This is a genomic window from Carboxylicivirga mesophila (assembly GCF_018271975.1).
Classification (GTDB): Bacteria; Bacteroidota; Bacteroidia; order Bacteroidales; family Marinilabiliaceae; genus Carboxylicivirga; species Carboxylicivirga mesophila.
Window position 1 is genome coordinate 173,015 of record NZ_JAGUCN010000004.1, and the last position, 57,517, is coordinate 230,531.

60 protein-coding genes and 1 riboswitch (2 of these 61 cut by a window edge) are annotated in these 57,517 nt (G+C 40.0%); of the genes, 28 read left to right on the forward strand and 32 right to left on the reverse strand.

Annotation, left to right across the window (positions count from 1 at the left end; translation table 11 throughout):
- Positions 1–266 carry the beginning of a TonB-dependent receptor gene (locus KEM09_RS05450; RefSeq protein ID WP_212226513.1) on the reverse strand. Its footprint begins 2,179 nt before the window's first position, so 266 of the gene's 2,445 nt are visible here — the first part of the coding sequence; it begins with the start codon at positions 264–266; its stop codon lies beyond the left edge, outside the window.
- Between the two features lie 172 nt (positions 267–438).
- Between KEM09_RS05450 and KEM09_RS05455 the strand changes: the two genes are divergently transcribed.
- Complete coding sequence (locus KEM09_RS05455; RefSeq protein ID WP_212226514.1) at positions 439–606, forward strand: hypothetical protein; 168 nt, start codon at positions 439–441, stop codon at positions 604–606.
- Here KEM09_RS05455 and KEM09_RS05460 read toward each other — a convergent pair.
- The gene (locus tag KEM09_RS05460) at positions 596–1,198 is read right to left on the reverse strand and encodes a Fic/DOC family protein (protein ID WP_212226515.1); all 603 of its coding nucleotides are present in this window, start codon (positions 1,196–1,198) and stop codon (positions 596–598) included. The two genes, KEM09_RS05455 and KEM09_RS05460, sit on opposite strands and share 11 nt — an antisense overlap.
- Before the next feature lie 130 nt (positions 1,199–1,328).
- On the opposite strand from KEM09_RS05460, the gene KEM09_RS05465 reads away from it, so the two are divergent.
- The 4 genes from KEM09_RS05465 (at position 1,329) to KEM09_RS05480 (ending at position 5,154) form a co-directional block, all read left to right on the forward strand.
- Positions 1,329–2,285: an NAD(P)-dependent oxidoreductase gene (locus KEM09_RS05465; RefSeq protein ID WP_212226516.1), complete on the forward strand. Its 957-nt coding sequence runs from the start codon at positions 1,329–1,331 to the stop codon at positions 2,283–2,285.
- Positions 2,286–2,361: 76 nt separating this feature from the next.
- On the forward strand, positions 2,362–2,772 hold the full coding sequence (locus KEM09_RS05470; protein ID WP_212226518.1) for a secondary thiamine-phosphate synthase enzyme YjbQ: 411 nt from the start codon (positions 2,362–2,364) through the stop codon (positions 2,770–2,772).
- A gap of 110 nt (positions 2,773–2,882) precedes the next feature.
- Positions 2,883–4,496, forward strand: a complete 1,614-nt coding sequence (locus KEM09_RS05475) for a thiamine pyrophosphate-dependent enzyme (protein ID WP_212226520.1) — start codon at positions 2,883–2,885, stop codon at positions 4,494–4,496.
- Positions 4,497–4,560: 64 nt separating this feature from the next.
- Positions 4,561–5,154, forward strand: a complete 594-nt coding sequence (locus tag KEM09_RS05480) for an indolepyruvate oxidoreductase subunit beta (protein WP_212226528.1) — start codon at positions 4,561–4,563, stop codon at positions 5,152–5,154.
- A gap of 84 nt (positions 5,155–5,238) precedes the next feature.
- On the opposite strand, the gene KEM09_RS05485 is transcribed toward KEM09_RS05480, so the two are convergent.
- The 4 genes from KEM09_RS05485 to KEM09_RS05500 form a co-directional block, all read right to left on the reverse strand.
- A complete protein-coding gene (locus KEM09_RS05485) occupies positions 5,239–6,114 on the reverse strand; it encodes a ChaN family lipoprotein (protein ID WP_212226530.1) in 876 nt (291 codons plus the stop codon).
- A 96-nt stretch (positions 6,115–6,210) separates the two neighbouring features.
- The gene (locus KEM09_RS05490; protein WP_212226532.1) at positions 6,211–6,825 is read right to left on the reverse strand and encodes a leucine-rich repeat domain-containing protein; all 615 of its coding nucleotides are present in this window, start codon (positions 6,823–6,825) and stop codon (positions 6,211–6,213) included.
- 63 nt (positions 6,826–6,888) lie between these two features.
- A complete protein-coding gene (locus tag KEM09_RS05495) occupies positions 6,889–7,350 on the reverse strand; it encodes a hypothetical protein (protein ID WP_212226536.1) in 462 nt (153 codons plus the stop codon).
- Positions 7,337–8,017, reverse strand: a complete 681-nt coding sequence (locus KEM09_RS05500; RefSeq protein ID WP_212226537.1) for an inorganic diphosphatase — start codon at positions 8,015–8,017, stop codon at positions 7,337–7,339. The genes KEM09_RS05495 and KEM09_RS05500 overlap by 14 nt, the downstream gene beginning before the upstream one ends.
- Positions 8,018–8,189: 172 nt before the next feature.
- Here KEM09_RS05500 and KEM09_RS05505 point away from each other — a divergent pair, with 172 nt between their 5' ends.
- The 6 genes from KEM09_RS05505 to KEM09_RS05530 all read left to right on the forward strand — a co-directional run bounded on the left by KEM09_RS05505 (position 8,190) and on the right by KEM09_RS05530 (position 14,483).
- Positions 8,190–8,360 (forward strand): hypothetical protein, encoded by a 171-nt coding sequence (locus KEM09_RS05505; RefSeq protein ID WP_212226538.1) that lies wholly within the window; start codon positions 8,190–8,192, stop codon positions 8,358–8,360.
- 147 nt (positions 8,361–8,507) lie between these two features.
- Positions 8,508–9,164, forward strand: coding sequence for a B3/B4 domain-containing protein (locus KEM09_RS05510; protein WP_212226539.1), 657 nt, complete (start codon positions 8,508–8,510; stop codon positions 9,162–9,164).
- Positions 9,165–9,241: 77 nt separating this feature from the next.
- Positions 9,242–10,027, forward strand: a complete 786-nt coding sequence (locus KEM09_RS05515) for an MBL fold metallo-hydrolase (protein WP_212226541.1) — start codon at positions 9,242–9,244, stop codon at positions 10,025–10,027.
- Positions 10,028–10,128: 101 nt separating this feature from the next.
- On the forward strand, positions 10,129–11,292 hold the full coding sequence (locus tag KEM09_RS05520; RefSeq protein ID WP_212226542.1) for a DUF819 family protein: 1,164 nt from the start codon (positions 10,129–10,131) through the stop codon (positions 11,290–11,292).
- A 154-nt stretch (positions 11,293–11,446) separates the two neighbouring features.
- Entirely contained in the window at positions 11,447–12,997 is a 1,551-nt protein-coding gene (locus tag KEM09_RS05525; RefSeq protein ID WP_212226544.1) for a beta-N-acetylhexosaminidase, read from the forward strand.
- Positions 12,998–13,376: 379 nt separating this feature from the next.
- Positions 13,377–14,483, forward strand: a complete 1,107-nt coding sequence (locus KEM09_RS05530) for a methyl-accepting chemotaxis protein (RefSeq protein WP_212226545.1) — start codon at positions 13,377–13,379, stop codon at positions 14,481–14,483.
- A 52-nt stretch (positions 14,484–14,535) separates the two neighbouring features.
- Here KEM09_RS05530 and rsmD read toward each other — a convergent pair whose 3' ends face one another.
- The 3 genes from rsmD to KEM09_RS05545 are packed head-to-tail and all read right to left on the reverse strand — an operon-like array spanning position 14,536 to position 16,560.
- Positions 14,536–15,078, reverse strand: coding sequence for a 16S rRNA (guanine(966)-N(2))-methyltransferase RsmD (rsmD, locus tag KEM09_RS05535; protein ID WP_212226546.1), 543 nt, complete (start codon positions 15,076–15,078; stop codon positions 14,536–14,538).
- Complete coding sequence (locus tag KEM09_RS05540; RefSeq protein WP_212226547.1) at positions 15,069–15,923, reverse strand: DUF3822 family protein; 855 nt, start codon at positions 15,921–15,923, stop codon at positions 15,069–15,071. The genes rsmD and KEM09_RS05540 overlap by 10 nt, the downstream gene beginning before the upstream one ends.
- A 4-nt stretch (positions 15,924–15,927) precedes the next feature.
- Positions 15,928–16,560, reverse strand: a complete 633-nt coding sequence (locus KEM09_RS05545) for a hypothetical protein (RefSeq protein ID WP_212226548.1) — start codon at positions 16,558–16,560, stop codon at positions 15,928–15,930.
- Between the two features lie 89 nt (positions 16,561–16,649).
- Between KEM09_RS05545 and KEM09_RS05550 the strand changes: the two genes are divergently transcribed.
- The 5 genes from KEM09_RS05550 (at position 16,650) to KEM09_RS05565 (ending at position 20,503) form a co-directional block, all read left to right on the forward strand.
- The gene (locus tag KEM09_RS05550; protein ID WP_212226549.1) at positions 16,650–18,074 is read left to right on the forward strand and encodes an ATP-dependent DNA helicase; all 1,425 of its coding nucleotides are present in this window, start codon (positions 16,650–16,652) and stop codon (positions 18,072–18,074) included.
- Positions 18,075–18,812: 738 nt separating this feature from the next.
- A complete protein-coding gene (locus KEM09_RS05555) occupies positions 18,813–19,193 on the forward strand; it encodes an META domain-containing protein (protein ID WP_212226550.1) in 381 nt (126 codons plus the stop codon).
- Positions 19,194–19,790: 597 nt separating this feature from the next.
- Positions 19,791–19,922 carry a hypothetical protein gene (locus KEM09_RS22005; RefSeq protein WP_280516721.1) on the forward strand — a complete coding sequence of 44 codons (132 nt, stop codon included), beginning with the start codon at positions 19,791–19,793 and terminating at the stop codon, positions 19,920–19,922.
- A gap of 24 nt (positions 19,923–19,946) precedes the next feature.
- The gene (locus KEM09_RS05560) at positions 19,947–20,087 is read left to right on the forward strand and encodes a hypothetical protein (protein ID WP_212226551.1); all 141 of its coding nucleotides are present in this window, start codon (positions 19,947–19,949) and stop codon (positions 20,085–20,087) included.
- A 182-nt stretch (positions 20,088–20,269) separates the two neighbouring features.
- Positions 20,270–20,503 carry a hypothetical protein gene (locus KEM09_RS05565; protein WP_212226552.1) on the forward strand — a complete coding sequence of 78 codons (234 nt, stop codon included), beginning with the start codon at positions 20,270–20,272 and terminating at the stop codon, positions 20,501–20,503.
- A 180-nt stretch (positions 20,504–20,683) separates the two neighbouring features.
- On the opposite strand, the gene KEM09_RS05570 is transcribed toward KEM09_RS05565, so the two are convergent.
- From KEM09_RS05570 to KEM09_RS05605, 8 genes are all read right to left on the reverse strand, one after another.
- Positions 20,684–21,190 (reverse strand): hypothetical protein, encoded by a 507-nt coding sequence (locus KEM09_RS05570; RefSeq protein WP_212226555.1) that lies wholly within the window; start codon positions 21,188–21,190, stop codon positions 20,684–20,686.
- Positions 21,191–21,314: 124 nt separating this feature from the next.
- Positions 21,315–21,692, reverse strand: a complete 378-nt coding sequence (locus tag KEM09_RS05575) for a hypothetical protein (RefSeq protein ID WP_212226557.1) — start codon at positions 21,690–21,692, stop codon at positions 21,315–21,317.
- A 355-nt stretch (positions 21,693–22,047) separates the two neighbouring features.
- Entirely contained in the window at positions 22,048–23,796 is a 1,749-nt protein-coding gene (locus KEM09_RS05580) for a phospho-sugar mutase (protein WP_212226559.1), read from the reverse strand.
- A 33-nt stretch (positions 23,797–23,829) separates the two neighbouring features.
- Positions 23,830–24,702: a dTDP-4-dehydrorhamnose reductase gene (gene rfbD / locus KEM09_RS05585; protein WP_212226561.1), complete on the reverse strand. Its 873-nt coding sequence runs from the start codon at positions 24,700–24,702 to the stop codon at positions 23,830–23,832.
- Positions 24,703–24,707: 5 nt separating this feature from the next.
- Positions 24,708–25,268 carry a dTDP-4-dehydrorhamnose 3,5-epimerase gene (gene rfbC / locus KEM09_RS05590; RefSeq protein ID WP_212226563.1) on the reverse strand — a complete coding sequence of 187 codons (561 nt, stop codon included), beginning with the start codon at positions 25,266–25,268 and terminating at the stop codon, positions 24,708–24,710.
- 111 nt (positions 25,269–25,379) lie between these two features.
- Complete coding sequence (rfbA, locus tag KEM09_RS05595; RefSeq protein WP_212226564.1) at positions 25,380–26,252, reverse strand: glucose-1-phosphate thymidylyltransferase RfbA; 873 nt, start codon at positions 26,250–26,252, stop codon at positions 25,380–25,382.
- Positions 26,253–26,283: 31 nt separating this feature from the next.
- A complete protein-coding gene (locus KEM09_RS05600) occupies positions 26,284–27,234 on the reverse strand; it encodes a UDP-glucuronic acid decarboxylase family protein (protein ID WP_212226566.1) in 951 nt (316 codons plus the stop codon).
- A gap of 110 nt (positions 27,235–27,344) precedes the next feature.
- Positions 27,345–28,670, reverse strand: a complete 1,326-nt coding sequence (locus KEM09_RS05605) for a UDP-glucose dehydrogenase family protein (RefSeq protein WP_212226568.1) — start codon at positions 28,668–28,670, stop codon at positions 27,345–27,347.
- A 358-nt stretch (positions 28,671–29,028) separates the two neighbouring features.
- Between KEM09_RS05605 and rpsA the strand changes: the two genes are divergently transcribed.
- The 12 genes from rpsA (at position 29,029) to KEM09_RS05665 (ending at position 47,085) form a co-directional block, all read left to right on the forward strand.
- The gene (gene rpsA / locus KEM09_RS05610) at positions 29,029–30,882 is read left to right on the forward strand and encodes a 30S ribosomal protein S1 (RefSeq protein ID WP_212226570.1); all 1,854 of its coding nucleotides are present in this window, start codon (positions 29,029–29,031) and stop codon (positions 30,880–30,882) included.
- 18 nt (positions 30,883–30,900) lie between these two features.
- Positions 30,901–31,257: an STAS domain-containing protein gene (locus KEM09_RS05615; RefSeq protein ID WP_212189201.1), complete on the forward strand. Its 357-nt coding sequence runs from the start codon at positions 30,901–30,903 to the stop codon at positions 31,255–31,257.
- Positions 31,257–32,168 (forward strand): ribonuclease Z, encoded by a 912-nt coding sequence (locus tag KEM09_RS05620; RefSeq protein WP_212226572.1) that lies wholly within the window; start codon positions 31,257–31,259, stop codon positions 32,166–32,168. Before KEM09_RS05615 ends, KEM09_RS05620 begins: the two co-directional genes overlap by 1 nt.
- 234 nt (positions 32,169–32,402) lie before the next feature.
- Positions 32,403–35,477 carry a SusC/RagA family TonB-linked outer membrane protein gene (locus KEM09_RS05625; protein ID WP_212226573.1) on the forward strand — a complete coding sequence of 1,025 codons (3,075 nt, stop codon included), beginning with the start codon at positions 32,403–32,405 and terminating at the stop codon, positions 35,475–35,477.
- A 28-nt stretch (positions 35,478–35,505) separates the two neighbouring features.
- Positions 35,506–37,011 carry a RagB/SusD family nutrient uptake outer membrane protein gene (locus KEM09_RS05630; RefSeq protein WP_212226574.1) on the forward strand — a complete coding sequence of 502 codons (1,506 nt, stop codon included), beginning with the start codon at positions 35,506–35,508 and terminating at the stop codon, positions 37,009–37,011.
- A 20-nt stretch (positions 37,012–37,031) separates the two neighbouring features.
- Positions 37,032–37,847 (forward strand): hypothetical protein, encoded by an 816-nt coding sequence (locus KEM09_RS05635; RefSeq protein ID WP_212226575.1) that lies wholly within the window; start codon positions 37,032–37,034, stop codon positions 37,845–37,847.
- 92 nt (positions 37,848–37,939) lie between these two features.
- Positions 37,940–38,968: a LacI family DNA-binding transcriptional regulator gene (locus tag KEM09_RS05640; protein ID WP_212226576.1), complete on the forward strand. Its 1,029-nt coding sequence runs from the start codon at positions 37,940–37,942 to the stop codon at positions 38,966–38,968.
- Positions 38,969–39,089: 121 nt separating this feature from the next.
- The gene (locus KEM09_RS05645; protein WP_212226580.1) at positions 39,090–41,723 is read left to right on the forward strand and encodes a glycoside hydrolase family 2 protein; all 2,634 of its coding nucleotides are present in this window, start codon (positions 39,090–39,092) and stop codon (positions 41,721–41,723) included.
- A 190-nt stretch (positions 41,724–41,913) separates the two neighbouring features.
- Complete coding sequence (locus KEM09_RS05650) at positions 41,914–42,774, forward strand: ROK family protein (RefSeq protein ID WP_212226582.1); 861 nt, start codon at positions 41,914–41,916, stop codon at positions 42,772–42,774.
- 26 nt (positions 42,775–42,800) lie between these two features.
- On the forward strand, positions 42,801–43,673 hold the full coding sequence (locus KEM09_RS05655) for an ROK family protein (protein ID WP_212226583.1): 873 nt from the start codon (positions 42,801–42,803) through the stop codon (positions 43,671–43,673).
- Between the two features lie 214 nt (positions 43,674–43,887).
- The gene (locus KEM09_RS05660) at positions 43,888–45,666 is read left to right on the forward strand and encodes a glycoside hydrolase family 9 protein (RefSeq protein ID WP_212226585.1); all 1,779 of its coding nucleotides are present in this window, start codon (positions 43,888–43,890) and stop codon (positions 45,664–45,666) included.
- A 150-nt stretch (positions 45,667–45,816) separates the two neighbouring features.
- Entirely contained in the window at positions 45,817–47,085 is a 1,269-nt protein-coding gene (locus KEM09_RS05665) for a family 8 glycosyl hydrolase (protein ID WP_212226587.1), read from the forward strand.
- Between the two features lie 72 nt (positions 47,086–47,157).
- On the opposite strand, the gene KEM09_RS05670 is transcribed toward KEM09_RS05665, so the two are convergent.
- The 15 genes from KEM09_RS05670 to KEM09_RS05740 all read right to left on the reverse strand — a co-directional run.
- A complete protein-coding gene (locus KEM09_RS05670; RefSeq protein ID WP_212226588.1) occupies positions 47,158–48,204 on the reverse strand; it encodes a permease in 1,047 nt (348 codons plus the stop codon).
- Positions 48,205–48,206: 2 nt separating this feature from the next.
- Positions 48,207–48,905: an aromatic aminobenezylarsenical efflux permease ArsG family transporter gene (locus KEM09_RS05675; RefSeq protein WP_212226590.1), complete on the reverse strand. Its 699-nt coding sequence runs from the start codon at positions 48,903–48,905 to the stop codon at positions 48,207–48,209.
- 1 nt (position 48,906) lies between these two features.
- Positions 48,907–49,362: a nitrophenyl compound nitroreductase subunit ArsF family protein gene (locus tag KEM09_RS05680; protein WP_212226592.1), complete on the reverse strand. Its 456-nt coding sequence runs from the start codon at positions 49,360–49,362 to the stop codon at positions 48,907–48,909.
- 36 nt (positions 49,363–49,398) lie between these two features.
- Entirely contained in the window at positions 49,399–49,626 is a 228-nt protein-coding gene (locus KEM09_RS05685; protein WP_212226594.1) for a thioredoxin family protein, read from the reverse strand.
- A 59-nt stretch (positions 49,627–49,685) separates the two neighbouring features.
- A complete protein-coding gene (locus KEM09_RS05690; RefSeq protein WP_212226596.1) occupies positions 49,686–49,970 on the reverse strand; it encodes an ArsR/SmtB family transcription factor in 285 nt (94 codons plus the stop codon).
- A 69-nt stretch (positions 49,971–50,039) separates the two neighbouring features.
- Entirely contained in the window at positions 50,040–50,849 is an 810-nt protein-coding gene (locus KEM09_RS05695; protein ID WP_342343998.1) for a DUF6597 domain-containing transcriptional factor, read from the reverse strand.
- A gap of 48 nt (positions 50,850–50,897) precedes the next feature.
- The gene (locus KEM09_RS05700) at positions 50,898–51,257 is read right to left on the reverse strand and encodes a VOC family protein (protein ID WP_212226603.1); all 360 of its coding nucleotides are present in this window, start codon (positions 51,255–51,257) and stop codon (positions 50,898–50,900) included.
- Between the two features lie 113 nt (positions 51,258–51,370).
- A complete protein-coding gene (locus KEM09_RS05705; RefSeq protein WP_212226604.1) occupies positions 51,371–52,297 on the reverse strand; it encodes an MOSC domain-containing protein in 927 nt (308 codons plus the stop codon).
- A 35-nt stretch (positions 52,298–52,332) separates the two neighbouring features.
- Entirely contained in the window at positions 52,333–52,782 is a 450-nt protein-coding gene (gene moaC, locus KEM09_RS05710; RefSeq protein ID WP_212226605.1) for a cyclic pyranopterin monophosphate synthase MoaC, read from the reverse strand.
- A 3-nt stretch (positions 52,783–52,785) separates the two neighbouring features.
- Positions 52,786–53,586 carry a GTP 3',8-cyclase MoaA gene (locus tag KEM09_RS05715; RefSeq protein WP_212226613.1) on the reverse strand — a complete coding sequence of 267 codons (801 nt, stop codon included), beginning with the start codon at positions 53,584–53,586 and terminating at the stop codon, positions 52,786–52,788.
- On the reverse strand, positions 53,570–54,745 hold the full coding sequence (locus KEM09_RS05720; protein WP_212226615.1) for a molybdopterin molybdotransferase MoeA: 1,176 nt from the start codon (positions 54,743–54,745) through the stop codon (positions 53,570–53,572). The genes KEM09_RS05715 and KEM09_RS05720 overlap by 17 nt, the downstream gene beginning before the upstream one ends.
- Positions 54,732–55,271, reverse strand: a complete 540-nt coding sequence (locus KEM09_RS05725) for a P-loop NTPase family protein (RefSeq protein ID WP_212226617.1) — start codon at positions 55,269–55,271, stop codon at positions 54,732–54,734. The genes KEM09_RS05720 and KEM09_RS05725 overlap by 14 nt, the downstream gene beginning before the upstream one ends.
- Positions 55,268–55,813: a molybdenum cofactor guanylyltransferase gene (gene mobA / locus KEM09_RS05730; protein ID WP_212226619.1), complete on the reverse strand. Its 546-nt coding sequence runs from the start codon at positions 55,811–55,813 to the stop codon at positions 55,268–55,270. Before mobA ends, KEM09_RS05725 begins: the two co-directional genes overlap by 4 nt.
- Positions 55,813–56,544, reverse strand: a complete 732-nt coding sequence (locus KEM09_RS05735; RefSeq protein WP_212226621.1) for a sulfite exporter TauE/SafE family protein — start codon at positions 56,542–56,544, stop codon at positions 55,813–55,815. The genes mobA and KEM09_RS05735 overlap by 1 nt, the downstream gene beginning before the upstream one ends.
- Positions 56,545–56,672: 128 nt before the next feature.
- Positions 56,673–56,812, reverse strand: a riboswitch (molybdenum cofactor riboswitch).
- A 109-nt stretch (positions 56,813–56,921) separates the two neighbouring features.
- Positions 56,922–57,517, reverse strand: partial view of a rhodanese-like domain-containing protein gene (locus KEM09_RS05740; RefSeq protein WP_212226623.1) — the 3' portion only. 25 nt of this gene lie beyond the right edge of the window; the window shows 596 of its 621 coding nt (coding positions 26–621); its start codon lies off the right edge, out of view; the stop codon is at positions 56,922–56,924.

Genomic DNA, 57,517 nt, shown 5'->3' on the forward strand with positions numbered 1-57,517 from the left:
TTTACCTCTATTGTTGACGTATGAAAGCCAATTGAGGAAGCCTGCAGTTGAAAGGGCAGGTTATTGGTGGTTGAAAAAGAAAAATGGCCATTAGCATCACTTACGCCACCATCTTTGCTATCAAGAATAATAATGTTGGCAAATGCTATGGCATTGCTGAGAGTGTCAGTTATACTGCCTCTTATTTGGGTTTGCGCATGAGTAATAGTGGGTAGTAGAGTGTATAAAATTACAATTACTAATGGTATAAAATGATTCTTTTTCACAGGTTTAGATATTTCGTCAATGCCAACTTAATTGAGCTAAAGTTAATGCTATACCTCTTATTAAGTGGCGTAAAAATATAAAGGAAATAGTGATATGAAAAATTAAAGATTATCTACTAAATCCCTTTGCTAAATACTAACGAAAACAATCGGTTTTTCGTATCTTTACTATATGGAGACAAAAATTATCGACAGCCATCCTTTCCTTAAAAATACAGAAGAGCGTTTTCAAAAAATGCTTCATTCGCTTGTCGCATCATTTCAGATTGAAGGAATTCATTTTTCAGAAGAAGAGCTTCAGAGTATGGTAATACACGTTGAAGAAGACCTTAAAAAATAGCATTAATAATATCGGTCATCGGCTGGTAGTTTTGTTCGGCTGCCGACTGAACGGCGATGATGTAATCTTTGAACTGTCGCTGTGTGATTTTATAAAATCCTAAAAAATCATAGCCCTGTTTAATAGCCATCATATTGGCCAATATTCGTGCGACTCTTCCATTAGCCTCTCTAAAAGGGTGTATAAACAATAGCTCGGCATGCACCTTGGCTATGTCTACTATTAATTGCTGTTTGCTTTGGTAGTAATCAGGCAGGGGATCTAATATTTGCTGGTCAAACTCATGGCAGATTTTTGGTAAGAACTTGGCTGTGGGGAATAAAAATCCCCCTTTAGTCATGTTGACCTGGCGCAGTTGGCCGGCAAAGGTATATACTTTGTGCAACGATAATTGGTGAATGCGCTGTATGTAATTGAAATCAAATTTAGTATGAGTAGTCAGTTCCTCTAATAATTGGTACTGAGCCCTTAAAAAACCCTCAAACTCAACTTTGTGAATGGCGTCAAGTTTATTTATTCCCAATAGGTTGGGCAGGACTTCATGTTGTCCATTATCGCCGGGGATTTCATATTTAGAATGTAAATAGGGCATAAACTTTTGCGTTGGACTGATCAAATTAGTCTTAAAATCGAAAATTGGCAAGCAAAATGTCATATTGTCTTTCGTTCGTATGGTTTATCTTTACACATAGTAATGAAAATGTTAAAATTCAATGCGTAATATGATGAAGAAAGTACTAATCATGCTGGCGGTTCCCCGTCAGGAGTTTGAGGAGATTCTTCCGGATTGGGAGATTGTTTATCCGGCCAATGAGGCCTTTACCCATGATGAATTAGTGACGAAGGTGGCAAATGTAGATGCGATTGTTACCGTATATGGAAATAAACTCACTAATGAGGTGATTGATGCTGCTCCGAAGCTCAAGATGATTGCCAATTTTGGTGCCGGTTACGATAATATTGATATGGCACATGCTAATGCCAAAGGAATTGTTGTGACCAATAGTCCGGACCCGGTAACAGAACCAACAGCTGAATTGGCTATGGGCTTAATGATTGCTGTAGCTCGTCGTTTAGGGGAAATGAATAATATTCTAAAGAATAAACAGGACCTTAAATGGGGCGTGATGCGCAACTTAAGTACCACCCTTGTGGGTAAGCAGTTGGGGATTGTTGGTATGGGGGCAATAGGCAAGGCTTTGGCCCGAAGGGCTGTTGCTTCCGGGATGTCAGTAGTCTATCATAATCGCAAAAGGATTGATGAATCCATTGAAAAGGAGTTTAATGCTACCTATTTACCATTTGAAGAACTGCTAAAAACATCAGATGTTGTATCGTTGAATATGCCATTGACAGCCGAAACGAAGAAAATGATTGGGGCAAAAGAATTGGCACTGATGAAATCAAGTGCTTATCTGATTAATACAGCGCGCGGGCCTGTGGTTGATGAAGATGCTTTGATTGAAGCATTAAAGACCGATAAAATTGCAGGAGCTGGTTTGGATGTATTCGAAAATGAACCGTTGATACCAGATGCCTTTAGGGACTTGCCTAATGTGGTACTGATGCCACACTTGGGTACCGCAACGCATGAAACGCGCGGTGAGATGTCAAAATTAGTAGCTTATAATATATGGACTTACTTTAGTGGAGGTGTTCCGCCTAATAGGGTAAATTAATGATGATATACGATTTGTGTTATAATTTCATGCTAATGTGATATGAAATAGTAATGTTGTCTAAAGTGTTGAAGCAGTGATAAAACAAATAAAAATAGATTTAGAAAAGCGTCGTCGTGGTTTTCATTTGATAACAAATGAGTTGATAGCAGCTTTGCCCGAACTGCCAAAAGTAGGGATGCTTAATGTTTTTCTGCAGCATTCATCAGCTGGATTAACAATTAATGAGAATGCTGATCCTACTGTCAGGGATGATTTTGAAACAGTTTTTAACAAGATGGTGCCTGAATATGATGCTGATTATAAGCATGTATTAGAGGGTGAGGATGATATGCCTGCTCATATTAAATCATCGTTGGTTGGTACTTCGTTAACTATTCCCATTACAAATGGGAGATTAAACCTTGGTATTTGGCAAGGGATATATTTATGCGAATTCAGGAATAATGGAGGGCGAAGAAGGCTGGTGCTAACGATTTATTATTAAGAACGGTTTCAAATTGTAAGCTGTGATAAATGTCATTAATAAAGGGTTTAGATATTTGTTATTTAGCGAACAGAAGCAAATAAGTAATAATATAAAACCAAATAAGCACAATGCAAAAGTTACTATTGTTAGGAGATGAAGCTATTGCCCAGGGAGCTATTGATGCCGGTTTATCAGGTGTATATGCTTATCCGGGAACGCCTTCTACTGAGATTACTGAATATATTCAGGATTCGAAAATTGCAAAAGAGCGTAATATTCATAGTAAGTGGTCAAGCAATGAAAAAACGGCTATGGAGTCTGCTTTAGGTATGGCCTATGCTGGTAAGCGTGCAATGACTTGTATGAAACATGTGGGATTGAACGTGGCAGCTGATGCTTTTATTAACGCAGCAATTACCGGTGTAAATGGCGGATTTGTTGTGGTGGCAGCCGATGATCCTTCGATGCACTCAAGCCAAAATGAGCAAGATAGTCGCGTGTATGGTAAGTTTGCAATGATTCCAATTTTAGAGCCGGTTAATCAGCAGGAAGCTTACGATATGACATATGCAGCTTTTGAAATGTCAGAGAAGTTCAACGTGCCGGTCATGATTCGTATTACGACTCGTTTGGCACATTCGCGAGCCGGTGTTGTTCGTAAGCCTTTGTTGGATGAGAAAACAGTAAGCCTGCCAAAGGATCCTACACAGTTTGTTTTACTGCCTTCAATAGCCCGTCGTAATTATAAGAAACTGATTGAGACTCGTCCTGATTTGGAGAAGATCTCAATGGAATCGCCATATAACACTTATACCGATGCTTCGGATCGTTCATTGGGAATTATCGCATGCGGTATAGCGCACAACTATCTGATGGAAAACTTCCAGGATAAAGCATTGAATCATCCTGTGTTGAAATTGTCGCAATACCCAATGCCTCGTAAGGATATTGAGCGTATGGTGAATGAGTGTGATAAGATTTTAGTGCTGGAAGATGGGTATCCTGTAATTGAAGAGTTGCTTAAAGGTTATCAGGAAGCCGGAACACCTGTTATTGGCCGATTGGATGGAACTTTACCACGTGACGGTGAATTAAATCCTAATATTGTGGCTGCAGCTTTAGGATTGCCAATTGAAGAAGGGGATGTAGTGCCTGATTTACTGGTTGGCCGACCTCCTGCAATGTGCAAAGGATGTGGACACATTGATGCGTATAAAGCCCTTAATATAGCTTTGGAATCGTATGGTCCGGGACGTGTTTTTGCCGATATTGGTTGTTACACACTTGGCGCTTTACCTCCTTATAATGCAGTGAACTCATGCGTTGACATGGGCGCTTCCATTACGATGGCCAAAGGAGCTGCTGATGCTGGTCTAGTGCCTGCTGTAGCAGTTATTGGAGACTCTACATTTACACACTCTGGCATGACAGGCCTGCTGGATGCTGTTAACGAAGGTACGCCAATTACCGTTATTGTTTCGGATAACTATACTACGGGTATGACAGGAGGTCAGGATTCACAGGCGCTGGGTCACCTGGAGCAAATCATTGAAGGTATTGGCGTTGATCCTGAACATATCAGAGTGTTTAAGCCAACAGCAGCCAACCTCGATGAGATGGTGAATATTATTAAAGAAGAGTTCGATTACCAGGGCGTGTCAGTGATTATTCCTCGTCGTCAATGTATTCAAACACTTCGAAATAAGAGCCTCGTGTTGAAAGTTAAAGAGTTAGGATTGTAAAAAGTAGTGCTCAGCGACTAGTGCGCAATGCACTATGCAGCGAGTATAGTTAAAAATAAAAGAAATGAAATCAGATATAGTTTTAGCAGGTGTTGGCGGTCAAGGTATACTGTCCATTGCTGCAACCATAGGAATGGCTGCTGTAGATAAAGATTTGCACTTAAAGCAGGCTGAGGTTCACGGTATGAGTCAGCGAGGTGGCGATGTGCAATCGCATTTGCGCGTAAGTAGCAACCCTATTGCTTCAGATCTTATTCCTAAAGGAAAAGCAGATATCATCTTATCTGTAGAGCCAATGGAGTCTCTGCGTTATCTGCCGTACTTATCAAAAAGCGGATGGTTAGTAACCAATACGACACCATTTGTCAATATCCCTAATTACCCTGAAATGGAAGTGGTGATGGCAAAGATTGCTGAACAGCCTAATCACATTGCCATTGATGCCGATAAAATTGCTGCAGAAGTGGCTACAAAGCGCTCATCAAATATTGTGATGCTTGGGGCTGCTTCACCTTTTATTGATATTGAATTCAGTGCTCTGGAAGAAGGGTTGAGAAAGATTTTTGGTCGCAAAGGAGATGCTGTAGTAGAGTCTAATATTAGTGCATTACGCGCTGGCAGGGTTGCTACTGAAGAAATTCTGGCAAGCCGCAATTAAGCTCACACAATAACAGACATAAATGAACACCTGGCCAGTTACCTTATGGGTAGCTGGCTTTTTTAGCTACAGGCATATCGGTTGTCACCTTCGCATGCCAACATATGTTTTTGTCATGTCGGTAGGAACACAAATAATATAATCGGCTTTTCCAAGGTATTCATCACTCAGCTTATCAATCTCATCCTGCGATACCGTGGTGATGGTTTTCATCTGAATTCCCGGTTGGTATATTTGCAGGTATTTACGAATGCCTCCATTATCATCGGAATGGAAGCTGCCATTATAATGGATAAACAGGTGTCCGGCAGTGAAATTTTTGGTGATAAAAAAGCCCATTGTTGCATCTTTAATGGCTTGCGCTTTGGCTATTAATAATGGACTTTTGCCCATCATACCGCCCATTTTAGCCATAAGTACCGAGTCCGGGTCAAATTCGATGGGCAATGGGGCAATAAATCGTTTGGCTTCATCACTCAGTTTACCGAGTGTATCAATACCTTTTTTGTGAACAATGGATGCATATCGCCTTGGTATGTTAGTGGCCACAAAGTTTACAGCTGAATCTTTAGCAAAGCGGATGAGTGGCTCATAATCTGTATCGTAATTGCTCCACAAACGGCATTCGGCTTCAAATTTATCTCTGGAGATAAAGTCATTCAAATATTCATCAATAATGAGCTGATTGTCGGCCTCAAACATTTCGGCACCCATTATAAGTTTACCATTCATGGAATCATAAAGCGATTTGGTCACTTCCAGTTCCAGCCAATGGGCTATGGGGTTGTTGTGGTACTCACCAAAAAGCACGACTTCGGCGTTGCTCAGTTGCTGAATCATTTTTTTGTATTTGACTTCCTTGCCCTGTGAATCAAACAGTTTATAAGCGGGTTTATCAGGCTTAAAGGAGCTAAGTGACAGAAAGCAGATGGTTAAAAGCAGGAATGTGTAGTTTTTCATGGTGGGTTTATTTACCTGTGTTATCTATAGGTAAATAAACAATAACTCGGTGAAAAGTTTAGTTGATATGGGTTTCTTCATCAGATATTTACAGGGTTACATGATGAGCCGCTTCACTTTATTAGTTACAGAATCAGGTTTTTGCATCAATGGGTTATCAATCAGTACCAGTTCATCCCACTGCCCATTGTTAAGTTGCTCAAAAGGGAAGGTGCTAATTTGATTATTGTTTAAATAGATATTTGTCAGCTTGGCGGCTTTGATAAGGTGGTGGCAGTCGGTGGTGATGCTATTGTTGGTGAGATCGATCAGTATAAGTTGTTTCATAAGAGCTATTTGGGCGGGTATTTTCTGATACTGGTTTTGCCCCAGGTAAAGCTTTGTAAGTTTTTTCAATTGAACAATTCTACCTGGTAGTGACGCCAAATTATTAATTCTGGCATCCAGGTATTCAAGTTTTGTCAATTTACCGATGTCATCAGGTAATTGTTCAAGCTCGTTTTCTCTGATGTCGAGGTATTGCAGGTGTTTCAAGTCAAAAATTTCAGAAGGTACCTTACCGTTCAATCTAGCTTTGAAGATACTAAGGTGAGTTACCTGCTCATGTTCATTGAGGACATAACCTTTGGTAATCCAGCTAACTTTTTTAATTGGTTTTAATGGCCGCTGGAGTTGCTGGTTAAGGCGCTTGATGGTATTGAGATCTGACATGTATTCTGATAGTTTGTGGTCTAATATACTAAAGGCACATCACGCAGAAAAGTCTACATGCCATTATTTAATGGCTGCAATTTTAATCAATTGCTTATTAAATTCCACTTGATCACCAACAATACATCCTTTCAAAGCCTGGCCTATTGGCGAAGCCAATGAAAGGGCATAATAGGTGGTATTGTCGATAATAATTTTGCCCATAGCTACCGATATGAAGTAATTTCCGCTATTGGTGTAAATTAAGCTTCCAAATTCAACTGATTCAGGTGATTTGTCCGGATTGATTTGTTTCAGCTCATTTTTAATACGCAAGTGCTGGCCAAGTTGATTTTGTTGTTTATTTAGTTCTATTTGCATCATTTCGCGGCCTGTCTCAAACTTGTCACCTGCACTACTTTTAGTGTCATTTTTCATGGCCTCTGAGATGTCTGCAATAGTTGTGTTTAGCGTTTGTATTTTATTATCAACTTGTCGCAGTAATTCCTCTAATATTGATAGTTTGATGGACTTATCTTTTTTCATGGCCAATCTTTTTTAAAGCTTCTGATAGTTGCTTACTATCGGCATAGAGTTCATCGGCTCCAGCTTCGAGCAGTACTTGATCATTAAGTTTACCTGTATTGACTGCAATGGTGTATAATCCGGCAGCTTTGGCAGATGCAATACCCATAGGAGCATTCTCAACCACAATGCATTCGTTTTTATTATAACCACTGCGCTCCCAGGCTTTAAGATATGGTTCCGGGTGTGGCTTGCCCTGTTCAACATCTGCTCCGCTTATTATGCATGCAGCATCAATTGCAAAATCTGTATTAAGCTTACTAACCAGGGCCGGTTGTCGCGAACCGGTAACGACAAATATTTTAATACCGCAGTTCTTTAGCTGGTGTATTAATTCTTGCATGTGCGGGAAGATGGTTGCAGCAGGTCTTTTATTCATTAGTGCTGTTTTGAGCTGGTAGGCAGCTTCTTCCTCTTCTTTGGTAGGTTGTCTGTTAAGGTATTTCTGAAAAGCAATGCGGATGGTTGAATACCCTGTTCGACCTTCATTCATATAGGCTTCTTCAGGTTGGAAATCAATTCCAAACTCTTTCAAACTATTAATCCAGGTGTATTCGTGGTTAGGCATTGAATCGTATAGTACCCCATCCATGTCGAAAAATATGGCTCTAATTGCAGATGCTTCCATGATTGTATTTTTAGCAGGCGCTAAAATACATATCTTCTTTCAAATGCTTCAACTTAGATAGGATGGTTCGTTTTTCTTTTATTTAAGTAAAAGAAGTGTTAAAAATACCTAAATATAGGTGTATGTACCTAGGTTGACAACTACCTATAGTATATCTTGCAAATCCAACTGTATGAATATGGAAGACTTGCGATTAAATATTCAGATTGAAAATTTAATTAAAAGCAGAGCTGAACTTAACCAGGCACTAATTAAACTACTGCGAGAAATTGATGCCATGAATAAAAAAGGTAGAGTGCCTGATGAAGAAAAATTATCTGAAATCCGGAAGGTTATTCTGTAGCCAATTATTTTCTTTATTTCTGCTAGGCAAATCTGGCTATATGGTCAGTTGAGTCATGTCACTGCTCTCTTTTAGTTTGCGGGCCTATGATGAAATATGACGCTTAGTTTAGTATATTTTAGTTAATTTGCGTCATATTTTGCAGATATGACCATTAATATAGACTCGGAATTAAAAGAGAAACTACACGCCTTAGTGCTTGGCGGTATTATTGTTGAGGTTAATGTTACCGAATCGGACGAATTGCAGAAAGTGCTTGCAGGTGAGATAGAAAAGCTTGAAAAATATCATACAGCAGAGTCAATTCGTGAATTGCCTACCGTTAAAGCCAATAAAAATGCTTACCGTACATTAGGTAAAGATCCTAACCGTTATCGGGTGGCTGCCGAAGCTTTATTGCGCAGGGTGGCCAATGGGAAAGGATTATACCATATCAATAATGTGGTTGATATACTTAATCTTATATCAGTGAAAACCGGTTATTCAATCTGTGGCTATGACTATGACACCATCGTTGGTGATGTGGTGATGGGTATTGGCAGACAGGAAGAACCGTATCAGGGAATCGGCAGGGGAGATGTTAATATTGAGCGTTTGCCGGTTTTCAGAGATCAGCAAGGCGCTTTCGGCAATCCTACCAGTGATTCTATGCGTACTATGGTGACCGGTAATACTAAACGCTTTCTGATGCTGATTATTGGTTTCGATGGTCAGGAACCGCTTAATAGTGCCTTGAGTGAGGCGGTGCGTTTACTGCAATTATATGCTCAAGGTAATGAGTTGGAACGGTTTTTTGTACAGTAGAGTTATAGCAAAAAATATATTTAAATGTGGGGAATAATGCGATGTGGTATATTCCCAATTGATTGAAGCAGCAAGGAATGGTTAAAGTTTGTGCGATTGCGTCGGGGAGTAACGGCAATTGTTATTACATTGGAACAGAAAAGGAAGCAATACTGGTAGATGCAGGTATTTCGCGTCGTCAGATTATGAAGCGCATGAAAGAATTGCGCCTGGATATTTCCAGAGTGAAGAGTGTGTTTATATCACACGAGCATTCGGATCATATCAGGGGCTTACGGGTGTTGTGCGATATGCACGGGATTGATGCCTATCTGACCCGTGATACATTACATAAGGCACATCGTAACTATCATCCGAAGACTGCTCACGTTTTCAACGCTGGCGACATAATCAATGTTGGAGGATTTAAGGTACACACCTTTACTAAACAACATGATGCAATTGATCCGGTAAGTTTTCGAGTTGAAGTTGAAGGATTAAGTGTAGGTGTAATGACTGATATTGGTGCTGTTTGTAATAATTTAAAGCTCCACCTGGAGCAGTGTCATATTGCTTTCCTGGAAAGTAACTATGATGAGCAGCTGCTTGAAGAGGGGCCATATCCATACCATTTAAAGCAGCGCGTTAAGTCTGATAAAGGACATTTAAGTAACAAGCAAGCTGTTGATTTAGTCGAGCGGCTTGAAAAAGCGGATCTAAATACCATATTTCTGTCGCATATATCTGCAGATAACAATCGTGTGGAGATTGCCTTAAAAGCCTTTGAACATTTAAGCAAAAAGTACCGTATTTTACCGACCAATCGTTATGCACCTTCTGAGTTAGTGACTGTGGGTGAAGAACAGTTGGCATTGTTTGGTTAGCATTGGGAGCATTGAACTGTCAAATTGCTTTGTGAACATTGGATTTTAAGCTTCGAATAAATCATCTTAAAAATCATCAGATAAATAGTTAAACATACATTATGAATTCAATCATCAACGCAGACCAGCATTTTTTAGTATTAGCAATGGTGACAGGAGCAGCAGCTTTTGGTATCTGGTCAGAGCATAAAAAGTGGTTTGGTAAGGTATCAGGTATTTTAGTCACCATGATTTCCATGTCTCTGCTCGCAATGCTCGGAGTCGTGCCGGTTGGTTCAGGTACGGGTGTGTCAGTGCCTGTATACGATATGGTTTTTGATTATTTTATTCCCATATCCATACCGTTACTATTGTTGAGTTCAAATATTGTGAAAATCATCAAAGAGAGCGGTAAATTACTGTTGGCTTTTATTGTTGGAGCTGTGGGAGTTGTTATTGGATGTTTCATAGCTTTTTATATTATTGATTTGGGTGATGATGCAGGCAATACCGCCGGAGTTATTGCAGCTACGTTAGTAGGTGGTAGTATCAACTTTGTTGCAACAGGCGAAACGCTTAATTTTAGCACTAATCCGTACTTTTCAGCAACCATTGCAGTTGATAATTTTGCAGCTAACTTATATGTGCTGTTTCTTTTTCTAGTGCCGGCACTGGCTTTCTTAAAGCGATTTTGGGCGCCCGTAAAAGAGGATGTTTCTGAGAAGGAATCGGTCGGTGTCAATCAATCGCCTATTACGATGGAAAGAATTGGTGTGACACTATTTTTGGCAGTTTTAATTGCAGCTGGCGGAGGTTTGTTGGCGCCATACTTGCAGCAGTTATTTGGCACCGAACTTAATCTTGGTATACTGGTTATTACTTTGTTGTCGTTGTTGGTGGCTAACCTGTTTCCTAAAAAGCTAATGCACCTCGAGCATACGGCCTTTAGCATTGGCTTGTGGATGATGTATGCCTTTTTGGCTGTCATTGGAGCCTCTACCAATATTTACGAGGTACTGAAGGTGGGGCCGTCACTGTTGCTTTTTTATCTCATAATTATGGTCTTTCATTTTCTGTTTTTAATGGTGACAGCACGTGTGTTAAAGCTCAATGTTTATGAGGTAATCGTATCATCAGCTGCTAATATAATGGGGCCTTCGGTGGCCGCACCCATGGCGGCTTCATTGGGACAAAAAAAGATGGTAACACCTGCCATATTGGTGGGTATCCTTGGGTATGTTATCGGCACTTTTATTGGAGTGAGTATAGCTTTAACATTGGCATGACAATAGCCGCAATCTAAATATAATAGTTATCGTCGAATTATATATTGTTCCTATTTTTCTCATTGAATTCAGTATATTTGGCTTGGCTCTTATTTAGGGATTTGTTACATCCCTGTAATAGCTCTGAGAACCTATAAACTTAAAATATTTTACAATGAAGAAAAATGTTATGGCTTCAATTGCAGCTATTGTGCTAATGCAATTGAGCGTTTCTTGTCAAAAGCCAATTCCGGCCGATTTATCTAAAGTTAACCTTATTCCTGCACCAGTTCAGTTAAATGCTACTGGTAGTTCGTTTCAATTAAACGAAAGTACTAATATTTATGTAACAGAAGGGAATGAAGCTATAAGGAGAATGGCTCAAGTATTAGCTGGCCAAGTAGAGAGTTTGACTGGATTAAAGTTGCAAGTGTCTGAAATTCCTGAGTTACCGGTGAAGGGTATTAGCCTAACTGTTGGAAGTGCGGATAAAGAGCTGGGTAGTGAGGGGTATAAACTATCTGTTAATGAACGACTGGTTGCACTAAATGCAAATGAAGTGGAAGGTGTATTCAGAGGTGTTCAATCGTTGGTGCAGATGCTTGGCGTTAATGGCAAAATGCAGGAGCATTGGTTGATTCCGTCAGGTGATATTACTGACTATCCACAATATGCTTACCGCGGAATGATGCTGGACGTGGCTCGTCATTTCTTTTCGGTGGATGATGTTAAGCGCGTGATTGATCTGGCGGCCATCTACAAGCTGAATGTGTTACATCTTCACCTGACTGATGATCAGGGATGGCGATTAGAAATTAAATCGTGGCCAAAGCTCACAACTATAGGAGGAAGTACTGAAGTTGGAGGAGGAGAAGGCGGCTTTTATACACAGGAAGACTATAAGGAGATTGTTCGCTATGCCAATCAACGTTACATTACAATTGTGCCTGAGATAGATATGCCTGGCCATACAAATGCAGCTGTTGTGGCTTATCCTGAACTAAATGGAAATGGTAAGAAAGCTGAATTATATACCGGCACTGAGGTAGGCTTTAGTACTCTGGCAACGCAGAAGGAAGTGACTTACCAGTTTGTGGATGATGTGATTCGTGAATTGGCAGCTATTACAGATGGACCTTACATTCATATTGGTGGGGATGAGTCACACGTAACCAAAGAGAAAGACTATGTATACTTTATCAACCGGGCTAAAGATATTGTGAAGAAATACAATAAAACAATGATTGGCTGGGATGAAATTGCCCATGCCAATGTGGATGATACTGATATTGTGCAGTACTGGGCAAAAGATGAGAATGCTAAGCTGGGGGTGAAGAAGGGAGCTAAAGTACTAATGTCGCCTTCGAAGCGCACTTATTTGGATATGAAATATGATTCAACCACGCACATTGGATTAGATTGGGCGGCAATGATTGAAGTGGATCAGTCGTATAACTGGACTTTGGAAACGCTGGTTGATGGTATTGGTAAGGAAAATATACTGGGTATCGAATCGCCATTGTGGACTGAGACCGTGGAGACAATGGATGACATCGAATACCTTGTTTTTCCTCGTTTAATTGGCCATGCCGAGATTGGGTGGTCGCCTGCTGCTCATCTTAACTGGGAAAATTATAAACAGCGTTTAGCTAAGCATGGAAATTTCCTGCAAACACTTGATGTCAATTTTTATCAATCGTCGCAAGTTCCTTGGGAGCTTGAGTAAAGCATTTATTAATCTAAAATTAGTTGAAGCCTGTAGCGTTTGTTACAGGCTTTTCTTTTGCGCTTACATTTTAACACTTTTTATATCCTTTTATCAGTTTAAGGTATAACTTTTCATAATACCTGCCGTTATATTTGCAGAATAGGGAATATCAAGCTGTCAGCTGAGTAAAATCCGATAAAACAAACACAATTTCAGACTCCTGGTATATTTACATCGCTAAAATCAAAGTAAAAATAGGTATTTGAATACTTTAAATTCTCATTACTACTTTTACAAGATGATGTTGATGTTTTCGTTTGTTACTTGTGAAAAATAATGAGTTTTAAGGATTGTTAATTCAGCTAATGCTTATTGTAATTAATAAGGGGAAAGTAATATGAGTGATTTAACAATTGAATTTATTAAAACAGGTATCACTATACCGGTTGCAATTCTAATTCTTCGATTGATTTTTAAGAAATCAATCATGTTCAAATTCAGTATGCTAACGGTTTCATTTACCATATTTGTGGTTTTTATGAAAACGATTGAGTTCTATGAAGCATCCTTTTGGCAATATATTGTTACACCGCTCAATGTTTTAGTAGGTATTGTCCTGTTTGTGTATATCAACAAAATGCTTCGAAAGCCACTAGATAAAGCCATTGGTGAGCTTGGTAAACTATCAGATGGTCAGTTGGTGTTGGATATTGAAGAGGTAGATTCAAAAAATGAATTAGGGATGCTCAATAACTCGCTTAAGAAATTGTCAGAGAAACTTCGAGTAGTGCTGCAGGATATAGCCAGCGGGGCTGAAGTAGTTTTACAGGCGAGTCATAAGCTCAATGGTACAGCAGAAGAATTATCCACTGGTTCAGCCGAGCAGGCGTCGTCCCTCGAAGAAGTATCGACCACCATTGAAGAGTTTGCTGGCAATGTGGCTAGCAATACCGATAATGCCAAGCAAACCTCTGCTATTGCTCAACAATCATCATTGGGCGTTGCCAATGTATCGGAAATGTCAGATAAAAGCTACTCAGCTGTTAGTGCTATTTCAGAAAAAGTGATGGTTATTAACGAGATTGCGATTCAAACAAATATACTGGCCTTAAATGCAGCTGTTGAGGCAGCACGTGCTGGTGATATGGGTAAAGGTTTTGCAGTAGTGGCTGGTGAGGTACGTAAGCTGGCAGAGAATAGTAAAAAGGCAGCAGATGAGATTGTTGTAATGGCTGAATCAACACGGGAGCAAACACAATTAGCCAATAACTTGCTTACTGATATGAAACCTCAGATTGAGAAAACCTCTGGTTTGGTAGGGGAGATTGCAGCTGCCAGTTATGAGCAGAACAATGGCGTTGAACAGGTAAATGGCGCTATCCAACAGCTAAACGCCACAACTCAGCAGAATGCAGCTGCTGCAGAAGAATTAGCCGCTAACTCCGAGGAGCTAACGGGGCAGGCCGAAAGCCTTAAGCAGGCTATCGCTTTCTTTAAGCTCTAAGATATTAATCTGAGGGAGAGTTGGCCAGTCTGAATGCATTGGTCAACTAATTTTATTCTTTTACACTGAAAAACGAGAAATGGACCTTTCCATATTTCTTTACCTCTGTGAAGTATGGGTGATCTACGAATGATTTTTTATCTGAATGCTCCAGAATAAAAACGCCATCTTCCTTTAATAGCTTGTTTTCAAAAAAGAGATCGGGTATTTCATCAAAGTTTTTCAGATCAAAAGGCGGATCGGCAAACACTAAGTCGTAGGTCATACTGTCTTTCTGTATATACTTAAAAACATCGGCTTTAATCACCTTAATTGTATCCGATAGCTCAAACTCTTTAAGCATTGACTTGATAAAGCTAAAGTGTTTGTAATTAAGTTCTACAGTGGTAATGTTGGGGCAACCTCTTGATGCGAATTCGTAAGATATACTTCCTGTACCACCAAATAAGTCCAATACACTTAAATCCTCAAAATCAATTCGATTATTTAGCACATTAAACAAGCTTTCGCGGGCTATGTCGGTCGTAGGACGTGCCGAAAAGCTTTTGGGCGGGGAGAAACGTCTGCCTTTAAGAGTGCCACTGATTATACGCATATAGCCAGATTAAACAGGTTGTGAAACATTAGTTTGTCGCTTTCTTTGATACGCATGCCGTGACTAAATTTAAAGTGTGGTGTTGGAGCCACGGTTTTAGCCTGGCGCAGATAATTTTTTAGTTCTTTATAAAGCGGATTTTGCTTATCACTTAAGCCATGTACCAATACGTTTGTTTTATCAGCCTCCAGCTTTAGCTGCTCAAATGTAAATAGTACAAAATACAGAAAATCGTTAATGTTACTATAGGCATATGAGTTGCACAATGCCATTTTTCGATCTCTGATGACCAATACATCAAAAAACTTATCATGTATACCTATGTGCATAACAGTTTCCTGCTTTCTCTGCTGGCTGGCAATAAGGCAGGCCTCAACAAATGGCGAATAATGCTGATAAAACTCTATGCTCTCAAACTGGGTTTTAACCAGGTGATACATAAACTGCGGAATGCTGAACAGGTTCCACGCATCGGCCATTTTAATCTTTTGTGCAACTATCTCAATAGGGGCTTCTTCTTTTGAATGGTTGAGCGAATAAAGCTCAGCATACCTGCCCGAATCATACAAAGCTGTTGGAACAAGCGTTGCTTTTGCCGACTCATATAGGAAAAATACCTTTTTGTAGGGGAGTTGCAATAGTTCTTCCTTCAACAGAACTTCTTGCGTTTTGATATTATCCTTGCTGGTGTCAACAAAAGGTATATTGGCAAAAGCAATATAAGTATTGGTGACAGGGTCAAGTACACAAAAAGAAAGTCCACCCGATGATGATCGGATGGACAAAAAATATGATGTTGTAATACTTGCGTCAAAAGACGGATCTACAACGTATGTCTTGGTCATATAATTATTCCCAGTTACCAGCGTTATTGTTAGCAGCTTCTAATGAACCAACTTTAAGACCAGGATATCTTTCCAATTTCTCAGTCTTGTCGTTTAAGTTGATTATTTCCTGAGCTTCAAGACCTGCCAGGTAAATGTTGTTGTGCACTTTCGCCTCAAATACCTGTACTTTAACACCAGAACCAGTTTCTACAACACCTGCGCCCATTTCATACATTTTTCCACCTTCAACAAATGGAATGTACTTTAATGAATCAACAGGGTATTCAGCTGGGAATAGAGAGTCTTTTACACTTACACGAATCGTATCACGGCTGATAATACCCAGCGCCAATGCTTTAATTTCTGTCATACCTGCTTCACGCATACTATCAGTTAAACTACCTTCTTTTTTAACCAATGGAAGCGAGTCGTTCAGGATGAAGTTAATCAATGTATCAAAGCTACCTGTATATTTATTATAAACAGATTTATAAGCTACCTGTGCATCTCTTGTTAAAATCAGTTTTTCAACGTTAGCATTTTTTCTAATCTCATGCTGCTCTTGAAAACGGATTGGCTTATTGATACTTTCAACACAGTAGTAACCTAGCGCGATAATTGCAATAGTAAGAACAATCTGAATAACTGTTTTCATTATCTTCGGATTTTTGTTTTAGTTTGAAGTCACAAATTTAAAAAAAAAATCATATTACGGTTTTTAAATAGCTTTTATCTACATTAAAAATGCTAAATAAACATATATCAACCTTAATTAAGCATCAATTTACCTTCGAACCTACCAGTTCACAGGAGCAATTAATCAATGGATTAGGTCATTTTATTACAGAAGAGGCAACTTCTTCCGTTTGTTTGATAAAAGGTTATGCTGGTACCGGAAAAACTTCGTTAATGAAAGCATTTACCGATGTTTTAGAAGATTTGAAGATGCCTTTTCAATTGATGGCACCAACCGGGCGTGCAGCTAAAGTACTAAGCAGTTATACCGGAAAGCCGGCTTATACGATTCATAAGCTTATCTATCGCCGGCAGTCGTCTACTGATGACTTTTCAGCCTTTCACTTAAATTATAATAAAGCTCGCGAAGCGGTATTTATAGTTGATGAAGCTTCGATGATATCTAATAGTAGTCTGGAGTATACTATGTTTGGTACCGGGCGCTTACTTGAGGATTTACTGAATTTCGTATTCAGTAATGAACGGTGTAAGTTGGTAATAATTGGTGATGTGGCGCAGCTTCCGCCAGTAGGTTTTGAGGAGAGTCCGGCCCTTGATAAACTTTATCTGGAAAGTTTAGGGATGCAGGTGCATGAGTATTTTTTAAGTGAGGTTGTTAGGCAGCAGGAGGATAGCGGGATATTATATAATGCCACCAAACTGCGCTTTATGTTAGATGAAGGAGTGTTTGAACCTACTTTCCCAGCCTTGGAAACCAGGGGGTATGATGATTTTAAACGACTAAGTGGAGAGGAGCTGATAGATGAACTAAACTGGTGCCAGGAGAATTATGGTCTGGACGAAACATTGGTAGTTTGCCGCTCCAATAAGCGGGCGAACCTCTTTAATAAGGGAATAAGAGGCAGTATTTTGTATCGCGAAGAAGAACTGACAGTCACCGATCACCTGTTGATAATGAAGAATAACTACTACTGGCTGAAGGATAGTAAAGAAGCCGATTTTATCGCAAACGGCGATATTGCTGAAGTGATTCGTATCAACGGTTATGAGGAATTGTACGACCGGCGCTTTGCTAACGTTACCCTGCGATTAACTGATTACGAACACCTGGAGGTGGATGTGAAAATTATATTAGATGCTCTACATACAGATACAGCTGGTTTCTCGAAAGAAGAGCAGGAGGCCTTTTTCTATAATGTGATGGAAGATTATGAAGCCGAAAAGTCTCAGCGCAAAAAGTATGAGAAAATTAAGGAAAATCCGTATTACAACGCTTTACAGGTTAAATATGCCTATGCCATGACTTGCCATAAGTCGCAAGGCGGGCAATGGAAAGCCGTTTTTGTCGATCAGGGTTATATTCCTGAGGAGCAAATGGGTACCGGTTATTTTCGCTGGTTATATACTGCAATCACCCGAGCCACTGAAAAGGTGTACCTGGTTAATTTCAAAGATGAGTTTTTTGAGGATTGATTCAGGGAAAGTGCATTTGAACAGAATTCAAAATTTTATACAACTAATTTTACCAATTAACTCAAATTGTTTCATTATTCGGAATTGAAAATTGGTGTAATCGCGAACTTTGTGGATAAAAGTGGAAATATAACCGATCGATATTTTAAAGGCGAAATCCCTCACGATTAATTGAGTGAGTTTATCATTGCATAGGAAATTATAAGGGTGTAAAATGTTCATGGGCATTTGCCAGGTCAAAACTGTAATAGATGGCGTGTTGCTGGTATGCCGGGTTTTACATTGATTCTCATTAGAAACTGGTGCCTATAGTTTCGGGTAAGTAGGGGTGTTCCTGTTACTGCTTTTGTCCTGCCTTAAGAAAAGTGTTGATTTTTATGGTAGGTGTTTAAGTTGTTTGATAATGTAAAGCAGTAGTTGGATTAGATTTGCTTTTGGTAGAGCTGTAGGGGTGTAAATATATTTAATAGGTGTATGTAGGTTTATTACTGGCTGTGTGGTTGGTATAATGTGTTAGAGGCTGCATAAAGTCTTGTAAAATAGGGTTTAATGGCTGGTGTGTGCTAGTATCTGTTTCAGTCGGGTTATTTGGTTTGATGTATATTTCTTAACAAAAAAACAGCATCTGATATGATGTTTTATAGTTTGATTTGTATATATTAGATGTTGACATAAAGTTATATGAATAATATAAGTAATATCGAAATTCGATTAATATATAATGTAAAACCAAACCAAATGTTAAAAAATCTAGTTCTAATTGTAATCGCATTAAGCTTTAGTTTAGTGTCATGTAACAAAGATGATGATCCACATCCCATTGTAGGTGCCTGGATAACAATTGATAGTTCCAACGGCGGTGTGAATTTCGAAGAAACTATCATATTTTATGCCTCTAAGAAAGTTGATTTCATTGTGGATTATAGCATCGATTTAGGCGGTGGAGATGTATATTCTGATATTATTAAGTTGTCGGGAACCTACTCGGTGAGTAACAATGTGGTAAAGATGGAGCTTGATGATGAAGTCATAGTGGTGAGCTATAAGATTGATGGAGATGCACTGACTCTTACCTTTGCTGCAGATGGTCGTGAGGTTGTCTATACACGAATAGAGTGATTTTTAGTGGCCAGATTTAATTTTCTTAAGCAAAGTGGAAGTGAGTTCATGCAGATACGCTATGAATATCTATATAACCCTTGTCTCTGTGGTGCCAGTTAATTTATATATCGGTTCTTTAAGCTGGTTTACAATGATGACCGAAATCTCTTTCCTGAAAGAGTTGGTCGCGACGAGCAAACCCCGAAGGCTTCTTTGTGAGTAAAGAAGCTCGTGGGTAAACTCCCACAGTTTCCTTTTTGATGAAATAAGCTGTGTTAGCAAACTCCCAAGGCTTCTTTTTGATGAATGAAGCTCATGGGCAAACATCTAAAGCTTCCATTGGTAAGAATGAAACGGACGTGCTTCACAATTCATGGACAGGCTTTCAATATCCGTTTAATTGTCCATCGAAAAGGTGATGGTAAATAATTCGGTGATCAGGAGGCTAATGACGAAGTGCGTGATGCAAAAATACGCGCCATTCAGTATCTAACGCAGGACTTTTTACATCATCCCGATGCTGGTATTAAGGCCGCTGTCTAGGCTGTTAGCAAGGTTTTTGAAAAATACGGACTGGATATGGTGAGTTAAGCGTATAACGAGCAGTCGGCCTTAATGGTTTCGCTGCTCCGTGAGCTGGAGTCCGATGAGCTTAAGCCCCACGTTGAGGCATTACCGGGTTTGGCTGTTATTATCGGCGAACTTTTGGTGGCCCAAAGCGCATTTGAAGCATCGCAGCTGACTTAACTGGGCAATAAAGCGGATGAAGGCATGCAGCCCAAAGCCACAGAGCTTAAGAGGCAGGTGGTGAAAATCATCAATGGCAAACTGGTGGTGTACCTGCGCGCCATGGTGCAGGTCGATGCGGCCAGGTATGGTAATTTTGGCTGGCTGGTGCAGGAGATCATCTAGTCTAATAACAACACCGTAAAGCAACGTCGGAAGAGTCACGTAAATAGTGAGGTGTAGCCTTAATGTTTCTCAGGATTGCATCCTTCTTGGAAGATGTAAAACAAAGATGTGATCCCTTTTGTCAGGTTACTGAACTATAAACCCCAAAAAACATCTCAAGACTTATTGTTTTAACAATAGCAATGAAACAAATATTAATACTAATGCTGATGTTGTCACTGGTACTTACATCATGTGATAAAGACGAAGAGAAAGAGACAACAGTTGATGTTAATATTATTGGTGCCTGGGAGCGCTATAAAGAATGCACGGGTGTTGATGGTAACTGGTCTGAAGTGTTAGTGTTTAATGATGGTGGCACCGGTTCTCAAGTATATGAGGAGAATTTTAATGGTGAATATACTGAAGGCAAATGAGAGTTTACCTGCATAATAAATGGTAGAAACATGACGCCTAAGTTGTCTGCTATTTTACTTTTGAGGATGAAGTGGTATTCGGTCATTTGAGTGATGAGCCGGAAACATATAAGCGCAAGTAGTTTATTAAGAATGACGAAAGAAAAGGCTGTCTGCACAATGCGGACAGCCTTTTCTGTATTATAGTTTTTGTTTTTGCTTCGTTGGGTTAATGTTATTAATAATTGATACCCATTTATTGCCTGTGTGCAATTCATCCTCAAGTTGGAGGGCGTTTTCGGCCACATAAAGAGGACAAGTGTAATTGGTATCACCTGCCTTGGTCGAGAAGCATAGCTCCAGCCTGTCGGTCACTGTTTCGCTTGTTTTGTCGAACTTAACAGTGTGACTGCTGCTTTGCAGCCAGCATTTTTTCATCTCATTCAAAGGTATGCAGTAGGTGATAGATGCATTGTTTTTAGCTGTTTTTTGTACAAAAAACACATGCTTTTTCGATAAGGCTAGGCCAATGGCAAATTGAGGCTGGATATCGTATTCTGATAGTTCACTCCCTGTTTGAGTGGCTAGTTGTTTCAATGTTGAAAGCAGAGCTTTGGTTTCTTTTTTATTGGATAGGCTCAATATTACAACAGGTATAACAAAAGCACTAAGCATAACAATGCCAATTATGGTTGTTGATAAATCCATTTCGTTTAATTTTATATGATTAATAATGTCAGGGATTGAGCCCGTTTTAAGGCTCTTTTGTTGTTTATTTATCCCTTACGGTAATGGTTGGAGTGTATCGAAATACTCCGATGACGGAAACGGATTACCAGAAGCAGTGGAACGGATAGAGTAGGATAGACCTGAACACCTTAATGCCAATTGCATAATGCCGGTGTAAAAGATATACGTACTGCTTCGTTACGTTAAGGTTATAATTGGAGAGTGCAGCGCTTAAGCGCTTATTGGTTTCTTTTACCGATGAGGTGTGAGTTCCGCGAACAGAAACGGCATGACTGTATTCTGTTTTTGGCGTAATGCCATGCTGATTTAGTTTTAACTGTTCAAAAACAACGCGGTTTTCATCGGGCTGCGAATGACTGGAAGCCTGGATGTTGCCAATGCTCACAAAACAAAATACCCAGCTAAAGGCCATTAATATAGCCTTGTTTACTAGGTTTTTATGTGAGAAGCTCCACTTCATATCATGCTTTTATTTGTAAGCGCAAATGTAGTTTTTTTTATATTCGTTAGCCTCCCGTGCTGCTTTTTTTGTGCGGTTTTTCTTTTGGTTTTACGGTGTATAGCAGGCCATCTCTAACGATTTTTCTAAGATTCTAGACATAAGACACAAGATTACCCCGCTATCGCACATGTCCCCACGCGTGATGTGCTTTTAAGGATTGCAGCTTAAATACAAGATGCAATCTCTAAAATATCCACTCAAAACCCTAAACTATAAACTCTTCATCTTTTAACTCTAAACCCTCAATCCTTGGATAAAAAAAGGCTGCCAATATTATGTGGACAGCCTCATTTATAAGTATTTGAAATCTGTGTTAAATGCCTAAATCCTTCGCGATATTATCGATGATAGCATCGGCCTTTTCATTGGCTGCATAAAATTCATCTTTGCTATTCATTGGCACTCTAACTTCAAAGTAGAATTTGATTTTTGGTTCGGTACCCGACGGACGAACAGACACCTTATAGCCGTTCTCAGTAAAGAATTGTAGTACATTTGATGTGGCAGGCAGGTCAATGGCCTCATGCTTATCTTCACTTATATGGAAAGCGTCCAGCTTAGAGTAGTCCTTAATCAGGCTTACTTTATCACCGGCCAGTGTTTGTGGTGGGGTGCTGCGGAAGTCAGCCATCAGCTGTTTAATTTCATCAGCACCTGATTTTCCTTCGCGCACAATGTATATCATCTTTTCTTTCGAAAAGCCATACTCCATGTAAATATCCTGTAGTACGTCGTATAGTGATTTGCCATTATCCTTGGCCCAGGCTGCTATTTCAGCAGTGATGGTAATGGCTGCTACAGCATCCTTATCACGTACATAATCGCCAGGTAAGAACCCATAAGATTCTTCACCTCCGCAAATATACTTTTTCTCACCTTCCAGCTCACGAATCACTTTGGCAATCCATTTAAAGCCGGTGTACACATCAAAATACTCAACATCATTCTTAACGGCAATATCCTTGATCAGCTCAGACGTAACAATGGTTTTAACAATGTACTCCTTACCGGTTAACATGCCTTTTTCTTTCCATTTTTTCAGGATATACCAAGTGAGTAGAGTAGCTGTTTGGTTACCATTGACCAGTACGAACTCGCCCTTCTCATTTCTTACTGCAATGCCTAATCGATCCGAGTCGGGGTCTGAGGCCATCACAATATCGGCATTGGTTTCAATGGCTTTATTAAGAGCCATTTCAAGGGCAGCAGGCTCTTCCGGGTTAGGTGAAATAACTGTTGGAAATTCGCCACTTACCACATCCTGCTCAGGTACATTTATCACATTCTCAAAGCCGCACTTACGCAAAGCCGCAGGTATAATTTTTACACCTGTTCCGTGTATTGGTGAGTATACAATTTTAAGGTCTTTGTTGCGATCAATTAGTTCCTGATCCAGCACCAGGCTTTTAACCTGATCCAGGTATTGGTTATCCATTTCTTCGCCCAGTACCTCAATCAAATCTTTGTTACCTTCAAACTTAATGTCGTCTACCGAGGCAATTTTGTTTACTTCATCAATTACATTGGTGTCGTGTGGAGCTGTTAATTGTGCTCCATCATTCCAATAGGCTTTATATCCGTTATATGCTTTGGGGTTATGTGATGCTGTAATGATTACACCACTCTGGCATCCTAACTGACGAATAGCATATGAGATTTCAGGTGTTGGTCGTAAATCTTCAAACAAATAGGCCTTGATGCCATTGGCACTGAAAATATCAGCTACTACTTCCGAAAATAAGCGGCTATTGTTACGACAGTCGTAACCAATTACCACGCTAATTTGCTCAATGTCACTGAAATTCTTAAGCAGGTAGTTGGCCAGACCTTGGGTAGCGGCACCTACTGTATAGATGTTCATGCGGTTAGAACCGGCGCCCATGATCCCGCGCAGACCTCCCGTGCCAAATTCAAGGTCTTTATAAAATGAATCGATTAATTCTGTTTTATCTTCTTTGTCCATCATGGCTGTGATGGCTGCTTTGGTGTCTGCATCGTAATTACCGCTAAGCCAGCTTTGGGCTTTTTCAACTACGGTATTTAAAACATCCTGATTTTGCATTTTTTATAAATTGTGGTGTGTTAGATAATCACTTTAAGCGTTAAGTTGGTTCAAACATTTACTAAGACTGTCTTTCCAGTAGGGTATATTCAACTGGTAGATATCTTTTATTTTGGTTTTATTCAATACACTATAGTGTGGCCTTGGCGCCGGTGTTGGATAATCTTTCGATTCTATCGGATTGATTTTGCAAGTTATACCCATTTGCTGGTGTATGGCAAGTGTAAAATCATACCAACTGGCAACACCTTCATTGCTATAGTGGTAGATACCAGACTGAAAAGCAATGCTTTGTTCGAGGTCGCAACGGATAATGTGTAATATGGTATCGGCTAAATCACCGGCATAGGTAGGCGAGCCAATCTGATCGAATATGACATTTAACTCATCACGTTCTTGTCCCAAACGTATCATCGTTTTAACAAAATTGTTGCCATAGGTTGAATACAGCCACGATGTTCTTAAAACAATTGAATCAGGATTGTATTGAATCAGGTTTTGTTCGCCCCCAAGCTTGGATTTGCCATATACCGAGGCCGGACAGGTATCATCATCCTCGGTATAAGGTTTATAATTAGTGCCGTCAAATACATAATCAGTTGATACGTGAAGCACCTTTGCTTTAATATTAGCACTAGCTTGCCCAATAATTTTAAGTGCATCGGTATTAATGGCCTGGGCTAATTCTGTTTCAGATTCAGCCTTGTCAACAGCCGTGTATGCAGTGCAGTTAATAATGTATTTGTATGGTTGTTTTTGAATCGTATCTGCCAGCCTTGCACTATCAGTCACATCAAGCGTTTTGAGTGATGTAAACGTGAACTGGCTGTTTTTCACAGATGCACATCTGTTTTGTATTTCTTGCCCCAATTGTCCTTCGGAACCAATGACCAGGATTTGTATCATAAGGTTTAAATGCTGTAAACAAAGTTGTGTTCTGCTTCTTTAAAAGAAGGTAAAATGCTGTCTTTAGAGGAAATAATGGCTTTCTCAGCGGGTATTTTCCAATCTATATTCAGGTTGGCATCATTGTATGCGATACCTCGTTCTGCTTCCTGGCTAAAATAGTTATCACATTTATAAACTACCACTGCGCTTTCGCTTAAAACAGAAAAACCATGTGCGAAGCCCTGAGGAATATAAAACTGAAGTTTATTTTCCTCCGATAATTCAATAGCGAAGTGCTGACCAAATGTTGGTGAATTTTTTCGCAAATCAACAGCCACATCCAGTATAGTACCTTCAATTACAGAAACTAATTTTGATTGGGAATAGGGAGCCAATTGGTAATGTAAACCTCTTATTACTCCGTAACTCGATTTAGAGATGTTATCTTGAATGAATTGGGCATTAATACCGGCTTCTTTATACCTTTTTTCAGAAAAGGATTCTAAGAAGTAGCCGCGCGGATCAGTGTATACTTCAGGCTTGATTATAATAAGGTTGGGGATTTCCGTATTAATAATTTCCATATAGAATAATTTGGATACAAATATAGGAAGATAATAAGTGTATCTGATGTAGTTTTAACAAATTAAAAGTAAAATGGTGTTAAAAATGATTGTTCATCAAATCTACTCAGCTTATTTGGCGATCTTAATAAGGTATTGTCCGTATTCGTTCTTTTTCAATGGTTCGGCCAGCTTAAGCAGTTGTTCTTTGCCAATGAATCCTTTTGTGTATGCTATCTCTTCAATACATGCTACCATAAGCCCTTGTCTGTTTTCGATGGTGGAAATAAAATTGGACGCTTGCAACAGGCTGTCGTGAGTACCGGTATCGAGCCAGGCGGCTCCACGTCCCAGCATTTTTAGCTTCAGGCGCTGTTCATTCAAATAAAGACTGTTTAGGTCGGTAATTTCCAACTCTCCTCGTTTTGAGGGTTTAAGTGACTTGGCTTTTTCAACCACATCGCTCGAATAGAAATACAGGCCAGTTACTGCATAGTTACTTTTGGGTTCTGCAGGTTTTTCTTCCAGTGAAATAACATTACCTTTTTGGTCAAACTCAGCTACTCCATAACGTTCCGGGTCGTTCACGTAATAGCCGAATATAACAGCTCCATCTTCTGTTTTTGACGCTTCAGCCAGTGTGCTGCTAAAATCAAAGGAATAGAAAATGTTATCTCCCAATACCAATGCTACGTTATCATTACCTATAAAATCTTCACCAATGATAAAGGCTTGAGCCAAGCCGTCTGGTGATGGTTGTTCTGCATATGATATGTCCAGGCCAAGTGATGAACCATCTTCAAAAAGCTGCTGGTATAAAGGCAAATCCTGCGGCGTACTAATGATTAGTATTTCGCGTATACCTGCCAGCATCAATACCGATAAAGGGTAATAAATCATTGGTTTGTTGTAGACTGGTATGATTTGTTTTGAAATACTCTTAGTAATGGGGTAGAGGCGCGTGCCCGAGCCGCCTGCCAGTATTATGCCTTTCCGTTTTTTCATGATAGTATTTGTTAAGTGGGTTCTGCCTGATTTAAGTATTACTGCTCTTTAATAAATTGTCAAAGTACTCAATAGTTTTTGTTAATCCTTCCTTTAATTGTATGTTGGGTTCCCAGTTATTCAACTTCTCCTTAGCCAGGCTAATATCTGGCTGCCTTTGTAATGGATCGTCGGCCGGGAGTGGTAAGTATACTATTTTTGATTGAGAATTGGTTAGTTCAATCACCGCATTGGCTAATTCCAGCATTGTAAATTCATTTGGATTACCAATGTTTACTGGACCAATAAAATCTTCTGTATTCATCATCCGAATCATGCCTTCAACCAAGTCATCAACATACTGAAAGCTGCGGGTTTGTTTGCCATCACCAAATATGGTAATGTCTTCACCTTTAAGTGCCTGCACAATGAAGTTGGATACCACCCGTCCGTCGTTGGGATTCATGCGCGGGCCGTAGGTGTTAAAGATGCGGATGATGCGTATATCTACGTTGTTTTGTTCATGGTAGTTAACGAAAAGGCTTTCGGCGCAGCGCTTGCCTTCGTCGTAGCACGAGCGGATGCCAATGGGATTAACGTTGCCCCAATAATCCTCTTTTTGCGGATGCACCAATGGATCACCATACACCTCACTGGTGGAGGCTTGCAATACTCTCGCTTTGATGCGCTTGGCCAGTCCGAGCATATTAATAGCGCCCATTACCGATGTTTTTATGGTTTTGATAGAGTTGTACTGGTAATGAACAGGGGATGCCGGACAAGCCAGGTTGTATATTTGATCTACTTCCACAAAATAGGGGTGAGTTACATCATGGCGTATTAGTTCAAAGTAGGGGTTGTCCATTAAATGAACAACATTGCTTTTGGCGCCTGTAAAATAGTTATCCATGCAAATAACTTCGTTGCCTTCATTTAACAGGCGCTCACATAAGTGTGAGCCAATAAAACCTGCACCACCGGTTACTAAAATTCTGTTCTTCATTGCTTGTGTCTTTGCACGCTATGCTATTTGTGTATCTTACTTTCTGATAAACTACAAAAGCCTGAAAGAATGTATATAACTTCCAGGCTTTGTTTGTTCTATATTGGGTTTTATTCCTTAATTGTTGGGCGGCCAATGCTGTAATAAGTATAGCCAAACTCTTTCATTTCTTCCGGTTCGTATATGTTACGTCCATCAAAAATAACCTTGCTATTCATCAACTTGTCCATTACTTTGTAGTTAGGCACTCTAAATTCAGGCCACTCTGTAATAAGTATCAGGGCATCTGCCTCAATAAGTACATCGTATTGATCTTTGCCATACTCAATGCTATCGCCAAGAGCATGCTTGGCTTCTTCCATTGCCACCGGATCGTAAGCCTTTACTTTAGCACCCAATTCGGTTAAGGCGTTTGCCACAACCACTGAAGGAGCTTCCCGCATATCATCGGTATGTGGTTTAAATGAAAGCCCCCACATGGCAAATGTTTTTCCTTTGATGTCAGGGAAATGCTGTTTGATTTTTTTGATCAGAACTTTTTTCTGGTCATCATTAACATTCTCAACAGCTTCTAAAATGCGAAGATTATAGTTGTTAAGCTGAGCCGTTTTAATGATGGCTTTTACGTCTTTTGGGAAACATGAGCCTCCATATCCAGCCCCGGCATAAATAAATTTATTGCCAATACGGGTGTCTGAACCAATACCACGACGCACATTAGTTACATCTGCACCAACTATTTCACACAGGTTAGCTATGTCATTCATGAAGCTGATTTTGGTGGCGAGCATGGCATTAGCTGCGTACTTCGTCATTTCAGCAGAAGGAATGTCCATAAATAATATAGGATGACCATTTAACACAAACGGTTTGTATAGTCGATTCATCAGTTTCTCGGCTTTTTCCGATTCGGTGCCGATAACAATACGGTCGGGCTTAAGGAAGTCTTCAATGGCATTGCCCTCTTTTAAAAATTCAGGATTGGATGCCACGTCGAATTCCAGTTCAGCGCCTCTTTTTTCCAGCTCATCCTGGATGGCAGCCTTAACCTTTTTTGCAGTACCAATGGGTACAGTACTTTTGGTAACCACCACCACATAGTGGTTCATATGTCTTCCAATCTGGCGGGCTACTTCCAATACATGGCTCAGGTCGGCACTGCCATCTTCTCCCGGAGGTGTACCAACGGCAATAAAAATGGCCTCGGCATGTTCCATGCTTTCTTTAAGGCTGGTTGTGAAATGTAATCTTTCTTTTTCAACGTTTTTCAGAACCATCTGGTCCAGGCCTGGTTCGTAAATTGGAATAATACCATTTTCCAGATTCTTGATTTTTTTCTCATCAATATCAACGCAGGTAACGTTAATGCCGGTGTCGGCAAAGCATGTGCCGGTTACTAGTCCAACATAACCAGTTCCAACTATTGAAATTTTCATAGGCGATTGTCTAATTTTTATTTAGGGCTCATCAATATAACTCTTGCATATTTTGATGAAAGTACGATTTAATTCAGTATTACAAAAGTCAAAAGTATAATTTTTATTGATGTTTACATTGATGTATTTTAACCAAGGGGCATGATTTTTATTAGTAACTGCAGATATTGCCGGAATACCCTGGTGGCACTGACTGATTCGTACAAGATGGCTTGACGGATGGCAGTATCTGTCTTATTTTTACAATTCGTATTTTTATTTGACTCAGAAGCTTTTATACAATGAAAAAAGTTTCTACTTTTGCACCGATTTTTTCAATATAATGTCTAACTACTAGATTTTTAACATTTAAACAAAAATGACAGAAGAAAAAGTAAATGCTGAGGAGCAGGAAAAAGCTCCTGAAGTGAATGTAAACGTGAATGTTCCAACAGAAGATTTTGATTGGGATAGCTACGAAGCAGGTGACGTTGTAGGCGCTGGTGCTTCAAAAGAAGAGTTAGCAGAAATGTACGATAAGACATTATCTACTATTTCTGAAAAAGAGGTAATTGAAGGTGAAGTTATTGCTCTTACAAAGCGTGAGGTTGTAATTAACATTGGCTTCAAGTCTGACGGTATCGTTAGCCGTAACGAATTCCGTTATAATCCTGAATTAGCTGTAGGCGATAAGGTAGAGGTTTACGTTGAAAGCCAGGAAGATAAAAAAGGCCAGTTAGTTCTTTCTCACAAAAAGGCACGTGCATTACGTTCTTGGGATAGAGTTAATGAAGCGTTGGATAACGACGAAGTTATCAAAGGTTACATCAAGTGTCGTACTAAAGGTGGTATGATTGTGGATGTATTTGGTATTGAAGCTTTCTTGCCAGGTTCACAAATTGATGTTAAGCCAATTCGCGACTATGATATGTATGTTGGTAAAACAATGGAATTCAAAGTGGTTAAGATTAACCCAGAGTTCAAAAACGTTGTTGTATCACACAAAGCGCTTATTGAGGCTGAGCTTGAGCAGCAGAAGAAAGACATTATTTCTAAGCTGGAAAAAGGTCAGGTATTGGAAGGAACTGTTAAGAACATCACTTCTTACGGTGTATTCATTGACCTTGGTGGCGTAGACGGATTGATTCACATCACAGACCTTTCTTGGGGTCGTGTAAATCATCCGGAAGAAATCGTTCAGTTAGACCAGAAATTGAACGTTGTAATCCTTGATTTTGATGATGAGAAGAAGCGTATTGCGCTTGGATTGAAGCAGCTGACTTCTCACCCATGGGATTCGTTGGATGCAGAAATGAAAGTTGGTGACATTGTTAAAGGTAAAGTGGTTGTAATGGCTGACTATGGTGCTTTCGTTGAGATTGCAGCTGGTGTTGAAGGTCTGATTCACGTTTCTGAAATGTCATGGTCACAGCATCTGAGAAGCGCACAAGACTTCTTAAAAGTTGGTGACGAAGTAGAAGCTATGGTATTGACATTGGATCGCGACGAGCGTAAAATGTCACTTGGTATCAAGCAGCTGAAAGCTGATCCATGGGAGAAAATTGAAGAGAAATATGCTGTCGGCAGCAAGCATTCTGCTACTGTTCGTAACTTCACTAATTTCGGTGTTTTCGTAGAAATCGAAGAAGGAATTGACGGCTTGATCCACATCTCTGACCTTTCTTGGACTAAGAAAATCAAGCATCCTGCAGAATTCACTGCTATTGGTGATTCTATCGAGGTGGTTGTTCTTGAAATCGACAAAGAGAACCGTCGTTTAAGCTTAGGTCACAAGCAACTTGAAGAGAACCCATGGGATGTGTTCGAAGGTATCTTTACTGTAGACTCAGTGCATGAAGGAACCATTATTGACATTTTCGATAAAGGTGCCGTAATTGCATTGCAGTATGGAGTAGAAGGATTCGCGACTCCTCGTCACTTGGTGAAAGAAGATGGTTCGCAGGCTAAGGTTGATGAAAAACTTGATTTCAAAGTAATTGAGTTCAATAAAGCTGCTAAACGTATCATTCTGTCTCACTCTCGTATCTTCGAAGATGAGAACAAGTCGGAAGAAGTTGCCGCTAAGAAAGCTGCTGCAAAAGCAACTAAAAAAGGCGTGAAGAAGTTGAATGATAACTTAGAAAAGACTACTTTAGGAGATATTTCTGAGTTGGCTGCACTGAAAAATCAGTTAGAAGCTAACGAAGGCAAGTCTGAAGGAGACAAAGAATAAGTTTAAAAACAACGATTTATGGACTTCAAAATTGATAAATTAGACGATTTTACGCTGGTTCAGGTTCTGAAAGAGAAGATGGATACGCACGTAGCGCCCACCTTAAAATCAGAACTGGTACTACTTTCTGGTAATGGTGAGAAAAACATTCTACTGGATCTAGGTAAGTGTAACTATTGTGATTCGTCCGGTTTAAGTGCAATTTTGGTGGCCAACCGTTTATGTAAAAATGCTGATGGTGTATTTGTATTGGCAGGTCTGCAGCCGGCTGTTGAGCGTTTAATCTCAGTGTCGCAGTTAGATTCTGTATTAAATATAGCACCGTCTTTAGAGGATGGTATTCAAATGATACGTAAAGCCATTGAAACAATTTAATGGCCTTATCATTAACTATTCTCGGAAGTAATTCTGCATTACCAACATCGGATAGATATCCTACCGCTCAGATACTACGTGTATCTGAGCGTTTTTTTTTGATCGATTGTGGCGAAGGAACTCAAATGCAGTTGCGCCGCAATAAGGTTAATTTTTCGAAAATTAATCACATTTTTCTATCTCATTTGCATGGCGACCATGTATTTGGGCTCATTGGGCTTATTTCAACGTTCGGATTGCTTGGTCGTCGAAAATCTTTGACCATTCATGCACATGAAGATTTAAAGGGCTTGCTTCAGCCTCATCTGGACTATTTTTGCACTGATTTACCATATCAAATTCATTTTAATGATTTGCGTTATGATGAGCCTGCTATAATTTATGAGGATAAGAAAGTAACTGTCGAATCATTTCCATTATCACATAGGGTGTCAACTTGTGGTTTTCTTTTTAAAGAAAAGACAAAGGAGCCAAATATAAGAAAAGAGGCTATTGAGAAATATCAGTTGACTGTGCCTGAAATTGTGGCTATTAAAGATGGTCATCCCTTTATTGGAGCGGACGGTAATGTAGTGCCGGAAGAGGATTTAATAACTCCAGCGCCCGCACCATTGTCTTACGCTTTTTGTTCCGATACTAGGTATTTTAGACGAATTATTCCTGTAATACAAGGGGTCAGTTTGTTATATCACGAAGCTACGTTTTTGCATGAGCTAAAAGACCTGGCTAAACGAACGGGTCATACAACAGCGAAACAAGCAGCTGTTATTGCCCGAGATGCTGATGTGGGGCAACTCTTATTGGGGCATTTTTCCAGTCGCTATAAGGATGTTAGCCTCTTTGAAAATGAGGCGAAAGAAGTATTTCTGAATACAACCCTTGTTTCAGATAATACTGTAATAGAATTATAAGATCGCCGCGTATTATTCTTTCCGCTTTAGACTACTTCAGGTTTAATTGTAAAAAAATGTAAATTTTGCTTTCGGCTGTAAACCTTACTGCAGCTGCTTTAGCTTGATATTTTTCATTTCAACAAATATTGCACCAGATTAAAAAGAAATGCAAACGCTTGCATGATAAAATTTGACAGTGCATATTTGTATCAGTTTTTGATAATAATTATCGTTTAACCAAAATTAGATCAAATGAATGAAAATCCAATTAATGGCATAAGTATACCTCTTTGTGTCATGCAAATTGGCAGGCGCTTATTTTTTTTATTGCTGTTTGCTTTGATTTTTTCAACAGTGCAAGTGTTTGCGCAAAATGAGGTGAATATCGCCGGTAATGTGACTGATATTAGTGGAGAAACCTTGCCTGGCGTGAATGTTTCGGTAAAGGGTACTACCAATGGTACTATTACTGATATTGACGGAAACTTTACACTGACAGTATTGCAAAATGATGTCCTTGTTGTAAGTTTTGTCGGGTATAAAACCCAGGAAGTTTCTGTTAATGGACAGGTAAAGTTTGAAATTATTTTAGAGGAAGATGTAACTGACCTGGATGAAGTTGTCGTGGTTGGTTATGGTGTGCAAAAAAAATCAGATGTTACAGGTGCTATCTCAACGGTTAAGCCCGAAGAGTTAGTTAAGCGTGATGTGGCAACAGTAGATCAGGCATTGCAAGGGCAAATGGCTGGTGTTACTGTTACGCAAGGTTCGGGTACGCCTGGCGAATCGCCAAACATTTCCATTAGAGGTTTAGGTTCGCTTAACAATACATCGCCGTTGTATGTGGTTGATGGTATGATGCTCGATGATATCTCACACATCAATGCAAAAGATATCGAATCATTGCAGGTGCTGAAGGATGCGTCAGCATCAGCTATCTATGGTTCGAGAGGTGCAAATGGCGTTATTATTTTAACGACAAAAAAAGGTAAGGCCGGACAAGGAAAAGTAAGTTTTAGTGGTTACTATGGTGTTCAGAATTTTGCACATACACCTGAGCTGACAACCGCAAGTGAATGGGCCATGCTCAATAATGAAGCATTACTTGCATCTGGTCAGGCGCCATTATATGATAATCCTGAGGCTTTAGGTAAGGGAACAGACTGGCTTGATGCCATTACGAAAAAGAATGCTGCGATTCAGAGTTATGATCTTTCATTTTCTGGTGGCACTGACAAGAGTACCTATTTCATTAGTGGGCAGTATTTTAATCAGAAAGGTGTAATCAACAAAACTAATTACGAGAGACTCTCTTTAAGGGTTAATACTGAGCATCAAATTAAAGACTGGTTAAAAGTTGGTGAAAATTTGACTGTTACAAACTCTAATCAATCCACTGTTTTAGAAGGTGACGAATGGAATAACTTGCTGATTACACCTTTGAATATGGAACCTGTAACACCTGTTTATAACGAAGATGGTTCTTATGCTGCTTCTAAAAACCAGGTAAACAACCCTGTTGCTGCTATTGATAATACATTCAATAATGACAAATCCTTCCGGGTTCTTGGTAATGTGTATGCAGATGTTACACTGTTCAAAGGTTTAACATTTAAAACCAATTTTGGAGCGAACTTTTCTTTTGATGAGGGTAATGATTATAACCCTGTTTATTATGTTTCTAACACCGATAAGAATGATGTAAATACCCTTTTTAAGGGGCATGATAAGGAGACATCTATTTCATGGACAAATACATTAAGTTACCATACTACTTTCGGCGAGAATCATGATTTTTCTGCTACAGCTGGTACTGATTATTATGAGCAGAAATTTGAGTGGGATGGTACTACTGTATCCAATCTGCCTACTGATGATGAAAAGTATCGGGTAATTGATAACTCGAGGAATAAAAAAGTAGCTAATTCTTATGGTTCGTTTTTTGAAAACCGTCAAATATCTTATTTAGCCCGTGTTAATTATTCGTATGACGGACGTTACTTATTGACAGCAAATTTCAGAGCTGATGGTTCGTCTAAATTCGGATCCAATGAAAAGTGGGGATATTTCCCTTCGTTCTCTGCAGGTTGGCGCATTGTAGAGGAAGGTTTTATGGATGGTATTGATTGGGTTAGTAACTTGAAACTACGCGCTGGTTGGGGGCAGATAGGTAACCAGGGAGCAATACCCGCATATACACAGTCCACCCTCGCGTCAACCGGATTAAACTATGTATTTGGAATACCTAAATCAATTATTAGTGGTTCTGCATTTCAAAGTTTAGGTAACGACGAAGTAAAATGGGAAACTGTAGAAACCACGAACTTTGGATTGGACTTTGGCTTCTTAAGAGGACGTCTTTCTGGTAGTGTTGAGTACTACATCAAGAATACACGCGATATGTTATTGACGCCTCCTGTGCCTGGACAAACTGGTATTGAAACACCTCCATGGCTAAATGCAGGTGAGATGAAAAATACAGGTGTTGAGCTGGGGCTTAACTGGCAGGATAGGATTGGACAAGTAAGGTATTCAATAGGTGGAAATATTACTACCATCAATAATGAGGTGGTGAGCCTGGGAGATGCCTCGCAAATTGATGACGGCGACTTCAGAAGTTCAGGAAATGTAAATCGTACCGTGGTAGGACGCCCAGTTTCTAATTTTTATGGCTTAGTAGCTGAAGGACTATTCCAGAATTGGGAGGAGATTAATGCTTACTACCAGAATGCAGCTGACGGTGTGCCAGATAATGTAGCTCCGGGTGATATACGCTATCGTGATGCAGACGGAGATGGTGAATATGATTATGATTTTATAGGGAGTCCTATTCCGGAGCTAACTTATGCATTCAATGGTAGTATCTCTTACCGTGGTTTTGACTTTAACTTTTTATTAAATGGTGTTTACAGCATTGATGTTTATAACGGACCTGGTTACTATCAGTTAAGTTCAAGAGCATATTGGAATACAGCTAAAGAGCGCCTGAACCGCTGGACCGGAGAGGGAAGTACCAATGATCCTCGTAATGCACGTATGGTCAATGATGACTCACACAACACGCGTATCTCCAGTCGTTATATTGAGGATGGTTCCTACCTGAGAATTCAGAATGTGCAGCTGGGGTATACATTGCCCGAAAGTGTTGTAGTAAAGTTAAAGCTGGAATCATTGAGGGTATATGTTAGCGGACAAAACCTTTACACTTTTACCGAATATACTGGCTATGACCCTGAGGTTGGCGGCTATGGTACGTCTATCGGACTTGATCGGGCTACTTATCCGGTTCCTCGCACAATTACTTTTGGTATGAACCTAAGCTTCTAATTAGGTAGTTAATTAAAACATTAAAGAAATGAAGAAATTAAATATACTTACAATAGCAATAGCACTTATCACATTGCTGGGCTCTTGTTCGCAGGACTTATTAGATACCCCTGCGCCAAATATTTCAGATGCGTCATTTTTTACATCTGATGAGGCTGCATATGATGTACTGGTTGGTGTTTATGATCCTTTATCGCGTTACAACTATTCACAAATACATGAGTGGATGATTGGTGATGTTGTGTCTGATGATGCCGAAAAGGGAGGCGAAGGACACGGTGACTGGGCTGAGTGTCAGGATCTGAAAAATTTTAGGGCTAACACCGAAAATTCCATTTTACTGGCTCGTTGGCGCGAACCTTATGTAGGAATTAATCGTGCCAATAAGTTGATTGAAGGCATAGATGGAAATGAAAATATTTCGATGGAAGTGCAGAAGCGTTATATCGCAGAAGCCAAATTCTTGAGAGCCTGGTATTATTTTCATTTAGTTAAAGTATTTGGTGGTGTGCCGATTGTTACAAGTGTTTTGCAGCCTTCGGAGTTTACATTGCCTCGTAATACTGAAGCTGAGGTGTATGCACAAATCGAAAAGGATCTCAAAGAGGCTGCGCCAGAACTGCCTTTCAAGACTGAGTTTAAAGATCCGGTAACATTAATTGACCTAGAAGCCGGTCGTGCTACACGCGGGGCAGCTGAAGCTATGCTGATAAAGATGTACATTTTCCAGGAGAAGTGGAGTGAAGCAGCAACTTTGGCTCAAAGCTTTATCGATAATTATGATTGGTATGATCTGGAAGAAAATTATGCAGATGTTTTTACAAAGAAAGGAGAGAATGGTGTTGAGTCAATTTTTGAGATACAACATCTTGGAGTAGAAGGTGATGATGAATGGGGAGATTCTAATGATGGAAATGTCACAGCTATTTATCAAGGCAGTCGTGAGCTGTATAATGGCGACGGAGAAATAGTTAGCGGCTGGGGTTGGGGCTTTAATTTGCCCACTCAGGATCTGTATAATGAGTATGAGGATGGCGATTTGCGTCGCGAAGCTACTATCATTGATGATAAAGATGTGTTGTGGGAGGGTACAGATGATGAAGAAATTATTTGTACAAAGCACATCAATAGTATTGGGTATGACGCTAAAGTGTATCATTCAAAAAAATATTACATTCCGGCAAGTGAGCGCTTGAATATGTCCAATTCATCGAATAACTGGCGTGCAATCCGTTTCGCAGATGTGCTGCTATGGCATGCCGAGGCTAATGCGCACACCGGTGGTGACTGGGAATATGGTGTTAATCGGGTTAGGGCCAGAGTTGGGCTTGATCCAACTAGCTCTGCCGACGCATTGGAAGCAGTTTATCATGAACGTCGTGTTGAATTAGCGATGGAAGGACATCGTTACTGGGATTTGGTACGTACCGGAAGAGGCAATCTGATGAATGGGTATTCGGACAATAAGCGTTTAATGCCAATACCGCAGGCTGAAATTGGATTAAATCCAAATCTTGAGCAGAATCCTTATTAATGATTTTAAAAAGTTATCCAATGAAATATATAAAATACATAGCTACTATTCTGGTGGCAGCTTTATTGGTCTCATGTTCACCTGAGGTTGAATTAAGAGATTTTGGTCCCGATCCTAGCGGTGAAATCAAAGTTGATAAAATTGATGGTAATAATTTTAATTACTCTTTTGAAGGTCAAGATGCATTTTTATTAAACTGGTTCTTTGATAACGGTATTCATTCACAGGAGCAAGAATTGGATGTTTATTTTCCTTTTAAAGGTGAATATGACAACAAATTATTGATTTCAGGTGGTCCTTCCACGGTAGAGTTAAATCATAAGTTAGTGGTTGAGAATACCGATCCAGCAATATGTGAAGTTCCGGAATTAAAAATGTTAACAGGAGGTTGTGAAGGAGAAGGAAAAACATGGGTATTCGCAACCGATCGTCCGGATAGTAATCCTTTTGCGGGTAGTGGCGTTGGCTTGCATTTTTTCATGGTTGATCCGGCTGATTGGACAGTTTTCTGGTGGAATGCCGGTGACCCGGGTTCAGGAGGTTCTGTTGTGTCAGATATTAATGCTGAAATGACGTTTGACTTGAATGGTGGATTCAACTATACCTACATGCATGATGGTGAGGTGAAAACGGGTAGTTTTACTCTTGACCTGGACAAGCAGACACTGTCAATTAACGGCGCTGATTTGGTTGGTGCCTATGGTACGTACCTTGACAATACTAAAGGCGGTAAATATGAATTGAAGAAGCTCTCGGATGATGAATTGATATTATTTCAGACTCATGGCGAAGGTTTCTGCTGGATTTTTAAGCCTAAGGGGCACGATTATAATTAAGTGTTTATCAGATGGGAGCTGCCTAACCCGGCTCCCACTGCTTTACTTCGCTTAATTTTTGTTACTTTGCACTTTTAATCAATAAAAGCAAAATGTCCCCTAAAGAGAAGAAAGGCGAAATAACCATTAATGATATAGCCAAAGAGCTTAATATTTCACCATCAACAGTTTCGAGAGCCTTAAACGATAATGCAAAAATCAGTGAGGCAACTAAAAACAAAGTTAAAGCGGTAGCTAAAGATTTAGGTTATGAGTTGAATTTGGTGGCTTCAAGTCTTTCAAAAAATAAAACGAATGTAATTGGGGTTATTATTCCACATCTTGGTTCGCAGTTTTTTGCCAAAGCATTGAGTGGTATACAAGAGGTGGCCAGAGATAACGGATATAATGTTATTATTAGTCAGACCAATGAAAGTGTGCAGCAAGAGGTTGAAATGACGCGCGTGATGAATTCGGCCCGTGTTGATGGATTGGTGTGTTGTTTAACTATGGAAACAGACAATGTTGACCACTTTAATGTCTTCGTCAAAAAAAGTATCCCGGTTGCTATGTTCGATAGGGTTAGTTATGCTGTGCCCGGACCAAAGATTGTTGTTGATAATTATGAAGCCGGATATGTCGCTACTGAGCATTTAATTAATTTAGGGTGTAAGCGCATTGCTCACCTGGCCGGAGCGGTTTCTTCAAAGGTTTTTGAAGAGAGGTCAGAAGGTTTTAAAGATGCTTTAAAGAAGAATAGTTTACCATTATTGTCTCAATTTTTATTGTCAAGCGATTTGACAGAGCAAGATGCGCGTGATGCTGTTCGCTTGTGGATGAATTTGCCTCAGAGACCTGATGGAATTGTTGCGGCAAGTGCCTCGTCTGGCTTGATTATAGCCTCGGCAGTTAAGGCAATGGGAATTAAACTTCCTGAGGAGCTATCCATAATTTCGCTTGGGAATGAGCGTTGTAATGAGTTTGTAACACCTTCCTTATCGGCAGTTGATATGCCTGGTTATGAAATGGGTAAGGCTGCAGTAACTCAGTTAATAAAATGTATTAACGATGGTGTAACTGATAGTTCAATCACATTAAAACCTATTCAGCTGTTAATACGAAATTCATCATTTAAACATTAGTCAATAAATCTAACGATTAAGAATTTAAACCAGGCTAAATGTTTTTGTGTAAAAAAGTGCAAGCGCTTGCATTAATGCCAATATTTATGCATATTTGCTGCAAACCAAAAAACATTATTAAATGAAACTATCTGTATTAAGTAATTGGATGTTATGTCTTTCAGTTATTGTTTTGACAGGATGTACATCAAGTGAAAAAGCGGAATATATGACAGAGTTGAATAGTAACTGGTTCATTCAGTCAGCAGAACAAGTGCCGGTAACTGGTGCAGAGTTAAGTAAATCTGCCTATAATTCCGATAGCTGGGTGAAAGGGGATATACCGGCAACCGTAATGACAATTTTACGTGAGAATGGAGAATACGATGATTTATTTATGGGCGATAATATTGATAGGGTTGATGATACTCGTTTCAAACAGCCATGGTGGTATCGTAAAACATTCGAAGTAAAAAACTTCGACAAGCAAGCCACTTATCAACTCCGTTTTGAAGGATTGAACTATAAAGCAAATATCTGGCTTAACGGGCATCAGTTAGGTGAAGCTGCTGTTATTGAAGGACCATTTAGCCGATGGACATTTGATGCCAGTGACTATTTGGTGCCTGGTATAAATGTTATAGCTGTTGAAATTATTCCTCCTGTTAAAGGCGATTTAACCATTGGTTTTGTAGACTGGAATCCAGCTGCGCCCGATCAGAATATGGGTTTATGGCGTGGTGTTGAGTTAATAAAAAGTGGTGCTGTATCTATCGAATCCCCTTTTGTTAGTGCAAAGTTGGATGAAAATCAGGCCAATCATGCAGAATTAACGGTGACAGCCTTGGTAACAAATCATTCCGAAAGTCCTCAGAAAGTAACTGTTGAAGCTTTTATTGAAGAGATTGGAAAGGTTGCAAAGCAAGTAGAACTGAAGGCCGGAGAGTCAAAAGACATTGCTATTACATCAAAAGATGCGCCATTGCTTAAAGTCGAGAATGCAAAGTTATGGTGGCCCAATAACCTAGGTGATCCATACTTGTACGCTATGACCGTTAGCACTAAAATTAATGGTCAGGTATCGCAGGAAATTAACACACGTTTTGGTATTCGCCAAATAGAAGAGTACTGGAATGAACAAGGCCATAAAGGCTGGAAGGTGAATGGTAAACCCTTAACTATTAAAGGTGCCGGATGGGTAGATGACATGTTTCTGGCTGATAGTGAAGATAAAGTTCGGGCTCAGGTGGAGTACGTGAAGCATATGAACCTTAATTGTATTCGTTTAGAAGGTTTTTGGGGGCGTGATAAAACGATATATGATGCAGCTGATGAGAATGGTTTACTGATTATGATTGGCTGGAGTTGTCATTGGGAATGGGAACCTTATTGCGGTCGTCCCGAAACTGACTTTATGGCCATTACAGGCAAGGATGAGATTGAGCGTCATGCCTTATCATATCGTGATCAGGTTTTGTACTTACGAAATCATCCCAGTGTATTTTTATGGGTATTTGGAAGTGATAAATTACCAGTACCCGAACTGGAAGCGAAGTTGAATGATTACATTACCACTGTAGATGATTCGCGACCTATATTGGCTGCATGTAAATACCAGGATTTTGGAACAGACCATTATAATCATAGCGTAGTTAGTGGTTCAACGGGTGTTAAAATGTTAGGCCCATACGGCTATGTGCCACCTGTTTACTGGTATATTGATACTATTGCCGGAGGTGCTTATGGCTTTAATACCGAAACAGGACCCGGGCCACAAGTGCCACCAGTTGAAAGTATTAAGAAGATGATTCCCGCTGATAAGCTATGGCCAATCAACGATACCTGGAATTTTCATTGTGGCAGACATCAGTTCGGTTCATTGGATCGTTACTTAAATTCATTCAACAAGCGCTATGGAGGAGCCACTTCGCTTGAAGAATTTGCTTTCAAGTCGCAGGTATCCAATTATGAAGCGATTCGCCCCATGTTTGAGGCTTTTCAGTCTAATAAATTTGAGGCAACAGGTGTTATTCAGTGGATGCTTAATTCTGCCTGGCCTGAAATGTTCTGGCAGTTATATGACTACTATTTGCTGCCTAATGGAGCGTTTTATGGCACAAAAAAGGCATGTGCTCCGTTAAATGCTGTTTACAATTATAAAGACAAGAATATTTATTGGGTAAATGATTACAATACGACGCATAGCAATCACAGTATAAGCATCGAAGTGTATGATATAAATTCCAAACTTTTATTTGCTGAGAAGGTAATGGTTGATATGGATGCGCATAACTCAGGGCTGGCTTTTGAAATGCCAGAAATAGAGGGCTTGTCAACAGCTTACTTCATCAACCTGGAGTTGTACAATGAGTCAGGTAAACTGATAGCAGATAACTTTTATTGGTTATCTACTAAGGCGGATGAGATGTTGTTTGAAGAAACAACATGGGTTTATACCCCTCCAAAGGATTATGCCAATCTTCAGTTGCTTAATTCGCTTCCTGAGGTTAACGTGAATGCCCAATGGACACAACATAAAGATGCAAACTATACCTACTTTGAATGTCAGCTTGAGAATAAATCAGATCAAATAGCATTCTTTATCGAAACAGCGGTGCTTGATAAAGCTACCAATGAAGTAATTGTTCCAGTATTTTGGGATGACAACTATATTAGTATCATGCCCAATGAAACGAAGATAGTTACAGCCCGTATTGCCAATGAGCTCATGCCAGAGTCAGTGGAGTATAGGATAGATGGCTGGAATATAAAATAATCTGAGTAATTGCTAAGAAACCGGCTGATTTTGACTCAACTAAGCCAACCTGAAAATGAGGCCGGTTTCTTCTTTTGCTTCTAATGTATAACTGAGAGATAAACCTTTTTTGCATGAGTTATTTTGAGAGGTAACTGATGTACACTGAATATGCCCGTCAATGGGTGTGCAAAAACAAAATGTAAAATTAATGGAACAAACAAGAACAATTATAGGGGTTGATTTGGGAGGAACGAACATGAGAGCAGGCCTCGTTGTAGGTGATAAAATACTCGAGGTGTCTTCTTGTTTAGTACCCAAAACTGATAATGCTCCTGATGTAACTCAGGCACTCATAAAAACGATTAGAGATGTAATCACGCCCGAAGTGGAAGGAATAGGTATTGGTGTGCCTAGTCTGGTTAAATCAAGCAATGGTGTTGTTTATGATGTGCAGAATATACCTTCATGGAAAAAAATACCGTTAAAAGACATATTGGAGAAGGAATTCAAACTGCCTGTATGCATCAACAACGATGCTAACTGCTTCGCTGTAGGTGAGCGTGTCTATGGTGCTGGTCAGGAATACGATGACTTCGTTGGTTTAATCACCGGAACGGGTGTAGGTGGCGGAATTATCAAAAATGGGCATTTGCTGCCGGATCAAAACTGTGGAGCTGGTGAATTTGGGATGATCCCTTATCTGGAACACGATTATGAATACTACTGCAGTGGGCAGTTTTTTGAGAATAAATACAATGTAAGTGGCAATAAATTGGCGCAGAAGGCCTCAGAAGGTGATGAAGAAGCACTGTCTGTTTTTGCCGAGTATGGTACTCATTTGGGCAAGGTGATTAAAACTATTTTATTTAGTGTCGATCCAAAGGCCATAGTTTTGGGAGGTTCTGTTTCCAGGTCATTTGAGTACTATAAAACAGCCATGTGGAAAGAGATAGCCACCTTTCCGTACCAGTTTGTTCTTGAAAATTTCGTAATTGTACCGTCTGTAGTGAAGGAAATTGCTATTTTAGGTGCTGCAGCTCTTTATATTGATGCTGTTGGTGAAGATTAAACTACTAACTATCCATACCGAAAGATATGATACAAGATATGACAGTTCAAAACCAGTGTGCTGTAGGTGTTTACCTTGGAGGAAAACACTTACGTGTGGGACGGGTTCGAAATAATATTGTGGAGGCATCACTGGCGCTTGAAATCGATAACCATAATTCAGAGGAAGTCATCCTGAAAGATATTATGGACGCCATTGATCAGGTGTTTAATGAGGATGTGGGAGGCATTGGAATTGGGGTGCCTAGTCTTGTTGATGTATCAAAAGGAATAGTGTACAATGTGGAGCATATGCCATCGTGGCGGGAAGTTCACCTGGGCGATTTGTTATCCGACCGTTATAAGGTAGGTGTTTATGTAAATAATGATGCCAACTGCTTTGCTATCGGAGAAAAGTACTTCGGGAAAGCAAAGAAATATGCCAATTTAGTAGGTATTGTTGTTGGTGTTGGACTAGGGGCTGGTGTCATCACAGATAACCATTTATACTCTGGCACAAATTGTGGGGCCGGTGAGTTTGGTTGTATACCTTATCGCGATCATAATTACGAATATTACTGTACAACACAATATTTCGAAACCAAGTATGGTCTGAAGCCAGATGTACTTTACCGAAGAGCTAAAAAACAGGATAAAATTGCTTTGGCTATTCTGGAGCAGTTTGGTTTTGATTTCGGGCAAGCTGTTAAAACCATATTATATGCCTATGATCCGGAATGTATAGTGATTGGTGGTAACGTAAGCCGCTTCTTTCCATATTTCGAAGAGTACATGTGGAAAGCAGTTCGGAAGTTTCAATATGAAAAAACCATTGAAAAACTGAAAATAGAGGTAAGTGAGCAGCCTGATATAGCCGTGCTTGGTGCTGCTGCATTATACTATGATGCCATCTCTAAATAGCTAGTCAATAATTAATTATGTGGATTGGGAATGCTTCGTTATGAGGCTGAATGGGAGAGTTATATCCTTTTGGCAAATAAAATGATGTTGTTAGCAGAAGTGATTTGTCAGGAACCTTGTATTATCAAAAACATTAGATGAGCAAATGAAGCTTTTGAATAGATGATAGCTACATAATTAAGCCAAATACTTAAACCATTATAAACTTAAACACATGAAGAAACTTTTGTACTTAACAATTTTAATGACTTCATTATTATCGTGTAAGAAGCAAACGGCCGATGATGGGATTTTCCTGATTAACCATGTAGGTTATGAGACCGAGGCTTATAAGTCTGCAGTATTGCAAATCAAGTCAGATGTTATTCCTTCAAAGTTCGAGATTATCAATCAGCAGGATGAGCTGGTATTTGAAGGAAAGTTTGAATTGGGTGGCGCAATTGATAACTGGCATACTGGTAATGCTTATAAAGCGCTGTTTTCTGAATTTAAACAGCTTGGTACATTTCGAATAAAAGCTATTGTTAATGATGACTTTGTGCTTTCAGAACCATTCATCATTTCCAGTAAGCCACAGGCAGCCGACTTAATGCCATTGCTCATTAAAGCTTTTCAGCAGCAGCGTTGTGTACCACCCTATGATGATAAAGATAAAGCGATGACGTTTTTTGGTGACCGCAAGGATACGGTGGATGTGAGTGGAGGATGGTACGATGCCTCCGGTGAAAAAGGAAAGTACCTGAGTCATTTGAGTTTTTCCAATTACATGACACCTCAGCAGCTCCCTATGATGGTCTGGAACTTGTTAGAAGCGCATGATGTAATTCAAGACTCTGATATTGCTAATCAACATTTGTTGCATGAGTTGACAAAGGAAGCAGCTCATGGTGCCGACTATCTGATTAAGGTACACGATGATGCCGGTTACTTTTATGCCACTGTTTTTGCCGGTTGGACCAAAGATCCAGAGCAGCGCCAGATTTGTGCGTATGAGGGGCAGGATGGTAAGCGCAATGAACGTTACCAGGCTGCTTTTAGAGAAGGTGGGGGTATGGCCATAGCTGCCTTGGCGCGTTCATACTCAGCTGCTCTTAATGGGGAGTTTAATGCGGGTCGATACTTGGATGCCGCTATCAAAGGTTATGAGCATTTAAAGCAAAATAATCTGATGTATTGTGATGATGGGAAGGAAAATATTATTGATGACTATTGTGCATTGCTAGCTGCCACTGAGTTATTCAAAGCCACACGAAATGATATATACCTGACCGACGCCCGTAACAGGGCGGGTTCACTAAAAGCACGCCTTATGAGTGATGTAAACGGGAAATATTGGTTGCGGGCCGATGAGCATGGTGAGCGTCCGTTTTTTCATGGTGCTGAAGCAGGCCTGCCTGTTATTGCTATGACGCATTACCTTGCCATTGAAAACGATGTGAATCTGCAAGAAGAAGCGAAGGTTTTTATTACTAATGCTTTGAGTTTTGAGTTATGGGTGACAAAAGAAGTAACAAATCCTTTTGGCTATGCACGTCAACTGATCAAATCCACTAATGAGCCAAAAGCTCGAACTGCTTTCTTTCTGCCACATCATAACGAAACAGGTTACTGGTGGCAAGGTGAAAACGCTCGTTTGGCGTCATTGGCTACGGCAATGCTGAAGTCGAAAAGCTTATTAAACAATGAAATGCAGGAGGCAGTCGCTAACTATGCATCTGATCAAATAAATTGGGTGCTTGGCCTCAATCCTTACAATGTATGTATGCTGCATGGAGCTGGACGAAACAATCCAGATTATCAGGAAGACGGTAAGTCGATGAACTATATGGGTGGTATTTGCAATGGCATTACGGGCGGATTTGATAATGAGCAGGATATTGCGTTCAGGCCTATGCCTTATGATGATGATCCTGCACAGAGGTGGCGTTGGTCGGAGCAATGGTTACAACACGGAGGATGGATGATTCCGGCGATTGCCTATACTACAAAATAAATCAAGTTATACCGGCGGAACGCTATTGGCAGAGTGGTAGCAAATCCTTTGTAGCTAGTTGAAAATCTTTTCCTGGTAGCAAGTATTTCTTCAATTGGCATTGCCTTCAACTCCTATTAATAAATAGCGTTCCGCTTTAACCCTGAAATCATGAAATTGAGAGGCCTTTTTATATTGTTTACCAGTTTGTCATTAAGTGCATGTAATTCTGATGAGGTTCCTGTAAGACCCAATGGGCGCTCATTAATTATACATGAACCGTCAGAAGCAATAAAACCATTTCCGCAGGCTCAAACATTTGTAAATAGTATCAAGCCCAATAACCTGAGCCAGGAGGAATTAAATAATGATGTGGTGAACTACTATCAGTATTGGTTAAAGAAGTATATGAGGGAGTCAAATGGTCAGACACCGGGTGGCGGTTATTATGTGCGCATGAAAGGTACTGGGGGTGATGGTTCAGAAATAACAACTTCTGAAGCTCATGGCTACGGGATGATTGTGCTGGCCTTAATGGCGGGTTATGATGTCAACGCTAAAAAGTACTTTGATGGAATGCTTAATATGTGTTATCAGCATTACAGTAGTGGTAATTCAAAATGTATGTCTTGGGTGATTCATGAAAGTGAAGAAAGCCAATACAGGCAAGCTAGTGCTACCGATGGAGATATGGATATTGCATATGCCTTGTTATTAGCTGATAAACAATGGGGATCTGATGGCGCCATTAATTATTTGCAAATGGCAAAAGATGTTATAGCCGGGCTCAGAGAAAGTTGCCTTTCGTCATCTTCCAAACGGATGCTGCTTGGCGATTGGGATAGCGATCCCTATACTACGCGTTCTTCAGACTGGATGACCGGACATATGCGATGCTTTTACGCGATAACTGGTGATGAACTGTGGCTGGAAGCTATTGATGAGGTATATTTAATGATTGATGAACTGACAGACAAATATAGTCCTCAAACAGGCCTGATGCCAGATTTTGTAGTCGGAAAAACACCACAGCCTGCTCCTGAATATTTTTTGGATGAGTATAAGCAAACAAACCACTACAGCTGGAATGCCTGTCGTTACCCATGGCGAATTTCGGCTGACTATTTGCACTTTGGGGGCAGTGATGCGAAAAGAGCTATGACCACCTTAACGGATTTCTTTGTGGATGCGTCAGGCGGTCATCCGGCTAACATTAAAATGGGATATTATCTTAATGGGAAGCCTATGGACAACTATTCGAGTGCGGCATTTATAGCACCTGTCATCACAGCATCAACCACTGATGTTAAATACCAGGCTTATCTTAACGAAGGGTGGGATTGGCTAAACCGGTTTGTTAATGAAACGTATTACAGCGATACAATAACATTGCTTAATATGTTGCTGATATCTGGTAATTGGTGGAATCCGGCTGAATAAGCTCATTAATACACAAACACTATATGAATTCCGGCAAAGCAAGGTTAATTATCTGGCTTTGCCGGAATTGTTTTATAATATCCAGTTGAAGAGATAGCCTAACAGGATAATAAACAGAGTGATGGTTGCGAAGAATATGCCTATCAGCTTCCATTGCATAACCTTTTTAAGCAGTGTGGCTTCAGGCAATGAAAGCCCTATAACGGCCATCATAAAAGCAATGGCTGTGCCCAGGGGAACGCCTTTGGCCACAAATACCTGTATAATTGGCACAATTCCTGATGCACTGGCATATAGCGGAACAGCCATAATAACTGCCAATGGGATGGCATACCATTTGTCCTCAGACAGATACTCTGAAAAGAAATTCTCAGGAACAAAACCATGCATGAGTGCACCAATTCCAATACCCAGAATAATGTATGGAAGTACTTTTCGGACGATGCCCCATCCATCTGCAATAATGGCTGGCAGTCGTTCAGTAAAGCTCAGGTTTTCTGACTCAAAATCAGCTACGTTAGCCGGATTTGCATTGCGCTGTATTTGCTGAACCCAATCGGCCAGGTAGCGATCAAGCTTTAGCTTGCCAAGCAGGAAACCGCCAATGACTCCAAGGAAAATGCCGCTTGTAGCATAGATAAGTGTGGTTTTCCAGCCAAAGAAGCCCAGGAACATAGCTACCGCTACTTCGTTTACTAAAGGCGAGGTAATGAGGTAGGCAAAGGTGACTCCTAAAGGGATACCTCCTTGTACAAAGCCAATAAACAATGGGATAGAAGAGCATGAGCAAAATGGAGTCACAGCACCAAATAATGAAGCAAATAAATATTGCAGCCCATACAGTTTTTTTGTAGTCAGGTAATTTCTTAGTCTTTCTACCGGAAAATAGGTATTAACAAGGCCCATCAATGAGCTGATTAAGAAAACCAGTATAATAATTTTAATACTATCATAGAAAAAGAAGTTTATTACTTGCCCCCAATGGGAATCAGCCTTAAGTGTAAATAGTTCATATGTCATATAGTCGACAAGTGGCTGCAAATAATAGAACAATACGATAATAGCAGGTAGAGCTAATGCTATTTGTGTTGAAATGCTTAAGCGCTTTTGTAATCTCATTACTAAAATATTAAGGTAATCACAAAATAGATACCGACGCCGATAAATAAAATGGCGATAGTACGTCGGAACCAGATTTCAAAATTCTTTAACCTATTATAGAAGCTGCCTATTGAGCCAATACTGTAGGCAATTAACCAGGCAAAGATCATGACAGGTATGCCTGTTGCCAGTGCAAAAACAATGGGTAAATAAAGCCCCTCGGCACTTGCTATAGTCATGGGTATCAGCATGCCAAAGTAGAGTACGCCGCTATATGGGCAAAATGCTAAGGCAAATACGAGACCTAATAACAGTGCTCCCCAGTAACTATTGCCGGCTTTCTTTTCCAGCTTATCGTTTAAGAAGCCCAAGCCTGGAATAGTAAGTTTAATAATTCCGAGCATAAACAGACCTATGATTATTAATAAAGGACCTAATAGTTTTTCGCCCCACTCCTGAAAAAAGCCTGAGAATTGAAACTGACTCAAGCCGAAAAAGAAGATAAGACCCAGTCCGGTATAGGAAATGGCCCGCCCTAAGGTGTAAACAAGACCATTGATAAATACTCGCTTTTGACTTTTGATATCTTTACTGATAAAGCCGATGGCTGTGATATTTGCAGCCAGTGGGCAGGGGCTGACAGCTGTCATCAACCCTAGTATAAATGCTGATAAAATTGGAAGCTGAGAGTTTTCCAACAAATTCTGTAAAACTTCCATACTATGACATTGATTCGATAGTTGATTTAATCAACGATTCCAGCTTTTCTGGCTTTGTACGAGCATTTAAAAAGGCTTCGTTGGTCAGGTTCTTAACCTGATCGCCTTTCAGGATTAAAAGGGTTTGCCACTCTACCTCATATTTCTTAGCCAATTCTTTTTCTACTTCGCGGTTAATTGAATGGAACGGGACAGTAGCATCAAAATATTTAGCCAACGTTTCTTTGGTAACTTTTTCAACAGCTTCGCAAGTGGCACAACGCCTGGTAGCATGAAAATAAACTACATTGACTTTGCTGGTGTCAATGGTTGTAGTACTTGTTTTTGAACTACAGCAGCTTTGGGATTCACATGAACTGCCATCTTTTTCGGTCTTAGATTTTTGCTTATTAGAATTGCAGCCAGCAGTTAATAATATTGTGACCACAACCAAAAAAGTGTAGAATATTTTAGTCATAATAGGAATAAATGAAAAGGTTAGTTGTATTAGTGCTTATAATAAATCCTTGATTTCCTCAACAGAAGGTACACGTCCTTTAACAGCGACTTTGCCATCGATTACTAATGCGGGTGTGGTCATTACACCGTAGGTCATTATCTGAATCAGGTCTTCTACTTTCTCAACATTGGCATCTATGCCTTTTTCTTCAACCGCTTTGCGTGTTATTTCCTCTAATGATTTACATTTTGCACATCCGGTGCCTAGTACTTTAATATCCATAATATTGTGTTTAAATCATTCGTCATTCGTAAAACAACGAACAATGTTTGTAAATTTTTTTAGTCTTCAAAAAACGCTTTCAGTAAGTCCTGCGCCTCGGCCCAGCTGGCTTTATTTATACAGTATTTTATCCTGGGCGCTTCAATTTCTCCTTGAATCAAACCAGCCTCTTTCAATTCCTTTAGATGTTGCGACAGGGTTGATTTGGCAATCGGTAATACCTCGCTTAAATCGCCACTGTAACAGCAGGTTTGTTTGGCCAGGGTTTGCAACACATATATACGAACGGGGTGTCCGAGTGCTTTGGTGTATCTGGCTAATTTTGTTTGTTGTTCGTTAAACATCTGTAATGACTGTTCGTAAATTTACGAACAAAAGTAGTGCTTGTTTTTGAAATACCAAATTTAATAGCTTTAAAAACCAAAGTAATCAGAATGGGGAGGGCATGAGCTGAAAAGCTGCCTTGGTGTCAGACCTGCCAATTTAATAAAGTCATTATTCATATGTGCTTGATCGTAGTAACCACTTTGAAAGGCAACATCTAACAATGACAAATGAGGCCGCTTTGATTTTAAATGAAGTGCGTATTGAAAGCGGATGATATTAGTAAACTGTTTAGGACTGCAGCCCACCAATGATTTAAATGAACGGTCAAAATTTTTTCGACTCCAGCAGCTTTGTTCTGCCATGGATTGAATAGACATCTTTTTAGCCGGATTAATGTGTGGAATAATGTGTCTGACTCTTTCTGATTTGTAGCAAGGCTGTTGTTCAGCCATTTGCTTCATTAAAAATTGTTCTATTAATAAGATTTGTTGTTGTAAGTTGTTTGATTCATACAATTGTTCGCATACTTCAGAAATGGATTGCCCCCAAATTTGTCGGGCACAGATTGTTTGGTTAAATAGTTCACTGGCAGGGTGTCTACAGAGCTGGGCAAAGCCAGAAGGAAGTAATGTGACTGCTAACAGCTTTAGTTTGCCTGAAGCTTGTATGTCGTAAAACGAATTTTGCTGGCCTGATATAAGTGTATGTGAATTAAAATAGCCGGAATCGCTTTGGGAAGTGATTTTATTACCCAAAATAAAAGTTAACTCCGGCAAACCCGTTGGAACAATTCGTTGGTTGTGTACTGCTTTGGCCTTATAACTGCACTCCATAAGCCAGTAGTGCTTTACAATGCCAGCTAATTGGTGAGAGGGGTGTATAATTTTGAAATTCACTATGTAAAGGTAAGCAGGGACTTAACTCCCTGCAAATTTGTACTTGGCTTAATTTTGGCTGTATAGTCCAATTTTATTCCCTTCGCTGTCGATAAAGATGGCAAAGTAACCTCTCCCTTCCGCTTCAATTTTTGTTTTGGGGAGGACTATGGTTCCATTTCTTTCAATTATATGCTCAATGGTGGATTCCATCGAATCTGCAACATTGAAACTTGTCAATACCCCATCTTTCGAAGGATTGAAGTTTTTTGCTTGTGATAAAGCTCCTTCGTCATTGGGAAAGAAGGCCATCTTCTCATTTCCAAAATCCATAGCCTTTAGGGATAGCTTAAAAACAGCGTTGTAAAAGTCGACAGCCCGGTGCATATCCAATACCGGTATCTCAACCCATGCGATTAATTTGTTCATAAAGCTTTGTTTTATATTGTTTGACCATACAAAACTAGCTATGAGCTAACTATATTAATTGGAAAAAAAGGACATTCTGTACCAATTGCAAGGGTAGTGCCAAAAGTATCTGCTTAATGGGAGTCAATACCGTGCAACATTCTCAATGAATGCTCAATCGTTGGTGTAATCTCTGTCAGGTACTCCTTTACGGCTTTAACGCTGCCCGGCAGCACATAAACAAGGGTTTGTCCCATTACTCCTGCCACACTGCGACTAAGTAAAGCATTGGGTTTATCAATGCCGTATTTCATTCTGATGACTTCCATAATGCCGGTAATCTCTTTGTCCAGCAGTGGTTTTATTACATCGGGAGTGATATCGCGCGGGCCAATGCCAGTTCCACCTGTTGTAACAATTATATCAATACCACTTGTCACCAATTGGAGCATGGTGTTTTTCAGTTGTTGTTCATCATCAGGTAGAATGGTTCTGTTAAAACTGTACTGCCTGTTCTGCTCATCAAAATATGAGCTGAGCAGTTTTTCGGTAAACGGACCGCTTTTATCATCATAGATGCCTTCAAAAGCACGATCACTTAATGTGACGATGTGCACGTTGATGATGCGCGGTACATATTTTAATACATCACCTAGCTTTAGCTCACCACCTTTCAGTACACGGCAGAAAATTCCTTCTTTGGGCATTACACAGTCACCTGTCAGTTCCTTTATTTCACAGCCATTATGGCATTTTTTGCCTATCTGAGTCACTTCCAGTTCAATGTTGTCGTTAACAAAACGGTCGAATATTTTGGTGTGATGCAGCGCTAATCCTTCAGTTGTGATGTTTTCGGCAAAATCACCAAAGTTTAGTTTGGTGCCCGAAGCATCCTCCGTTTTTTGGTAGCTTTCGGTACCAAGCAGGCTCACCTGCCGATGCCAATGCCCTGAATGAGCATCGCCATCAACACCCAGGTGGTTAAGAGTAATACTTTTTAAAGGCGTTTTTTTTGTGCCTTTCTTTTCCGATATATTAACTGATTTTATTTGAATCTTCATCTCTGTAGTTTTAACTGATGCAATAAATTAAACGGTCAGACTTTTGTTTTCTCAACTAAACGAATGTCAAGCATTTCCATATCTTTATCAACGGCTTTACACATATCGTAAATGGTTAGTAATGCCACGTTAACGGCGGTTAGCGCTTCCATTTCCACACCTGTTTGCCCCAGGCAGCGCGATAAGGAATTGACCAGTATGCCATCTTCTTTAATATCAAAGCTGATATCAACCTTGGTTAGTTGTAAGGCATGACACAGCGGAATGAGCATATGTGTTTGTTTGGCTGCCTGAATGCCGGCAATGCGCGCAACGGATAATACATCGCCTTTTTTCATCATGTTATTACTTATCAAACTTACAGTATTGGCCTTTAGTTTGATAAAGCCGGTTGCCCGGGCTGTACGCTTTTGAATTGGTTTATCGCCTACATCAACCATGTTGGCTTCCCCGTTTTTGTTTATGTGAGTTAATTTATCAGACATAGTTTAACCTCCAATATTGTAAAACTTATGATTTTGATTAATGGTACCTTCCAGTGGTTTGGCTCCCAGGGCCAATTGAAAAGCTTCTTTAATGCCATGCTGCCTAACATTAAAGCCACTGTTGCTGAAAAGGCAGGGTTTAATATCGCCATTGGCCATAAGGCGAAGACGGTTGCACAGCTGACAGTTGCCACCCTCTCCACCTTCAACAACCGAGAAATCACCGGTTTCCAAATCCATCTGATGAATAAAGCGAATGTTCAGGCCTTCATCAAGGCAGAATTGCTTAATGTCATCAATGTTTTGTTTGTTTGAGAACTTTGTTTTGACCACATTGATTTTAATAGGCGTAAGACCTGCTTCCCGTGCCGCTTTAATGCCTTTTAAAACATCATTAATATTGCCCAGCCTGGTAATGCTTCTGAACTCTTCTGCATCAAGCGTGTCCAGACTGATATTGACACGATTGAGGCCAGCCTTTTTAAGGTCTTTGGCGTATTCACCCAATAAAACGCCATTGGTAGTCATGGCAATTTCCTCAATGCCTTCCACTTGCTTAATCATTTCCACCAACTGAACAATCCCTTTTCTCACCAAAGGTTCTCCACCCGTTAGTCGTATCTTTTTCAGACCCATTTTAGCGCCCTCACGAATCACCTCTGCTATTTCTTCCAATGATAAAATATCATCGTGCTTTAACAGCTGAATACCTTCTTCAGGCATGCAGTAGCGGCATCTTAAATTGCACCGGTCAGTTACCGATACACGTAAGTAGGTAATTTTTCTGTTATAGGCATCTAACATTGACTAAATCTCCATTTTTAAGTTCTTTAACTCCTATAGGTATTTCAAATAGCACCTGCGCATTGCTCAAGCCGTTAATGTGCGCCGAACCATGAAATTCAAGGGGCACCACTTCACTGCTTTCATTGATGATAGCTGGTGCAAAGAGCAAACGAGCGTCTTTCTTCCTGCTAAAATCAGTGTTTAGAGGAAGCATCAGCTCTTTGGGTTTATAAGGATGGCCCATTAAAGCTGATAGAAATGGTCGTGTGTACAATTCAAACTGTATAAATGACGATACCGGGTTGCCGGAAAGCCCAAAGCAGTAACTTTTTCCTTTTTTGGCAAATACCATGGGCTTACCTGGTTGGATGGCCGTTTTATATACTATTATTTCATAACCCAGATTTTGAAGTGTATCCGGTATTAAATCGTATTCACCAACCGAAACACCACCTGTTAATATCAGCACATCATTTTCCTGCAAGGCAATGCTGATTTGTTCGATCAGTTGTGTGCCATCATCTTTAATTATTCCTTTGTAATGGCCATTGATATTGAGCTGCTGCAGCTGGGCCAGTAATTGCGATGAATTGGAATTTCGAATTTGAAATGGCATGGGCGTTTCATGGGGTTCAACAAGCTCTGTTCCACTTGCAATTATAGCTACCTGAGGCTGCCTGTATACTTGAACAGTGCTTTTACCTGCCATAGCCAATAGTGGCATATGGCGTGCTTCTAACATGGTAGATGCCGGGAGCAGTAAATCGCCAGATTGAGCATCTTCACCCCGAAGGCTTATGTTACTCTTGGTATGGATATTGGTGCAGCGGACATGGTTCTCATCAATCACTTCTGCATCTTCAATCATGAATACACAGTCAGCACCATCCGGAACAACTGCACCAGTCATAATCTTAGCGCATTGGTTTTCGCCAATATTGTATTCTGGTTTCTTGCCCGCATAAATGGTTTCAACTAACGTAAGTGTGTTATTCAGATCTTTTTTGCGGCAAGCATATCCGTCCATGGCTGATTTATTAAATGGCGGCATATCCATATCAATGCAAACACCTTCAGCCAAAACGCGATGATAGGCATGCATAAGTGAAACGCTTTCTGATGGTAGCGTTTCAGCTTGATCAATTATTATTTGTAGTGCGTCTTTATACTTTCTCATAATTCCGGATTTTGAACTGAGGCCCATCTGAAAATATAGTTTCAACATTGAAGGCTAAAGCTTCATCAGGCGATAGCATAATTATATTATTTCCGTCTCGCATTGGCTTTTGCTTTGATGAATCTTCTCCTTTGATGTAATACAAAGTGTGAGGATTAATATAGTTGTACAAACCACCTGTTTCGATAATAACCGGCTTATCAATAGTTAAAAAGGCTTGTAAATTGTCAAACATCTGTGGTAGATTTTGGTTTTTGCATTGTACGTATAAAACCTCTTTTGCACCAGCTCTCAGCATCCTTGAACTGTCTTTTCGGGTATCCAGGGTTTCTTTCACAATGCAGAAATCATCAGTGCAGGTTATTATGTGCGCCTCATTATCCAGAGAATGAAAGTGCGATGATATTTTTACAGCGTACACATCGGTAGATTCAGCCAGGTGCTTTATTATGCGGCACGACAGGAGTGTTTTTCCAACATTTCGCCCGTTGCCGGCCACCATTAGTATATTAGGGTATTGTTTCAAATTAAATCCTCCGGTGAGTTAAAGTTTAACAGACTTTTATCATCCTCAATCAAAATAGTTTGAGCCTTTAGCTCTTTTATCAATAGTTGCAGTTTATATTGTCCTTGCTCGATGAATTGAAGAATGACCGGCAAGCAGCTTTTATGGTAATAGCCTAATGTGGGATATATTTTGTTGATAGCAGATACGGCAATAGCGGCTTTATTTTCACCTTTTTCATTCAATAGCTTATCGAATAGTTCGGTGGTGATAAAGGGCATATCGCATGGGCATACAATAACATCTTCATTGCCAGCTTCAGCCAGAGCGGAGTAAAGGCCGCCAATAGGACCTACTTTCTGATACACGTCTGCAATCACCCGAAAGCCAAACTGCTCATATTCCAAATTGTTAGAGCTGATGATAATTTCCGAACACATAGGTTTAAGAGCATTTATGCAGTACTCTAGCAAAGTACGCCCTTTGTATTGGATCAATCCCTTGTCTTGTCCCATGCGTGAGCTAAGTCCTCCCGCTAATATGATTCCTGTTATTGACTTCATCAGGCAAAATAAAAGAGTTTAAAACTGGCAAACAGCAACACAAATGATAGCATATACATCAGGTAGCGGGGTGTCAGCCTTTTTTGTCCCAGTTGCGAACCAATAATACTGCCAATAATTCCAAGAACAATCAAAATGTATATGCTGCTGATAGGCTCAAATCCCTTGGCAATAACACCTAGAATGCCACTGGCCGAATTCAGAAAGATAAAGATGGCTGAGATGGCTGCTGTTTCTTTGATTGTGGCCCAACCCATGAGCAGGAGCAAGGGGCTCAGGATGATGCCTCCTCCGATGCCAATCATGCCCGAGAAAAAACCTAGCACAGCGCCAAAAATCAGTGCTAAAGGCAAATATATAGGCTTCGGCTCTTTCTCTGACTTGGTGAAGAAAAGCATCCTTATTACAGCTATCAATAAGAAAATACCGAGGATAATTTTATAGGTATAGGGGTTAACATCAAGCCGGGCACCAAAAAATGACATGGGGATGGACAAGGCAATAAACGGTAAAAGTAGCTTTAACCTGAAATGACCGCCTCGGTAAAAATGGTAAAAAGAGATACCGGCTACAAACATGTTAAGCGTTAAAGCGGATGCCCGCATATAAATTGGGTCAATGGCAAATAAAGCCATTATTGCCAGGTAGCCGCTTGCACCACCATGCCCCACTGAGGAGTAGAGGATAGAAGTGAAAAATATAGCCAGGTAAAAAAGAAATTCTGTTTCCATTCTATTAATAATTGATACTAAATAAATGAAAGCAGAAAGGGAATGCTATTTAGCTGTTTGAGTGCCTTAGTTGCTGAATGCTAATTAAGCATTATACGCATACACTAACTCAGCATCAAGCTATGCAAATACTCTTATTCCTTTCTCCTTTCCAAGTCATTCTGAGCCATTTCAGAAATCGGGAGGATTGATTGTTTCCGACCAATCCCATCGGTAAGCACCCCATGTCCTTTGATTTAGGAGTAATTACTCGAAGAAACTTCTCATGCTAAAAAGTGGATGCCTGCCCGGTTATTTTCTATTGAACAGGCATCCGGTGTATCTCATGTGTAACTTTCTGTAACTAAAGATACAAAAAGAATTATTGGATGTGTAGTTTAGCAGCCACCTGCCACGCGCTTCTTCTTCGCTCTTTTTTTGATGGTTGGCTTTGGTGCTGATGGCGCATCTTCAGTAGCAGCATTTACGTTGCCGCCACCGAGTGCTGCACTGGCACCTTTCCTGAAATCATATCTTGCAAACTCATCATCAGGACTTGTTGATGCCGGTGCTGATGGATTCATAATGGTTTCAGCATAATGATTTAATCCGCCTTGCATCACATAGTTATTGATATATCCAAGCTGGCGGGTAATCATCCAGGCTTCGTTAGATGAGGTTGTTCCATTGGAGTAGAATACATTCATTTTAACATCCTGGTTAAGGTAATCTTCATTTTCAACCGACAGAAGGTCAGCCAATGGAATGTTAATAGCTCCTGGTAAATGAAATTTATCGTAGCTGTCTTTATCGCGCACATCAATCAACTGCAATGAAGGATCCTTTTGAATCAACATATCTGCTATTTCATCGGTCGATACAAATTGCATCCCTTCTTTTACTTCGTCTAACAGTTGAGGTGCGGTTAGTTTATATGGTCTGGTCGTGTTTTCAGGCACTGCTGCAATTATAATTCCCAGAGGAATGATTGCCA

Excerpts from the sequence above, each read along its gene's own strand:
- KEM09_RS05625 (WP_212226573.1), top strand. The coding sequence starts at position 32,403 with ATGAATGAAAATCCAATTAATGGCATAAGTATACCTCTTTGTGTCATG.
- KEM09_RS05575 (WP_212226557.1), bottom strand. The coding sequence starts at position 21,692 with ATGAAGTGGAGCTTCTCACATAAAAACCTAGTAAACAAGGCTATATTA.
- KEM09_RS05660 (WP_212226585.1), top strand. The coding sequence starts at position 43,888 with ATGAAGAAACTTTTGTACTTAACAATTTTAATGACTTCATTATTATCG.
- KEM09_RS05670 (WP_212226588.1), bottom strand. The coding sequence starts at position 48,204 with ATGAGATTACAAAAGCGCTTAAGCATTTCAACACAAATAGCATTAGCT.
- KEM09_RS05510 (WP_212226539.1), top strand. The coding sequence starts at position 8,508 with ATGACCATTAATATAGACTCGGAATTAAAAGAGAAACTACACGCCTTA.
- KEM09_RS05720 (WP_212226615.1), bottom strand. The coding sequence starts at position 54,745 with ATGAGAAAGTATAAAGACGCACTACAAATAATAATTGATCAAGCTGAA.
- KEM09_RS05545 (WP_212226548.1), bottom strand. The coding sequence starts at position 16,560 with ATGAAAACAGTTATTCAGATTGTTCTTACTATTGCAATTATCGCGCTA.
- KEM09_RS05715 (WP_212226613.1), bottom strand. The coding sequence starts at position 53,586 with ATGTTAGATGCCTATAACAGAAAAATTACCTACTTACGTGTATCGGTA.
- KEM09_RS05635 (WP_212226575.1), top strand. The coding sequence starts at position 37,032 with ATGAAATATATAAAATACATAGCTACTATTCTGGTGGCAGCTTTATTG.
- KEM09_RS05685 (WP_212226594.1), bottom strand. The coding sequence starts at position 49,626 with ATGGATATTAAAGTACTAGGCACCGGATGTGCAAAATGTAAATCATTA.
- KEM09_RS05485 (WP_212226530.1), bottom strand. The coding sequence starts at position 6,114 with ATGAAAAACTACACATTCCTGCTTTTAACCATCTGCTTTCTGTCACTT.
- KEM09_RS22005 (WP_280516721.1), top strand. The coding sequence starts at position 19,791 with ATGGTTTCGCTGCTCCGTGAGCTGGAGTCCGATGAGCTTAAGCCCCAC.
- KEM09_RS05515 (WP_212226541.1), top strand. The coding sequence starts at position 9,242 with ATGGTTAAAGTTTGTGCGATTGCGTCGGGGAGTAACGGCAATTGTTAT.
- KEM09_RS05700 (WP_212226603.1), bottom strand. The coding sequence starts at position 51,257 with ATGAACAAATTAATCGCATGGGTTGAGATACCGGTATTGGATATGCAC.
- KEM09_RS05530 (WP_212226545.1), top strand. The coding sequence starts at position 13,377 with ATGAGTGATTTAACAATTGAATTTATTAAAACAGGTATCACTATACCG.
- KEM09_RS05620 (WP_212226572.1), top strand. The coding sequence starts at position 31,257 with ATGGCCTTATCATTAACTATTCTCGGAAGTAATTCTGCATTACCAACA.
- KEM09_RS05475 (WP_212226520.1), top strand. The coding sequence starts at position 2,883 with ATGCAAAAGTTACTATTGTTAGGAGATGAAGCTATTGCCCAGGGAGCT.
- KEM09_RS05615 (WP_212189201.1), top strand. The coding sequence starts at position 30,901 with ATGGACTTCAAAATTGATAAATTAGACGATTTTACGCTGGTTCAGGTT.
- KEM09_RS05600 (WP_212226566.1), bottom strand. The coding sequence starts at position 27,234 with ATGAAGAACAGAATTTTAGTAACCGGTGGTGCAGGTTTTATTGGCTCA.
- KEM09_RS05655 (WP_212226583.1), top strand. The coding sequence starts at position 42,801 with ATGATACAAGATATGACAGTTCAAAACCAGTGTGCTGTAGGTGTTTAC.
- KEM09_RS05505 (WP_212226538.1), top strand. The coding sequence starts at position 8,190 with ATGAATATGGAAGACTTGCGATTAAATATTCAGATTGAAAATTTAATT.
- KEM09_RS05465 (WP_212226516.1), top strand. The coding sequence starts at position 1,329 with ATGATGAAGAAAGTACTAATCATGCTGGCGGTTCCCCGTCAGGAGTTT.
- KEM09_RS05455 (WP_212226514.1), top strand. The coding sequence starts at position 439 with ATGGAGACAAAAATTATCGACAGCCATCCTTTCCTTAAAAATACAGAA.
- KEM09_RS05525 (WP_212226544.1), top strand. The coding sequence starts at position 11,447 with ATGAAGAAAAATGTTATGGCTTCAATTGCAGCTATTGTGCTAATGCAA.
- KEM09_RS05675 (WP_212226590.1), bottom strand. The coding sequence starts at position 48,905 with ATGGAAGTTTTACAGAATTTGTTGGAAAACTCTCAGCTTCCAATTTTA.
- KEM09_RS05680 (WP_212226592.1), bottom strand. The coding sequence starts at position 49,362 with ATGACTAAAATATTCTACACTTTTTTGGTTGTGGTCACAATATTATTA.
- KEM09_RS05460 (WP_212226515.1), bottom strand. The coding sequence starts at position 1,198 with ATGCCCTATTTACATTCTAAATATGAAATCCCCGGCGATAATGGACAA.
- moaC (WP_212226605.1), bottom strand. The coding sequence starts at position 52,782 with ATGTCTGATAAATTAACTCACATAAACAAAAACGGGGAAGCCAACATG.
- KEM09_RS05735 (WP_212226621.1), bottom strand. The coding sequence starts at position 56,544 with ATGGAAACAGAATTTCTTTTTTACCTGGCTATATTTTTCACTTCTATC.
- rfbA (WP_212226564.1), bottom strand. The coding sequence starts at position 26,252 with ATGAAAAAACGGAAAGGCATAATACTGGCAGGCGGCTCGGGCACGCGC.
- KEM09_RS05555 (WP_212226550.1), top strand. The coding sequence starts at position 18,813 with ATGTTAAAAAATCTAGTTCTAATTGTAATCGCATTAAGCTTTAGTTTA.
- KEM09_RS05570 (WP_212226555.1), bottom strand. The coding sequence starts at position 21,190 with ATGGATTTATCAACAACCATAATTGGCATTGTTATGCTTAGTGCTTTT.
- KEM09_RS05500 (WP_212226537.1), bottom strand. The coding sequence starts at position 8,017 with ATGGAAGCATCTGCAATTAGAGCCATATTTTTCGACATGGATGGGGTA.
- KEM09_RS05645 (WP_212226580.1), top strand. The coding sequence starts at position 39,090 with ATGAAACTATCTGTATTAAGTAATTGGATGTTATGTCTTTCAGTTATT.
- KEM09_RS05565 (WP_212226552.1), top strand. The coding sequence starts at position 20,270 with ATGAAACAAATATTAATACTAATGCTGATGTTGTCACTGGTACTTACA.
- KEM09_RS05640 (WP_212226576.1), top strand. The coding sequence starts at position 37,940 with ATGTCCCCTAAAGAGAAGAAAGGCGAAATAACCATTAATGATATAGCC.
- mobA (WP_212226619.1), bottom strand. The coding sequence starts at position 55,813 with ATGAAGTCAATAACAGGAATCATATTAGCGGGAGGACTTAGCTCACGC.
- KEM09_RS05560 (WP_212226551.1), top strand. The coding sequence starts at position 19,947 with ATGCAGCCCAAAGCCACAGAGCTTAAGAGGCAGGTGGTGAAAATCATC.
- KEM09_RS05495 (WP_212226536.1), bottom strand. The coding sequence starts at position 7,350 with ATGAAAAAAGATAAGTCCATCAAACTATCAATATTAGAGGAATTACTG.
- KEM09_RS05580 (WP_212226559.1), bottom strand. The coding sequence starts at position 23,796 with ATGCAAAATCAGGATGTTTTAAATACCGTAGTTGAAAAAGCCCAAAGC.
- rpsA (WP_212226570.1), top strand. The coding sequence starts at position 29,029 with ATGACAGAAGAAAAAGTAAATGCTGAGGAGCAGGAAAAAGCTCCTGAA.
- KEM09_RS05550 (WP_212226549.1), top strand. The coding sequence starts at position 16,650 with ATGCTAAATAAACATATATCAACCTTAATTAAGCATCAATTTACCTTC.
- rsmD (WP_212226546.1), bottom strand. The coding sequence starts at position 15,078 with ATGCGTATAATCAGTGGCACTCTTAAAGGCAGACGTTTCTCCCCGCCC.
- KEM09_RS05630 (WP_212226574.1), top strand. The coding sequence starts at position 35,506 with ATGAAGAAATTAAATATACTTACAATAGCAATAGCACTTATCACATTG.
- KEM09_RS05605 (WP_212226568.1), bottom strand. The coding sequence starts at position 28,670 with ATGAAAATTTCAATAGTTGGAACTGGTTATGTTGGACTAGTAACCGGC.
- KEM09_RS05540 (WP_212226547.1), bottom strand. The coding sequence starts at position 15,923 with ATGACCAAGACATACGTTGTAGATCCGTCTTTTGACGCAAGTATTACA.
- rfbD (WP_212226561.1), bottom strand. The coding sequence starts at position 24,702 with ATGATACAAATCCTGGTCATTGGTTCCGAAGGACAATTGGGGCAAGAA.
- KEM09_RS05520 (WP_212226542.1), top strand. The coding sequence starts at position 10,129 with ATGAATTCAATCATCAACGCAGACCAGCATTTTTTAGTATTAGCAATG.
- rfbC (WP_212226563.1), bottom strand. The coding sequence starts at position 25,268 with ATGGAAATTATTAATACGGAAATCCCCAACCTTATTATAATCAAGCCT.
- KEM09_RS05490 (WP_212226532.1), bottom strand. The coding sequence starts at position 6,825 with ATGTCAGATCTCAATACCATCAAGCGCCTTAACCAGCAACTCCAGCGG.
- KEM09_RS05665 (WP_212226587.1), top strand. The coding sequence starts at position 45,817 with ATGAAATTGAGAGGCCTTTTTATATTGTTTACCAGTTTGTCATTAAGT.
- KEM09_RS05705 (WP_212226604.1), bottom strand. The coding sequence starts at position 52,297 with ATGAAGATTCAAATAAAATCAGTTAATATATCGGAAAAGAAAGGCACA.
- KEM09_RS05690 (WP_212226596.1), bottom strand. The coding sequence starts at position 49,970 with ATGTTTAACGAACAACAAACAAAATTAGCCAGATACACCAAAGCACTC.
- KEM09_RS05480 (WP_212226528.1), top strand. The coding sequence starts at position 4,561 with ATGAAATCAGATATAGTTTTAGCAGGTGTTGGCGGTCAAGGTATACTG.
- KEM09_RS05650 (WP_212226582.1), top strand. The coding sequence starts at position 41,914 with ATGGAACAAACAAGAACAATTATAGGGGTTGATTTGGGAGGAACGAAC.